Here is a 43,934-nt window from a genome sequence, read left to right on the forward strand (position 1 = left end):
CTCCCTTGTGTTACCGCTCGACTTGCATGTGTTAGGCCTGCCGCCAGCGTTCAATCTGAGCCATGATCAAACTCTTCAATTAAAGTTTTGATGGTCCGAAGACCTGCTCAATGAATTATACTGTTTTCCATCAACCTTAAGGCTAATGAAGTTTACATATTGCTATGGTCACTCAGTGGTTCATCGAGAAAAATTTTGATTACATCTAAGATGTAATTTCGATTAACTCAACACCTGTGAGTGCCCACACAGATTTGCTTGTCATATTGTTAAAGAGCGTTGCCTGCTTGACGTTCTTACGAACCGCTTCAAGTGGCTAGGGCTGCGTATTCTACACCTCCCGTTGTTGGCGTCAAGCGTTTATTTTAAGAAGTTTTTCAAGCGATGATTCTTTATACACTCTCGTATTAACAACCATCAAATGAAGCTCTTAAACCGCTTGCCACCTGAATCAAATCTCCGTGGAGTTTTAACTCTCTAACACTGCTGCAAGTCCCGTTCTATCTAGCGTTTACGCTGGGTAGTTGGCCTGCTGTGCCGTGTCAGTGGATGCGCATTATAGGGAGATTTAAGACGAGCGCAAGCGCTTTTTGAAAGAAAAATGAAGTTTTTTCAAAAGGCTACCTTAATCACATCATACCCACCAAATACCCCCAGAGTTATCCACAAAACCGATATTTCCGTTCACATTTTGTGCGCTGGGACATTCAGTCTAGTACAGTATTTACGAGTTGCACGTGTAATTTGAAATAAAATTGAATTATTACAAGCCTAGCTTTATTTGCCTGTCTAATGTTAGGCCTGTTATCTGCAACGCGACGAGTGCTGCAGCCTGTATATCATGCGATAAGTCGTACAGAGCATCTATACCTTACGCTAAACCTTGCGCTGAAAATCAGCCTTCTATCTTTTATAAATGACTATATAACTAATCTAATCAAACTAAATTCAGTAAGGTGTTTGCTCTTACAATTCACTCTTTCTAGTTTAAACACACTTCAGATTTCTACATACTCGATTCAGCTACACTTCAGGCTTCGCCTGTTAACCTACTTCTTATTAAAGCAATTCGTCACTTTAGAGTGATCCCTATAACAATGCGGTAATTGTTCTCTTCACGCACTAGTTCAGACATGCTTGAATAAAACGAAACCATTTCTTCTTGCTCGAGGTATTATCATGCACAATAACGTTAAAGCATTGCTTGCAACCACCGTTTTATTTTTTAGTAGTCAAACGTTGGCTAGCAGCGGCTGCGGATTTGAAGATAAGCAAGAGGGCTTTTTAGCAACTTGCAGCGAGGAGAAGCAAGAAGTGATTTTAACTGGCGCAGTAACACATCAAGAACTTAATGAATTTGACTGGTTTAACGACGAGTACAAGAACTACAAAACTGATGCAGCAATTATAGCTAAACTACAAAAAGTCGATAAGCCAACCCAAGTGACCGTAATCATCGGTACTTGGTGTCCAGATTGTCACCGAGAAACGCCTCGTTTCATTCGCATTATTGAAGAGATCAATAATCCAAATATAAAAGTGGCATATATAGGTGTAGACAGAGCGAAACAAGATCCAGATGGTTTGGCTGCTAAATATGAGTTCACCCGTATCCCTACCTTTATTATTGAACAGGATAATAAAGAGGTTGGACGCATTGTTGAAAGGCCAGAAGTATCACTCGAGGCTGATTTGGCTAAAATCTTAAACTAGCCTTTCCGCTCATAAAAAGAAAAGGCCGCAGTTGCGGCCTTTTATGATCTTAGCTAGCTAATAACTTCACTATTAGAAATCGTAACGAACAGATGCTCGTACGTAACGTGGAGTCTGGAAGCTGTCTGGATAGCCATAACGAAGGTTCTTCGCACCACTATCTGACTCATACTGCTCATCAACACCTGTTACACCATCGAAGTTAAATAGGTTGTATACATTTAACTTAAAGTTCAGACGGCCAGCTTCATTGAAGTCCATGGTGTAAGACATGTTTAGGTCAATGTTATAAACCCAATCTGTGCGTCCCATGCTACCACGTGGCGCAGGTTCACCATCAGCATAGAAAGATGAAGCGCCATACCAATCACGGCCATAACATGTTCCATCAATCGCAACCGCTTGGACACAGTAACCTTGATCGACTGGGTGAACACCAAAGGCATTAATTGGACGACCCGATTGTAGGTAAGAGTTAAAGCCTACGCTGAAGTCATCTGTAATGTTATATACACCATATAGTTTAAAGTTATGGCGGCGATCATTTGGTAGGTAACCATCACCATTATCCATAAGTTCTGGATAGTCGAAAGAAGTTGTCCAACCCGGATCGGCCTGCTCGTTATCTGAGCGAACTAAACCTTCTGTATTACCTTCACTCTTAGACCAGGTATAAGAACCATTAAGTGTAAAGTCATCTGTAACATTACCGCTAAAGCTTAACTCGATAGCCTTATAAGTACGTTCAGCTTCAGGGAAGCCCATCTGATCGGCGTTTACATTTACCGTCTCTTTAACACCATCGCCATCAACATCATAATAGATTTCAGTGCCAATTCCTGGGTTGGTTAATGTTGGGAACCAGCCGCCAACAAAATAATCTTCGGCGCTTGTTTCACCATTACCTGCATACCATGTATCAGCATCGTAGTTATCTAAAATCCACTGATTCATTCCATAGTTAAATGATACATCCTCAATAGACTGCTTAAGATCACGATACACACCTCGGATACCTACAGCCCAATCGTCGTTAACCTGCTGCTGATAACCAATAGCAAATTCATCTGAATACATTGAACCGGCTTTATTGTTAAATAGCTGGTCTGCATCAGGTACAGTTCCATCGGCAACCACGCGACGGCTGATTTCATCACCTAAAATTGGTGAACCATCGGCATTCACACCTTCTAGGTGACTAACAATGTGGGAGTCGTATGCTGCCGATGCCATACGTAGGTTCGTATTTGGAGACACAGGCTGGAAATAACGGCCATATGAAGCGTATAGTTTACTGCTGCCGTCACCCAGAACATCCCATGTTGCGCCTAAACGTGGAGCAAACTGGCCATCTAGATCGACATACTTGTCACCAGAGCCTGTCGTATTGCTAAATTCGCTATAACGCACGCCAGCATTAATCGTCACTGTATCTGTTACAGCCCAAGTATCAGAGATATATAGCGCAGTATGAACGTTTTCAGTTTCACTATTTTTGCCCCAAATACGCAAATCAGCATATTCAGTCCCTTCAGCAAGACCGTAGGCGTTGTCTGGACCCGCTGCGTAATACTCGTACCAACCTTCTCCATGTGGAGTATAGAAATCAGCAATTTCTAGACGCTCATAGTCATAACCTGCACGTAAGGTATGATCACCAATGATCCAATCCAAATCGATACGGTAAGTGATTCGCTTGTCTTCGGTTTCAGACGAACCATAACCGACCCAATCACCTAGACGTTCCCAGTAACCCGAGCGGTTATCCCAATAAGTGGATTGATCAAGGGTACCCGAGTTATCTTTAGTAGATTGGGTGATCTCACCATACATAGCAGACAGAGTAATATCATCTGTTAGGTAACCTGTGTATTGTGCGTTCCAACCAGTGCCGCCGTAAGTGGTCTCTGTCACACCAATTTCATCACCACGACCACCATCTTCATCTCGATGGTACAGAGTACCTTGATAATCACCTTCATTACTAAAGGCCATTACGCCAATTGAGTGATCTTCGTGAATAAACCAATCGACTTTAGTGAACCAGCGGTTAGTTTTCCACTCGTTATCACCAATCTGGCTCTCACCATAAGAAGTTACATCTTCTTCAAACGGGTTCCATAGGCCGTAGAAGAATAACTTATCTTCAATCAATGCCCCTGAAGCCCAGATGTTATATTCGGTTTCTTGCCAGTAGCCTTCTTTAGCTTCTTCGATAGTGCCATCGTCTTTCATTCGTAACGTAGGCTCAGCTAATGAATCTGGTGCTATTTCAGCCTTACCACCGAATTTCCATTCATTGTCACCAGACTTAGAAACTAGGCTCACCACACCACCAATGAAACGTCCGTATTCAGCAGACACACCACCAGTTTGAACTTCTGTTTGCGCAATAGCTTCCCAAGGTAAGTCTATATCCCCCATACCTTTACGCAAATCGGTGATGTTAAGTCCATTTAAATAATATCCATTTTCTGCAACCGATGAGCCACCAATTGCTACGCCACCAAATCCATTGTCACCAGCAACCGAACCAGGTGTTAACAATGCAATGGCCGTTGAGTCTAGCTCTACAGGCAGCTGGTTAAGCTCACTCATAGAGATCACTTGTGATGTAGTTGTGCTAGAAGTATCTACTCGACTGATCCTCGCACCATTTACCGTAATACGTTCAACATCAGAGCCTTCTAGGTCTAGTGCCACATCGAAAGTCAGTGCATTACCCATGGTAACTTCAATGTGTTGTTCACTAACTTGGTAGTAGCCATCTTTAGAGATGGTTACTGTATATTTACCAATTGGCAGACCTTTAAGAGAGAAACTTCCGTTTGCTCCAGTGGTCGTCTCTCTGACAATACCTTTTGATTCATGCTTAATAATGACTTTCGCATTACTAAGATTTGAGCCAGCCTCAGTTGTAATGTGACCTTGCATCACACCTAGACCATCTGCTGCCATTGCAGCAGGTGTAGCCATAAAAAGCACCGAACCAACGGCCAAAGCCGCTAAGCTCTTTTTAGGCGAAAATCGCTTCGAAGCGTTACTTCCAGACATAATCTATCTCCCTAAAATCAATTCTGTGTACGCTTAGCCAAACTTCTTATTAGTATTAATTGGACTCAACACGACCAAGCGCAACAAAACGTTAACATACTACACATATTTTATACAATCTACATTATGCGAAATAAAGCGCGATTGGAGAGTTTACTAAGTTGAAGATCTAAAGAAACACAACAAAATCAGCCTTAAAAGCCACGCAAGGTCATGAAAACAGAAGGTTTAACTAGGATGCCTAAGAAAAATAGAATAACACGCTTAAATTAGTGGGTAGTTTTAACTTGGAGCCTTAGGAAGCGGCTGAAATTGAACAATTTGCAGCGATCATGATGGGTTTATTGCCACTTAGATGCAGCACGAGAGGAGTGTAAATCGTCAGAAAGGTATGGCAGTGACGATAAAGAAAAGGATATTAATAAACTAACTAAAGGTTACTCGCTAACGTCTGCAACACGCCTTCACGCAGTGCACCACCTGAAAGGTGGAGTTTTTCAATCTCGAGTAATTCGAATAGACCGAGAAGAATGGCTACCCCAGCGGCAAAAGTTGGTGCTCTTTCAGGGTTCAAACCGGGAATGTCCAGCATGGAAGGATGCTCTTGGGTGAGTACTTCCTGTTTTAACTGCTGCAACACATCTAATGTGATGACACTAGAAAGGTTGCGATGGTTAAGCAACTCAACAACAGATTGAACGCTGCCCGATGCTCCCACTACGCAATGCCAGCCCAATGCCTTAAGCTCGCCCAACTGCTCTCCCAGTACCGTTCTGACTCTAGCTTTAGCGTCATCAAAATCCAGTTGCTGGAATGGAAAGCTAGCAAAAAAAGTATCATTAAAGGTGACGCAGCCCATGGGCAAACTTGATTTTAGTAGAACTTTATTGCCATCACCGATAATAAACTCGGTACTTGCACCACCAATATCGATAACAAGTCGTCGCCCCTCACCTTCTGTCGTGGCAACCATACCTTGATAAATAAGCTCCGCTTCGCGCATGCCTGAGATTATTTCAATGGGATGGCCCAAGATAGGTAAGGCACGGCGGCAAAAGTCATCTGAGTTTGAAATTTTACGGAGTGTGGCTGTGGCTATAACTGCTACATGCTCAGCTGAAACACCCTCTTTTTCGAGCATTTGGCCAAACATTTTCAAACAATCCAGCCCACGTAATAACACCTCTTCACTCAGCGAGCCATCAGCTAAAATCCCTTCGGCCAAACGAACTTTTCGTTTGTACTTAGCAATAATTTTAGGTTGATGGCCGTCAGTCTTGGCCACCAACATATTAAAACTATTTGAGCCTAATGTGATGGCCGCATAAAGAGGTGTTGTCATTGAGCTTTATCGCCTAAGAATGCCTACGCGTTCTGTCGTGACGACGCGGACCGTTACTACGGTGCCCACCCTGAGTGCGGCCTGGGCCACTACGATCACGCTGATTACGTGTATGACTGCTTGGCTTACGATGAATTTTCACTGGTGGAGGAATATCATCAAGCAGTGCGTCACTGTCGTATGAAGTCACAGGGATCGAGTGTTGAATGTAAGACTCAATAGCAGGCAAGTTAAGAGCATACTCTTCACACGCAAAACTCACCGATACCCCTTTTTGACCCGCACGACCTGTACGACCGATACGGTGTACGTAATCTTCGCAGTCATCCGGTAGATCGTAGTTATAAACGTGAGATACATCAGAGATATGCAAACCACGCGCTGCAACGTCTGTCGCCACTAAGATGTCAATTTCACCTTTGGTGAACTGTTCAAGAATACGTAAACGTTTCTTCTGCGGCACATCACCAGTTAGCAAGCCTGCGCGATGTCCGTCCCCTTCAAGCCATGACCACACTTTTTCACAGCTGTGTTTGGTATTAGAAAAAACGATGGCTTTTTCTGGCCAGTCTTCTTCAAGCAGTGACAATAACAAAGGCATCTTCTCCTCCATCGATGGATAGAAGATCTCCTCTTTAATGTTCTTTGATGTTTTCTCGTTTGGCGCAATCTCAACTTTCTCAGGCTCATTCATGTGGTCATAAGCCAGTTCCTGCACTTTCATTGAAAGTGTTGCAGAGAACAGCATATTCAAACGTGACTTAGCATCTGGCATACGTCTAAACAGGAAACGAATGTCTTTAATAAAGCCTAAATCGAACATACGATCGGCTTCATCAAGCACGACTGCCTGAATACCACTCACATTGATGACACCTTGGCGTACGTAATCGATAATTCGACCAGTAGTACCGATAAGGATATCAACGCCTTTATCGAGCACTTTACGCTGGGTTTCATACCCTTCACCGCCATAAACGATACCCACCTTCAGGCCAGTGTATTTAGCCAGTAAGTTAGCATCTTTAGCGATCTGAATCGCCAACTCTCGAGTCGGCGCCATAATGATCGCGCGCGGTTGATTAAGTTGGCGCTCTTCAGGTACAGGAACAGATAGAAGGTGATTAAAGGTCGCAACCAAAAAGGCCAAGGTTTTACCCGTACCTGTTTGTGCCTGACCCGCTATATCTTTTTTTTCTAATAAAATTGGTAATGATAACGCTTGAATTGGAGTACAGAACTCAAACCCAGCTTCATTAAGTGCTTGATGAACTTCTTTATGTAAAGGGAAGTCAGCAAACTTCTTTGTAGATAAATGTGTTTCGCTCATAGCGCAGGCTTACCTGTAAAGGTTGCAATAAAAAACTCGATCGTTTGAAATAGCGATAGAATTTTATCACAGAAAATTGGTGCACACTCTGAGAAGCGTATTTCACGATACATTTTGCATCGGTGACGGAATCATTATTCCCTCTGTTTTATATGATGCGATGAAATTTTAGCGTGTATTTACGGTTCTCTTAGGACAATTTTAAACGCTTATTAGCGTTAGACGTCATTGACGTAGGCTAACTATGCCTGTAAATCAGCGTCTTGTCTAAAGCGTTTTTTGCTCCTAAAGAGTACTGGCAGTAATATTTGCATAACTTTTGGCTTGAAAAGCTATTTTACCAACCCAATATACAGGTTAAGCCATTAACAAACCAGCGATGGCAACCAAACTGGAGAACAACATGAGCGACAAGATTGTATACCTAAGCGACGACAGCTTTGAAAATGACGTAATTAACTCTGAACTACCAGTTCTAGTTGATTTTTGGGCTGAATGGTGTGGTCCATGTAAAATGATTGCTCCAATCCTAGATGACGTAGCTGAAGAGTATGAAGGTAAAATCACAATCGCTAAGCTGAACGTTGACCAAAACAATGTATCACCAGCTAAGTATGGCGTTCGTGGTATCCCAACTCTACTACTATTTAAAGCAGGCGAGCTAGCAGCAACTAAAGTTGGCGCACTATCGAAGACTCAACTTAAAGAGTTCATCGACGCTCAACTTTAAGCTAAAAAATACCGCATTATCCCCAATAAAGCGGTATATAAGTGATTCCCGACACAGCTTCAATAAGAAAATGTGTCGGGTGACACTAAACTTCTAGACGCCCAGTCTTGTTAGTGCTACTTTAATAACCAGACACATTCAAATTAACCCACTTCTCGCTATCCGATCGATATTCAATAAGCTACAAAACCATTGATCGAAGATGGCATTGTCACGTAAAAACAAGACCCACCAAGATGAATTTATCAGAATTAAAAAACACCTCAATTTCAGATTTAGTCCAGCTTGCGCAAGACATGAAGCTAGACAATATGGCCCGTGCTCGTAAGCAAGATATTATTTTCTCTATTCTTAAGGCCCACGCTAAAAGCGGTGAAGATATTTTCGGTGGTGGCGTCCTAGAGATTTTGCAAGATGGCTTCGGCTTCCTTCGTAGCTCTGATGGTTCATACTTAGCGGGCCCAGACGATATCTACGTATCACCTAGCCAAATTCGACGCTTTAACATGCGTACTGGTGATACGATTTTTGGTAAAATTCGTCCACCAAAAGAAGGCGAGCGTTATTTTGCCCTTCTAAAAGTCACCGAAGTTAACTTCGACAAGCCTGAAAACTCTCGCAACAAAATCCTTTTTGAAAACCTTACACCTTTGCATGCACAAGATCGTCTTCGCATGGAGCGTGGTAATGGTTCTACTGAAGATATCACTTCACGTATTCTGGATTTATGTTCTCCAATTGGTAAAGGTCAGCGTGGTCTTATCGTTGCACCACCAAAAGCGGGTAAAACCCTATTGCTACAGAACATGGCGCAAAGCATCACTAACAACAACCCAGAAGTGGTGTTGATGGTTCTACTGATCGACGAACGTCCTGAAGAAGTAACCGAGATGCAACGCATGGTTAAAGGTGAAGTGATTGCTTCAACCTTCGATGAGCCTGCAAGCCGCCACGTACAAGTTGCCGAAATGGTAATTGAAAAGGCAAAACGCCTAGTAGAGCATAAGAAAGACGTAGTTATCTTACTTGACTCTATTACTCGTCTTGCTCGTGCATACAACACTGTTATCCCTTCATCTGGTAAGGTACTTACTGGTGGTGTTGACGCTAACGCCCTACACCGTCCTAAGCGTTTCTTTGGTGCAGCTCGTAACATCGAACATGGCGGCAGCTTAACTATTATCGCGACAGCGCTTGTTGATACAGGCTCTAAGATGGATGAAGTGATTTACGAAGAATTTAAAGGTACAGGTAACCAAGAGTTACACCTTTCTCGTAAAGCTGCAGAAAAGCGCGTCTTCCCTGCTATCGACTTCAACCGCTCTGGTACTCGTCGCGAAGAGAAGCTAACAACACCGGATGAACTACAGAAGATGTGGATCCTACGTAAGATCCTAAATCCTATGGATGAAGTCAGTGGCATGGAGTTCTTAATCGACAAATTGGCAATGACCAAGACTAACGATGAGTTCTTCACTGCGATGAAACGCGCTAAGACCTAAACGCGCTAAGACCCAAACTCGCTAAGAGTTAGTCTAATGCTAGTAATAAAAAACCGCATCCGTGCGGTTTTTTTATATCTGTATTTAAGTGAGAGCTAGCGACTCATATGATAGCTTACGCGCTCTAAACGCTTTTTACAGCGCTCTCTGAGCATATCTCTCAATAACAGCACCACAGGCGTCACATGCTCTCGTCCGGGGCATACTAGGTACAGATCAGCCTCTTCGCCTTGATACTCACTGAGCATTGGTACCAAGCGGCCAGCTTCGATATCGTCTGTTAAATCGAGCCAAGACTTAAATACGAGCCCCTGACCTGCAACTGCCCAGCGTCTAGCTACATCGGCGTCATTACAAGTTCGGTTAGCCGTAACTCTAACCTTATGCTGCTGACCATTTTTGCTAAATAGCCACTGATCATGAGTCCGTTCATCTAACATAAAGAATAGGCAATTATGTTTTGCTAATTGCTCCAAAGAGTTCACCTTACCGAAGCGCTCTATATAGTCTGGAGAAGCACACAGTACTCGGTGTGACTGGCAAATTTTAAAGGCCACCAGCGAAGAGTCTTTAGGTCTTCCTGAGCGCAACGCAACATCGATCTTGTCATGATAAAAATCCGATAGGTTGTCGCCAATGTGCAGACGTAGATTCATTTGAGGATATTCTTGCAAGAAATCATCTAACCAAGGCAATAACACATTACGACCAACATCTGAGGGCACAGCTAGACTAACCAAGCCCGATATACTGGCTTGACTGCTCTCTATTGCTCTTTGTCCCAATTCAAGATCCGCTAACGCCCGACGACAATGAATAAGGTAACGCTCACCGGCATCGGTAAGCCTTAAGCTGCGGGTGCTTCGAATAAAAAGACTCGTTCCTAGCGCTTTTTCTAACCGCTTTAGCCCTGCACTCGCTACCGCAGAGGAGATATCGAGTTCGACGGCCGCAGCAGTCAAACTGCCACAATCGGCTATCCGCACAAAAAGCCTTAGATCATCGAGCTGCATCTTTATCAAGATTCCGTTTATAAATACCTATTTATTTAAATCTAATTGTAGATAAAGCCTCAGTAAACATCACCCATAAAAAAACCTGCAAATGCAGGCTTTCTTCTTTAGCTCAACCTAGACGAGTGTCACCGCCATCTTACGGCGCAGATAGGCTATCTGCTGCATATGCGGCAAGTCTTTAGGGCAGTTGTCTTGACAACCAAGTAGCGTCATACAACCGAATACACCATCTTGGTTACCAATCACATGATAGAAGTCTTCTAGCTCGCGACCATCACGACTATCTAGCTCGAAACGGGCTAGTTTCATCATACCGACGGCGCCGACAAAGGTGTCACGCATCTGCTTTGTTGCACAGGCCGACACACACACACCACACTCTACACAGCGCTCCAGCTCATATAACTTAGCGGCCTCAGCCGGATCCATTGGCGCTTCTAAGCGGTGTACATCGATATCATCACTGATTGGGTGTAACCATAACTTTAAGCGCTCTGCGAGTTCACGCATAAACTTGCCCGTATTAACCGATAGATCGCCAATTAGCTCAAAGCCTGGCAAAGGCATTAGGTTAATCTCACCCTGAGGATACTTGGTCGTCAAGGTGCGACAAGCTAAGGTTGGAAAACCGTTGATCACCATGGCGCAGCTGCCACAGATCCCGGCGCGGCAAACAAAATCAAACTGCAAAGAGGTATCTTGCTCCTCACGCAAACGATTGAGTGCAATAAACACCGTCATGCCAGGTGTTTCTTCCAGCTGGTATTTCACCATCTTAGGCTTATCGCCCGGCACCTGCGGATCATATCTAAAAATATTAAAAGTTAAGGTACGGCCCTTAGCCATTTCTTGGCTCATTTAGCGTTTTCTCCTACGCTCGAATTTTCAAGCGTGTCACTTAAGCGTTCGTTCTTTGGTGTTAATGATTCTGGTACGTCAAACGGCATTAATGCATGTTGCTTCTGATATCTATCTGCATCAGGACCTAGCTGAGCTAAGATCTCGCTGATCTCCTGCTCACGCTTAGCGGTATCTGGATGAGCGATCGCATTATCGATGCCGTAACCACGATAACCCGGCGGTAGTTCCATCTGCATCACATCTAGCTGCTCATAGCTTAGCTCTGGCGTCAGAGCATTTTCATCTGGCCAGCTAGACAAGGTTCTGTTTAACCAGTCTTTATCATTACGCTGTGGAAAATCTTCACGGGCATGAGCACCACGGCTTTCTGTACGTGCAGCGGCGCCACAAGCAACGGTTAGTGCAACCTTAAGCATGCGCTTAACACGTAGAGCCTCTACCAACTCAGGATTAGCATGGCGCTTGTTACACTTAAGGCCGATAGCGCGAGAGCGCTTTAGTAGCTCTTGTAACTCGGTAACGGCTTTATCTAACTCAGGGCCATTTCGGAAAATACCCACATAATCCATCATGATCCGCTCCATCTCTTTACGGATCGCATATGGACTCTCTGTACCGCCACCTTCAACTAAACCATCAATTTCACTGCGTACCTTGTCGACAAATGTCTCGACTAGGCCAGTATCGATCTCTAAGGTGTTTTCCTGACAGAAATCGGCGACATACTTACCGATGATCATGCCGCCAACAACGGTTTCAGCTAGGGAGTTGCCCCCTAAGCGGTTAAAGCCATGCATATCCCAGCATGCAGCCTCACCAACGCTGAATAAGCCTTTCAACTGCGGGCTTTGTCCTGTCTTGTCGGTACGGATCCCCCCCATAGAGTAGTGCTGGGTCGGTCTTACCGGGATCCAGTCTTTAGCAGGATCGATCCCTAGGAAGTTTTCACAGATCTCTTTCACTTCACGCAAGTTAGTCTCTACGTGTTTGCGACCAAGCAAAGTAATATCCAGCCACAAGTGTGGGCCATAAGGACTATCGACGCCTTTGCCTTTACGCATATGCTCAGTCATGCGGCGCGATACCACGTCGCGTGAGGCCAGCTCTTTCTTCTCTGGCTCATAATCAGGCATAAAGCGGTGACCATCTTTATCGCGCAGCAGGCCACCATCTCCACGACAACCTTCGGTAGTCAAAATACCTACAGGCACGATAGCGGTAGGGTGGAACTGCACCGCCTCCATGTTGCCAAGCTTAGCAACACCGGTTTCTAATGCCAGCGCCTGCCCCACACCTTCGCAGATAATGGCATTGGTCGACACTTCATAGATCCGGCCATAACCGCCAGTTGCAATAGTCGTCGACTTAGCCACATAAGCATGTAGCTCGCCAGTAATTAAACAGCGTGCTACAACACCGTGACAACGCTTGCCATCATGGATCAATGATAGGGCTTCCATGCGTTCATGCACTGGAATGTCCATCGAAATCGCTTTGTTATCTACTGCGTAAAGTAACGAGTGACCCGTACCATCTGCCGTATAGCAAGTACGCCACTTCTTAGTGCCACCAAAGTCTCGAGCATTAATCAAGCCATGAGCGCTCTCTGCTTCCTCAATGGTTACCTTCTCTGCATTCACTACCACTTGACGTGGACCAGCGGTTACACGCGTCCAAGGTACACCCCAGTTGGCCAATTCACGCACGGCTTTCGGCGCACAATGAGCAAACATGCGCGCCACGTCTTGGTCGCAGCCCCAATCAGAACCTTTTACCGTATCTTGAAAATGGACATCCTCATCATCTCCCATTCCCTTTACGGTATTGCCCAAACTCGCTTGCATACCACCTTGCGCTGCAGCGGAGTGCGAGCGCTTTGCGGGAATTAATGACAATACAACAGTATCTAGGCCACGCTCTTTAGATGCGATAGCTACTCGTAATCCAGCAAGTCCGGCGCCGATCACTAATGAATCGGTATATATCAGTTTCACACGTGCTCCTTAAAGTAGGGTGCAGAGTCAGTTTATGTTCTATTTATCACCACTATTTATCCATTGGTATAAGGCAAGAACGCCAGTAGTGACGCTAGCCCCACAACAATGAAAATCACACTGATGATAGTCTTTATTTTTTTCAGTCTTTCGCGGGTATTTAAATCTCTCGCTACGCCCCATTTCACCGCTAGGCGATATACCCCTATCGCAGCGTGAAGCTCTACACAGAGTAATAACGGCAGATACAACAGCCATGCTCCCTGTTGCCAAATTCTATCGGCACTACCATGGGGGCCAATCGTCTCGGGTGCAGACCCTATGAGCCACAAGTGCACAGGTAGCAATAGTAAAATCACCACTCCCGTCGCGGCTTGCCATACCCATAGACGTGTATCGCCGTGATTAACCAAGTTAAGCTGCTGCCTTAACGCCTTTTGCTGACGCAGGCTAAGCGGTAGCTTATGAATAGCTACCAACACATGCACCAGTACAATGGCCGCAATCAATAGGGCTATGATAGACACTACCCAAGGGTATCCATGGCCATCTGCAGTTAAGAAACTCAACTCCATGGTCTTGGCAACCCAGGTCATCGCCTCCGCTCCAAGCAGAATAGAGGAGACCAGTATTAGGTGTGTCCATAAAAATATTGCCAGTACGCCACCAGAGAGACTCTGGCTCAAATCCAACCAACCACTCCAATTACCGCGATCTGTTTTTTTATTCATTCGCTGTCCTATCCTAGATAAACACCTAGCTTATTAACCATTTGGTTACAATGTCGCGCAATAAAAGGTATTTAACTGTGAGATAGATCAACAAAAATACGATTAGTTAAGTGAAGATTAATAAACTACTTTAGCTTGATAACCTCACTAATAAGCATCACTTAACTTGGTCGATAAGCCTCTACAGGAAGAGTCAATTCACTCCCGATCAAAATGTAAGAACCTAGGCTAAGCAACCCGATGACGATAAGATAAACGATCAACACCTTAATCAATTTACGCAGACCTGTGCGCTTATGGGTGAAGCCCCACTTAACCGCAACACGGTAAAGTCCGATCATGGCGTGGATAACGACTGCTGGCAGCAATAGAGCGTATAGCAACCAAGCATTATGGTGATAAACACGCTCAGCCGATAAGTTAGGGCCAATTTCAGGATTGGCGATCATAGTAAACAGGTGCACAGGTACTAAGAAGAACAATACAAAACCAGTAGCTAATTGCCAAAACCAAGCATGGCTATCTTTGTGATTAATCACTGTCATATGGCGTCTTAATGCGCGCCATTGGCCAAGCTGGGCAGGAAAACGACGTAAAGCAACGGCGGCGTGCAGCATCACTACGGCTAGCATAAACACTGAGAAAACTTTAGTCACAATAGGAAAACCGTGACCTGTAGGGCTAAACATTCCGCCCTCTAAAAATTGCACGACTGTATAGAAAGCATCTTTTCCAAGTAGGATACTCGATTCGAAGTGTAAGTGGGCCAATAGGAAGCAGCCCATCATTACCCCTGTAATGCTTTGTATTTTATCTGCTTTTGCCGATGCAGGATGTCCGGTACCGCTTACGTAGGATGCTAACATTATTCTTGTCTTGTTTATCTTATGCCTAATAGTGGGATTTACACTCTAACAAGATCTTTGTCAGCAAAATGATACAGAGATTTTTTTCGTGAACGATCTCACCCTTTTTAACCCAGCTATTAGATCAAGATCACAGATAATGGGTATACAAAAGAACACTGGTAATACCATTTAACCAATAAAATTCAACACCTTGAACCTGTAATTCAAACAAAACAATCACCAGCAAACCAATTCAATTTCGAAGATTGAAACGACAAAAAGTGGCTATTATTAAAGATAAATTCGTTGAATCCACATCTAACATTCACACTCAAACCTGCCATGGTTTACAATAGCCCCATATATCTAGATAACGAGAACTCTCATGCCTTGGATCCAACTAAAAGTCGATACCGACAATCAACACGCTGATGCCCTAAGCGATATGCTTATGGAACTTGGTTCACTGTCAATTACCTATGAAGATGGCAAAGATACCCCAATCTATGAGCCAACTTTAGGTGAAACACCATTGTGGAATCATACTGTCATCACTGCGTTGTTTGAAGCTGACTACGATCTAGCGCCAGTAGTCACCATGCTAAAAGGTCTGCCTTATTTAGGTGATAACTTCAGCCACAAAATTGAGCAAGTTGAAGATAAAGACTGGGAACGTGAATGGATGGATAACTTCCACCCTATCAAGTTCGGCGATCGTCTTTGGATCTGTCCAAGCTGGCGTGAAATCCCAGACCCAACCGCCGTTAACGTCATCCTAGATCCTGGCTTAGCCTTCGGTACAGGTACCCACCCAACTACCGCGCTATGCCTTGAGTGGTTAGATGGCCTAGATTACAGCAATAAAGATGTGATCGACTTCGGCTGTGGTTCGGGCATCCTAGCGGTTGCAGCGCTAAAGCTTGGCGCAGAACGTGTAACGGGTATCGATATTGATTACCAAGCCATCGAAGCGTCAAAAGCCAATGCTGAGCGCAACGGTGTAGAAGACAAACTAGACCTATATCTTCCAGAAGATCAGCCAACCGATCTACAAGCCGATATCCTTGTGGCCAACATTCTTGCTGGCCCACTCCGTGAACTTGCGCCGCTTATTGCAGAAAAAGTTAAGCCGGGTGGACTATTGGCACTTTCAGGCCTGTTACAAGAACAAGCTGAAGAACTTTCGGCCTTTTACAGTCAATGGTTCAATATGGACGAGCCTGCTCACAAAGACGATTGGAGCCGCTTGACAGGTATACGTAAATAGCAGTAACCCGCGGCGCTTTCAGCGCCGCGACTGACTTCTCACTAGACAAAAGTCAAGAAAAAAAGTTGCCCTCAGGTCATTTATTGACCTTTTCACAGGCTTGAAAAAGGCGTACTATAGCGCCCCTTTGACGAGCAAGGTGTTTTGATAAATGCAGATTGGACCCTATCGCCTGAAAAATCAGTTGATCGTGGCGCCAATGGCAGGTGTCACAGACCAACCCTTTAGAAATCTCTGCTTACGTTATGGCGCGGCCTTAGCCGTATCGGAGATGCTTTCATCGAATCCTGAAGTTTGGGATACAGATAAAAGCCGCTTGCGTATGACACACGCAGGTGAAGACGGAATACGTTCGGTTCAGATTGCCGGTTCAGATCCAGAATTAATGGCGAATGCCGCTGTTGTCAACGTACAACAAGGCGCACAGATCATTGATATCAATATGGGCTGTCCAGCAAAGAAAGTGAATAAGAAGCTAGCAGGCTCGGCCCTGCTGCAAGATCCTGCGCAGGTAGAAGCGATTCTACGGGCCGTGGTTGCAGCAGTTGATGTACCTGTGACGCTAAAAATTCGAACGGGATGGGCTCCAGAGCACAGGAATGGTGTTCATATCGCCCAGATAGCAGAAGATTGCGGTATTGCCTCGTTGGCCGTTCACGGCCGCACTAGGCAGTGCATGTACAAAGGCGAAGCCGAGTACGACACAATTAAAGCGATTAAAAAACAGATCTCGATACCAGTTGTCGCAAATGGAGACATTTTAACCCCAGAGAAGGCACGTTTTGTGTTGGATTATACTGGTGTGGATGCCCTGATGATTGGAAGAGGAGCTCAAGGACGACCTTGGATATTTAGGGAAATCCAACATTACCTGGATACAGGTAATAAGCTAGCGCCCGTAGAGATGGATGAAAAGCGTCAAGTGATACTTGAACACCTAAAGCTGCTGTACAACTTGTATGGCGACTATAAGGGCATCCGCTTCGCAAGAAAGCATGTTGGCTGGTACTTAGACCAAGAAAATCAACGGGCTTTTCGAGGCGAGTTTAATCGACTCGAGACCGTTGAAGAACAATGTTCCATGGTGGAACGCTATTTTGATGAATTTGTTGCATATTAATAAAGAGCAGAATACGAATGTTTGATCAGACTACTCACACTGAAGTTCACCCACTTACTGTTGGCAAAATCGAAACCGCAAGTGGCGCTATCAAGCCACAATTACTACGTGATGCGGTAAAGCGTGCTGTCACTAACTTTTTCGCTCAAATGGACGGGCAAGAAGCTGAAGAAGTATATGAAATGGTGTTAAGCGAAGTTGAAGCACCTCTGCTAGATATCATCATGCAACACACTCGTGGCAACCAAACTCGCGCTGCCAACATGCTAGGTATCAACCGTGGTACACTACGCAAGAAATTAAAGAAATACGGCATGAACTAAGACTAACGTCTTAACGTGTTGTATTAAAACGGGCTTTCCAGCAATGGGGAGCCCGTTTTGCTTTTATATGTACCCTCATATGTCCCCTCGTTGTTTTGTTGCCCTAGCCCTTATCCCCTCTAAGTTTTCTCAATTTCACCTATAAAAAATATCATGTGAAAAACTCCGCACTTGTAAGCGCTAAAAAAGTCACATCAACACACTTTTATGCGCATAAAGGTGTAAATACTTGCATTTTAATGCGCATTAAAGTGTAATTAAAATACGCGTTAATATTGGAATAATGGTCATGCAAAGGTTACTACTCGATAAGCTACTACGGTGGAAAGACAAAAATGAGCGTAAACCCTTATTGATTGATGGCGCTCGCCAAACAGGTAAAACTTATCTGCTGCAAACTCTGCTAGGCGAAACATTTGAACAGGTTTTACGCATTGATTTTCTTGAGTCGCCCGAGATGGCTGAGGCTTTTGCTGAATCACTTAACCCTAGCGACGTTATTTCAAATATTGAGTTACTGACAGGAGAGGTTTTCAACCCAGAAACCCACTTGCTAATTTTAGATGAAATCGGCGAATGCCCTCGCGCCGTTACAGCGCTAAAATACTTTGCAGAAAAAGCACCGCATATGTTCGTTGCTGCTAGTGGCTCAAATATCGGCTTACTTAATACTTTCCCCGTGGGTAAAGTCGAGCAACATAACCTTCGACCACTGACCTTTCATGAGTTCTTAATCGCCTCTAATGAAGCACCACTGATTAAAGCGTTTGAAGCACAAGCGAGTGCATCGGCCGCCCACACTAAACTCTTCGACAAACTCACCGACTACTATTTTACAGGCGGTATGCCTGAGGCCGTTAGCACTTGGTTTGCAATGGCTGACAACAGCATTTTGAAGCGTGTTGAGGCGGTGACAGATATCCAAGCAGATTTGATTTCGGGCTATCAACGAGACTTTGGCAAGTACTCAGGCAAAGTTGATACTGGACTCATTGAGGCGGTATTTAATAATGTGCCTTCTCAGTTATCTGCCGTAATAGACGAATCAGTAAAACGCTTTAAGTTTAAAGGCGTCCATGAGCGAAAATCTCGCTATAGTGAACTAGAAAGTGCCATTACTTGGCTAGATAAATGTCGATTAGTATTGAAAAACTACCCTATAGAGGGCGCACCTAAAAGTCCATTAGCGGCTTATAAGAAAGACAATATGGTTAAACTCTTTATGTTTGATGTCGGGCTGCTCAATCACATGCTTGGCGTTAGTTATAAAGAGGTGAAGCAACAAGGCTATGAATATAAGGGCTATGTTGCCGAAAACTTTGTTCAACAGGAGTTCGCTGCTCAAGGTATCGATCCGACATATTCATGGGGTGATGCGCGAGCTGAAATAGAGTTTATTATCGCTGATGATGAAGGCCGCATAGTGCCTATTGAGGTAAAAAGCGGTAAACGCACTAGAGCTAGGTCACTGGAGTCCTATATCAACAAGTGTCAGCCACATAAAACGATTAAGTTAACCGGAACTCAGAGCTCCCCAGCGACTGAGCAAGTTAATCTAGTCATCCCTCTTTATTTTGCAGAGTTTGCTGTGAACAAACAGCTAAAGAGTTAAAGAGATTAGCTAGGAACAACGTCTTAACCTGTTGTACTTTTTATCATTAAGAAGCGGGCTTTCCAGAAATGTAAGGCCCGTTTTGCTTTTATATATCCCCCCATATGTCCCCTGGTTGGTCTAATGCCCTTGCTCAATTCATATTCCCTTCTTTTGTAAATCAATCAAATAAACCTGCAACAAACTAATGCTTTCAGCTTCGGCTAATTTTCACCTTGTAGACTCGCAAACCATGTGACAATTTCTAACAAGTTTTAACTTAGTTGTTAACGCTAAAAGTGATAAATTTCACGACCCACTGGCGATAACCCAATCCAGTGCGACTAAATCAATAACGATAAATACCAATACAACAAAAAGAAGCTGCGGCCCGCTTGGCAAAGCCTGCACGCAGAACTAAATCCCGATAGAGGACATTATGCTAACCAAGAAAACCCTACTAAGTAGTGCATTAAGCCTAGGTCTATTAACCAGTTACTCAGCAAATGCTGAAACTTTTAATTTTGTTGAAAAGCAAGCGGATAACATCGACACCTTAGTGGTCTTTCAAGCTGGCGAAAATGCGTCAAGTGCACTAACTCAATTAGACAAACAGTCAAAACAGCAAATTAGCAATGCCTTAGCCTTGCAGGAATTTACAGGCGAAAAGAAGCAAATCGTTGAGATTTTAATGCCTAATGGCATTGATGCTAAGCGCCTTGTGGTTATCGGTGTCGGCGAGCAAGCAGAGTTAACTCCGGGTGAAGTAAATAAGCTTGGCGCAGAAATCACCGCCCACTTCAACGGTATTAAAGTCAAAGACATTCAAGTATTAACCGATGGCATTAGCGATGCCACCAGCAACGCCAGCTTTGCCGCAGAGCTTGCTCACGGCATTAACCTACGCGCTTACAAGTTCGATAAGTATTTTTCAGAGAAAAAGCCTGCCGAAAAGAACTACATCATCGCAGTCGACGAAGCGAAAGACACTGACAAGCTCTACACTCAGCTAGCAGCGATTGAACAAGGAGTGTTCCTTGCCCGTGACTTAACCTCTGAAACACCAACCGAAATGACGCCAGTAGACTTTGCTAAAGCAGCAAAAGAACTAAAAAAGTTGGGCGTAAAGGTAACTGTGCTTGAGCCGAAGAAAATAGCTAAGCTAGGCATGGGCGCACTGCATGCTGTGGGCCGCGGCTCAGAAGAAGGTGCTCGACTTGTTGTTGCCCACTGGGAAGGTAATGACGACGCCCCTATCGCGCTTGTGGGTAAAGGTATCACGTTCGACTCTGGTGGTTACAACATTAAAGCATCTGGCGACTCTATCTCGCGTATGAAGTCTGATATGGCTGGTGCCGCTGCAGTACTGGGTGCAGTTAAGGCTATGGCACTACAAAAAGCTGATGTAAACGTAGTCGCTGTGATGCCAATGGCGGCTAACATGGTATCTGAAACCGCACTAGCTCCAGGCGATGTATTGATGACAGCCGAAGGCTTAAGCGTTGAGGTACTCAACACCGACGCAGAAGGTCGCCTTATCTTAGCCGATGGCATGTGGTACGCCCGTGAATTCTACAAGCCACAAGTGATGGTTGACGTTGCCACACTGACGGGATCTAAAGTGCGCGCTTTAGGTAAACGCTATACGGCTGTTATCAGTGACCATGACACTTTAGTCGATGAGCTTAGTTTCTCGGGCCAAGCTGTGGATGAGAAGCTATGGCGCTTACCTCTTGCCTATGAAGACTTACTCAAGAGCCCTATCGCCGATCTTAAAAACGCTGGCTTTGGTGGCCCAGGAGCAACAACAGCTGCTGCATTCTTAAAGCAATTTAGCGGTGATACCAAGTGGGCGCATCTGGACATTGCAGGCAGTGCATTAGCCGCAAAAGACAAAGGTGTAACTCCTGCTGGCGGTACTGGCCACGGCGTACGTTTGCTAAGCCACTGGATCATGACTCAAAGCAAGTAAGCTGTAGTTCTTATCGATTACGACTGCTCATACAAAAAGCCCTGCAATTGCAGGGCTTTTTTATGTCAGGCTTAACGTATTAGGCTCAACCAATTAAGTTAGACTAGCTTCCACTTGCTCGTTACTCACCTGCTTGGTCTCACGACTTTGATGCGCCATACGATAAAGAATGGGGAGAACAAATAGCGTCAGTATCGTCGATGAGATAATACCGCCAATCACCACTGTGGCAATTGGACGCTGCACTTCTGCGCCGGTACCAATATTCAGTGCCATCGGCACAAAACCTAGACCTGCTACTAAGGCTGTCATCAATACAGGGCGCAGTCTGATGAGCGCACCATCGATAATTGCGGTCATCAGCTCACCTTTCTCTTGATAAAGCTGACGAATAAAGCTCAGCAGCACTAAGCCATTCAGCACTGCCACACCAGAGAGCGCAATAAAGCCCACCCCGGCTGAAATCGACAGTGGCATATCTCGGATCCACAGTGAAATCACCCCGCCAGTCAGCGCTAATGGAATACCTGTAAAGATAATTAAAGCATCTTTGACAGAACTAAAAGCCATGACTAGCAAACCTAGAATAAGCGCCAGCGTTAATGGCACCACAATCGATAAGCGCTGACTTGCCGATTCAAGTTGCTCAAAGGTACCACCATATTCAAGCCAGTAACCCGCAGGCATATCCACCTGTGCAGCAATTTGCTGTTTAGCCTCACTGACAAAGGTACCTAAATCACGACCACGGACGTTAGCGGTCACCACTATGCGGCGCTTACCGTTTTCGCGACCGATCTGATTAGGTGACGGTGCAATATCCAGTGTTGCCACTTCTGATAGCGGCACATACTCGCCGGATGGCAACACGATTGGCAGCTCATGCAAGTGCTCAACATCTTGACGGATAGCTTCTGGTAAACGCACGACCATTTTAAAGCGGCGATCGCCCTCAAAGATAATGCCGGCTTGTTCACCGCCAATTGCCGTTGCGACAAAGTCTTGTAACTGATCGACGCTTAAGCCAAAGCGAGCCAACGCCATGCGATCAGGTTGGATCGTGAGCATTGGTAATCCCGTAACTTGCTCAACTTGCAGATCGGCAACCCCATCGATCTTCTCTAGTACTTCATGGATAGCATTGGCAGAAGCTAACAACTGATCGAGATCATCACCCACAACCTTAATACCCAGATCGGCACGCACACCTGAGATCAGTTCATTAAAGCGCATCTCAATTGGCTGTGTCAGCTCAAAGTTATTACCCGGCTGACCTGATACAGCGTCAACAATATCTGCCGCTAGCGCATCGTGACTCATCTTAGGGTTAGGCCACTCATTACGCGGCTTTAGCATAATAAAAGTGTCTGCAATGTTTGGCGGCATAGGATCGTTAGCCACTTCTGGCGTACCGATCTTAGAGAACACATTTAGCACCTGTGGGAAATGTTTAATGCGATCTTCTAACTGCATCTGCATATCTACCGATTGCTCAAGACCTGTACCCGGAATACGGATCGCTTGCAGCAAGATATCTTCTTCATTGAGCTGCGGGATAAACTCAGATCCTAGCGTCGTTGCCAACCAGATAGAGAAGCCCACTAACGCCATAGCCGCGCCGAGTACCAACCAACGCAGTTTCATCGCTGCAATGAGTAACGGCTTATAAACTGATTTAGTGGCGGTAATAACGCGGCTCTCTTTTTCAGTCACTTTACCTGTCATAAACAAGGCTACAGCAGCTGGTACTAGCGTTAACGAAATAACTAAGGCTGCAAGCAGAGCCATCACTACGGTTGCTGCCATAGGGTGGAACATCTTGCCTTCAACGCCCGTTAAGCTAAATAGCGGAATGTAAACTACGGTAATGATCAGCACACCAAATAGGCTTGGGCGGATCACCTCGTTAGTCGCTTCAAACACCAGTTGCAGACGCTGCTTACGAGGAAGCACCTGCCCACCATTTTGCACCTGTGCCTGACCTAATCTACGAATAGCGTTTTCAACAATAATTACCGCACCATCTACGATCAGACCAAAATCGAGTGCACCAAGGCTCATCAGGTTAGCCGAAACACCGGCTTGCACCATACCTGTCATAGTGGCGAGCATCGCTAACGGAATAACTGCTGCGGTGATAAGTGCGGCTCGTGCGTTACCCAATAGAATAAACAACACCACAATAACTAGTAGTGCACCTTCAACTAAGTTTTTCTGTACCGTATATACTGCTTTATCAACCAAAGTGATGCGATCGTACACAGCTTCTACTTTTATGCCATCAGGCAATGACGCTTTAATATCTTCAAGTTTAGCGGCAACCGCCAGCGACACCTGACGTGAGTTTTCGCCTACCAGCATCATGGCACTACCCAGTACAGTTTCTTTACCGTCACGGGTTGCCGCGCCTGTTCGCAGCGCCTTACCTATACCTACGTTGGCTACATCACTAATAAAAACAGGCGCGCTATCAATATGCTTAATAACCACTTGCTCAATGTCGCTAATGGTCTTGAGCTGAGCAGCCGAGCGAACTGTTAGCTGTTGCCCTTCTCGCTCAATAAAGCCTGCACCACGATTATTGTTGCTGGTTTGCAAAGCCAACTTGATATCGACCAAAGATACACCGTATTGCAACATGCTCGTTGGTAATGGCGTGATATGGTATTCCTTATCATAGCCACCAATCGTATTGATCTCGGTAACACCCAGCACTTGAGCTAACTGCGGTTTAATGATCCAATCTTGGATCTCTCTAAGCGCCGTTGCATCAAACGCACTACCATCAGCTTGTTTCGCATCCGGCAGCGCTTCAATGGTGTACATGTAGATCTCACCTAGACCAGTAGAGATCGGTCCCATCTCCGGCTCGATATCACTGGGTAACTTGCCCTTGATCGCGTTTAAACGCTCATTGATCAAGTTACGGGCAAAATACAGATCTGTACCCTCATCAAACACCACTGTTACTTGCGATAACCCATAACGCGATAGTGATCGAGTATAAGAAAGCTTAGGGATCCCCATTAACGCGTTTTCGATCGGGTAAGTAATTCGCTGTTCGGTTTCTAGCGGTGAATATCCCTCAGCGCGAGTACTAATTTGTACCTGCACGTTAGTAATATCTGGAACTGCATCAATTGGCAGTTTTTGATAGCTCCATAGCCCTACTGCGACTAGCAGCATGGCAAGGAACATCATCATCCAGCGTCTATTTATCGAGAGACGCAATATAGATTCAATCATTGTCGTCTCCTTTTAGTGCACGTGGCCGGCGCTTGATTTCTCAAGATCTGCCTTCAACAAAAAGCTCTTTTGCACCGCATACTCTTCGCCAGCTATGAGTCCTGACAACACCTCTGTCATTTGGCTATCGCGCAGGCCAAGCTCAACCACACGTTTTTCAAAACCTTCTGCATTGCGCACAAACACCACTTGTTGGCCTTCCATTTCTTGCAGCGCAAGGTTGTCAATCATCAAGCCAACAGCTTGCTTACTCAAGGTGACGTAACCTGACACTAGACTACCCAGCGACCATTGGCCGTTAGTATTATCAAGCGGTGCACGCGCAAGCTGATATAACTGCCCTTGTGGCGCATTCAATAGATATTCAAGCTTCGAATCAGCTTGCTGCTGTGTGCCAGTAACCAATAACTGCTGGCCTACCGCAACACTGCGCATTTGTGCAGGAAAGATCTGATACTCAGCCCAAAGGCGACTGTCATCGATAATGCTTAGCAATACATTATCGTTTGCCATTTCACCTGCATTGGCGTTGCGTTCAACTACCATGCCTGAAATAGGCGCTTTGATTGAGTAACGTTTTAGGCTTGAGTTAGACTCAACTTCAGCGATGACTTGTCCAGCTTTAACCCTATCGCCTACGTTAACTTTCATTTGAGTAATTAAGCCTGCAAAGCGAGCTTTGACTTGGCTGCTGGCGGCTTCTGGCAATACGGTGCGGCCATACACGGTAACGGTTTGCTTAATATCACCCGCTTGAGCAATTTGAGTCGCAATACCTGAGCGCTGCATCTGCTCTGGACTAATATGCACTTTGCCCTCTTCATGCTCATCGTGGCCGTGTTCATCATGCCCATGCTCATCCTTATGACCATGATCATCATCGTGCTCATCCTTATGACCATGTTCATCCTCATGCTTATCATGTCCGTGCTCGTCCTCATGCTTATCATGGCTGTGCTCGTCATGACGCTCAGCTTGATGCTGATGTTCAAGCTCATGGGCGTGCTCATCTGCGGCGTTCACCGGCGTAACAAGCATACAAGCTGTAATGGCCGCAGTGACAGCAAGATGAACGAGAGAAAATTTTGTTAGTGTGTTAGCGCTCATTTTGTGTGTCCTTTAGCTACATTAGAAATAGCTGCGTTAGAAAAGTCTGCTGGCTCTGAAAAGTCATTGAAAAAAGTATGTTGTGAAGCAGGTAGTGGTTCGGCAATCAGTTGCTCAATATCAACGCCGTAGCGCAATGCAGACGCAGCTGAATCAATCAGTGCTCTACGGGCAAATAACAGCTCTTCACGGGCAGTTAAATAATCAAGGTAGCTATACAAACCTTGCTCATAACCTCGTTTAGTGTCTTCAAGGGCTGAGGTTAAGGTAGGGATCACGCTTGATTGCAAACGGTTTACTGTGATTATCGCTTGCTTGCGGCTGGCATAAGCGCGGTATAGCTGACCATATAGTTCAAGCAATGCCACTTCACGATTCGCCAAAACTTGTTCTTTTGCCGCTTGAGCTGAGATGATTTCACCGGCATTTCGCTCGCTATTAAATAGCGGCATACTAAAACCAGCGGTGAGTGCCATGTCGTTAGTCTGTTGTAACTGCTTGACTCCAACTGACCAACTAATATTGCTACTCGATTGAGTTTTAGCAAAACGCAGCTCGGCTTCTTTAAGCTGTACCTGAGTTAAAAACGCAGTGATTGCTGGGCTATATTTTACTTTTTCAAATAGCGGCTCAAGCGCTACGTCATCAGTAAATGCAAATAAATTGCCCTGCAGAGAGTCAAAGCTAACTTGAGATTCGCCCCACATCATACTCAACGCTAATTTCGCGTAGTCAAGCTGCTGTAGCTGAGTTTCAGCAACTAATTTGGCATTAAACACTGCAGCTTGAGCGCGCTTAAGTTCTGCATCTGAAGTCACCCCAACCTGCGCTCGCTCTGCCACTACTGCTTGGGTTTCTTCCGCAAGCGTTAAGCCATCTATCGCCAGCTGTAGCTGAGATTGTGCGGCTAATACATCAATGTAGCGACGAGTGGCTTCAGCTAATAAATTAAGCGCAGTGATTTTTCTTTCCGCTTCCAATACAGCACGCTGCTCACTTACAACGCCTTTACGTGCGGCTAATTTGTCACCAAGTTCAATCACCGATGATAGTGACACACTGAACTCCGCGCTCTCAATGCCTTGGAACTCGCCAGTTCCAATAACATTATCGACATCAAATCCAATCTCATAGCCAGGAGTAAGTGCCTGAGTTTGTGCAGCACCATCAAGTGCATTGGCTCGAAACTGAAACACCTTCAAGGTAGGATGTTGCTGTTGTACTCGCTCAATGACCTTAGCTAACGACAGCGTATCAGCTTGCGTTTCAGCCTTTGCCAAAAACGGGACAGCAAATAGAAGAGTAATGATTGCGAGGGTGCTAAAAAGCCCTCGCCCAAGACAACGTATCACCACTTTTGTGGCATCGTTGCTGATATAAGTATTATAAAACATCAGAGAATAAGCCTCGATTTAATACAAAAATACAGATCTGCTAGCTAAATCTGAAAAAGATGCAACAGATCTTTAGCAAGCTTTAAAAGCTGGCTAAATCAATAATATTTTGATTAAACGAGTAAGGCTTTGGGCGGACGCAAAAGCGAATAGTAAGGTGCTTCAACAGAAGTGAAGTTAACTGATAACACGAAGCTATTTGGGTAAGCCTGTGCTGTTTGCATCGCAGACATTGGATGCATTAACGTCATACAGCATGAGCAGCAGTTATTGCTACAGTCTGCACAATCGTCTTCTACATGGCTGCTATTGCCAGCCTCATCACATTGGGATGTATTGTCAGCAAAAGTATTAATTTGCTCAACAACATGGCTTGCAGCGCTACCGCAATCTTGGTGGGCAGAAGTACAGTCATCAGCCATAGTCACCATAGATTGCATCGTTAAAATCACGATCAACAATATCCGCCCCAACTTAGCTGGAGAGCAAATAAATGCGTGAATAAAACGAGCTAGGCGAAACATTATGACTAACTACAATCCTTAATTATGTTACTAGTCCTCACTGTGTTTATGATGACTAATACCAATCAGTATAAACATTTAGTCACTCAGCGAGAGTTTAGCGGTTTTGAGGCAAGGCAACGAGTGAAGAGCATAGTTGTTCTACGTTCAAGCTCGTTAACACAGCATCAGAATCGCTAAAACTCGCCATTTTGGAGCGTTTTTGGCTGCCTACTTCTGCGTTGATTAGCTTTATAAGGGAATAACCATTATTGCAGCTATTCGCCTTGAATTAGTTTGCCAAAATCGCTCTGAGTAGATCAAATTCTTATACTGATTGGTATAATATCTTAGTTTGCTGCAGGTTAGTGTAAATTAATCGAAATTAAAACACTATATTAAAACCTTGTTTCAAGACTCAAATCACATCAGTTTCATACAATAGAATCGATCAATTCAACAGTTCCATATGAGTTCCCCATACTCCTATCGCAGTATAAGACCTACCTACATTGAGCTAATTTGGCGCAAAAAATGTGATTACCCGAGCATTTTACTCAGGTAATTGTTGAACCACAAATAAGATGCAAATAATATACATGTAAATAAATTGCGTTTATTGGAGCAGCGTATGCCTCAGTCTCAAGCTGATCAATCTCAAGAAAAGACCAACTTACTCAACACTCGTGTCGGTGAACTCGTTGCCAATGACTTCCGTACTGCACATCTTTTTAGCCAATATGGAATTGACTTTTGTTGTGGCGGTGGCATTTCTTTAGCGCGAGCAATTAAACGTTTCGATGCCGATGAAGATGCACTGCTTAATGCGCTAGTAGCATTGGCAGCACAAGGCGATAAACAGCAAGGGTTGGAGCAACTACCGCTGCCCGATCTACTCAATTACATTGAATCGACACACCATACTTTTGTAAGAGAAAAAGCCCCATTACTACTGGAATATAGTCAAAAAATGGTACGTGCCCATGGTGAAAACCATAGTGAGATTAAACCGCTAGCAGGTTGGATCCGCGCACTCGTTGATGACTTAATGCCGCACTTGATGAAAGAGGAACAGATCCTATTTCCCGCCATCTTAGGCCTATACAATCAAGTGGAAATGCAAACTTGCTTTGGTCATATCGGCAATCCAATTAATGCCATGCAATATGAGCACGATGACGCATTGCAGATCTTTGAAAAAATTAGTGAACTAACTAATGGCTTTACTCCACCTGCACATGCTTGCACCACTTGGCGAGTTTGTTACGCCAGCTTGGCCGAATTTGAAGCTGACTTAAAACAACACATCTATCTTGAGAACAATATCTTGTTCCCGAAAGCATTGGCGCTGACCGCCTGATAAGTTTTTACAGCAAAGAAGCAAAAAGGCTCACCGTTGTGAGCCTTTTTATTAAATCGCGGTTTGCTGAAGTGGTGACCAAGCTATTGAAGCTTGCTTTTGCTGAATAAGCTGTTCTATTAGCTCACGAATTTTAGGCTCCGCATCAATAAATTTATTCATATTCGCTCCACCGCTTCGAGCGTCATAAATTGCTTCACCATCTAAACGCCCTTGATGGAATACCTTAATCTCTGCGTAAACCATGTATAACGCAAGATCCCAACGCCAGTTCGCCGTATACGTAGCAGTCCACTCACATTGCTGGCTGGCATCTAACTCTTCGATGATGCGATATTTAATCTGTTTCTCTGCAAGGATCTTCTCCATCTCCTGCAAAAAACCATCCCTCACGTCGGGGTTCTTTTGAATACATACTTCAGCATTATTGTTCACATGAACCGGATCAACACGCTGTTTAATTGAGCAGGCACTGGTGAGTAATAAAACTGATAGCGCAACACATAGTTTTTTCATGATAACCCCTATCCTATAAAACTTTGTTATTATTAAATTTTCAAAGAATAGAGCATATCAAGACAGTGAAAAATAACAAGTTATTAACAACTAATAATTCAATAGATTACAACAACTGTCTCAGCTGCTGCACAGAGGATATTTCGATATGAGGTAGCATCCCGTAGGCGCTCGACTTATCAATCACACCAAAGCCAGGGTTAAGCCAGACAGCTTGGCAACCAGCTCGTCTTGCCCCATAGACGTCACTCTTTGCGCTATCACCAATATGAAGAATACTTGCCAAGGGTAGCCCCAATTTTTCAGCAGCCAATACAAACATCTCTGCCGATGGTTTTTGCTTATAGCCGTGCCCTGGGTGCAATACGAACTCGAATAATCCCTCTAAGCCAATCCTTTGATGATCGACATTGCCATTGGTAATGCCGATCAAGCGATATTTCTGTTTAAGCTGAGCTAGCAGCTCAATAACCTCTGTCGAGACTTTGAAGTGACTACGATACTTCACAAAGTGCTCAAGACCCGCCTTAGCACCTGCTTTTGCGGTTTGGGCGTCATAACCCAATTGCAGCAGACCACGCTCCAACATTGTCAGTCGCGCAACGGTCGTATCATGACGAAGCTCTGGTGATTCCCTAAACAGGGCTAGCTTGAGTCTGCGCCAGTCAGCAAGCTGCCACTTTGCAGATTTAGGATAGGCTTGGTGTAAAAAGGTCTGCAGCTCGGATTCAGCCTGAATGATGATCGGCCGATTATCGTAGAGAGTGTCATCTAAGTCGAAGCTGATAGCTTGAAAGGCTTGTGGACGAATATAGATCTTCATGATCTGTTGCCTCGTTTTTTAGCTCTTGGATGCGCACCGTCATACACCTTGGCTAGATGCTGAAAATCCAAGCTGGTATAAACCTGCGTGGTCGACAAATTTGCGTGGCCTAATAGCTCCTGTACCGCTCGTAGATCCGCACTGGACTCCAGCATGTGGGTAGCAAAGGAGTGACGCAGTTTATGGGGATGCACCTTAATCCCTAGCGCTTGATCTTGGCCCCATTTAGCGAGGCGCGCCTGAATACTTCTGTGAGCCAAACGTTTGCCCTTGGCAGTGACAAACAAGGCATCGTCTTCACAGTAAATATCGCGCTTGATATCCAACCACTGGTTTATAGCCGTTAACGCTAATTTTCCAATAGGCACAATCCGCTCTTTACTGCCCTTACCTAAGACTTTGACCTGAGCTTGAGAGAATTGGATATCAGCGACATTCAGCGCTGCAAGCTCCGCCAAACGCAAACCAGAGGAGTAAAACAGCTCCATGATGGCTTTGTCACGTAGACTAAGGGGATCATCGCCATCAATGTCGAGCAGATGGCTCACCGAATCGACATCCATATTCTTAGGCAGAGGCTTGCCCTGTTTAGGCGCCGTAAGGCTAATGGCTGGATTAACTTTAATCTGCTGCTCTCTAAGTAGAAACTCATAGAACTGTTTTAGGGCAGAAAGTGTCAGTGACAATGACCGTGGACTTAAGCCTTTGCGATGCAGCTTAGCTAACATGGCTTGTAAAGACTCATGCTGCAAAGACAACCAAGTGTCCGTTTCGCCAAATAGTTTCTCGATGCGTTGCAGCTCAAACAGATAGTTACGCACCGTATAGGCCGAGACTTGACGCTCTGTGCGCAGGTAACGCTCAAAGTCATTCAACCAACGCACATTATTCGATAACGCTTCGTCAGTCATAGAGCCTCACTATTAAATTTTAGTCAGTTGGTGATCGAGTAACTGCTTAAGCTGAGACAAGAGAAGGTAGTCCATCTCAGGATGAAAATGCATAGGATCTTGACTCGCGATGGCAAAGATCACCTGACCACACTCTTTCGATAAGCGAGATAGTGCTACCGAGCCAACCTCCGTGCCAAACAGGCGCTTCGACTCCTCTTTAGTCAAGCGACCAAAATAGTAACCCGAGTCGAGACGCTTACTCCAGATCTGCGATAACTCGCTGTCGATGTCATGTACCGTGATAAGCCTTACATGACTAAACTGAAACTGCTCTTTTAGACCGCTAGACAACACCTGACGTAATTCGCCCATATCCTCACATTTTAGCAGTTGCATGGATAATGCACTGTTAAACATAAAGATCTGCTCATTACGTGACGCCATGGCTAAAAGGGCCGTGATCTCCTCTTCCAGCTGACTGACTCGTTGACGCAACATCTCCTGCTGACGCTCAACAAGCGAAACTGCGCCTCGCTCAGCATGAGGGATGCGCATGGCCAGTAACAGTTCAGGATAACGACTGAAGAAGTCAGGGTTTTCCAGCAGATATTCGCGAATTAGAATTTCATCAAATGGAGGAGTAGATTTAGAGTTATCTATCATTGTGAGATCTGCCCATCGTAAACATGTTCTGCAGGTCCTGTCATCCACAGCGGCTTACCTTCACCGTCCCAGTTGATCATTAAGCTGCCACCAGGTAAGTCTACCTGCACATTTCTATCGAGCTTACCTTGCAAGATCCCCACGACTACAGCTGCACATGCACCTGAGCCACAGGCTAAGGTCTCTGCTGCACCACGCTCGTAGACTCTAAGTTTGATATGGCTAGGACTTAACACCTGCATAAAGCCGACATTGACGCCCTTTGGAAAACGTTCATGGTTAGTAAGCTCTGCGCCTATGGTATCGACATCGGTCTCGGCGGCATCATCCACTTCTATCACACAGTGAGGGTTACCCATAGAGACTGCGCCACAAAGATAGGTACCGCTTGGTGCCATCAGCAGGTAAGTTTTCTCCGCTTTCTTTGCAGTAAATGGGATCTTACCCGGCTCTAGGATCGGGATGCCCATATTAACGGTAACCTTACCATCACGCTCTAAGCGCAGAGTTATCTTACCCGATGAGGTGCTTACTCGAATTTTATGCTTATGGGTCAGGCCCTTGTTACGCACAAAACGTGCGAAGCAGCGCGCGCCATTGCCGCACTGTTCAACCTCACTGCCATCAGCATTAAAGATGCGATAATGAAAATCTAAATCGGGATCGTAGGGAGGCTCCACCAGTAATAACTGATCGAAGCCCACACCAAAGTTCCGATCCGCTAGACGCTTAATTTGATCGGGAGAGAAGAACACATTCTGTGTCACTCCATCGACAACCATAAAGTCATTGCCTAGCCCATGCATCTTAGTGAATTGGATCAAGATGGACATCCTTAAAAAGTATCTGCCGCAAACGTCTTACGTTTGCGACTTAGTATTGTTCTAGTTTACGGCAGGATCTGCTCACCTTGCCATAACTGAGCGATTTTTTCTCGCTCACGGATGACATAGGCTTTATCACCATCCACCATCAGCTCTGCGGCACGTGGACGTGAATTATAATTAGATGCCATGGTAAAGCCATAGGCTCCCGACGAACGCACGGCAAGGTAATCTCCAGCCTGCACATTAAGCTGACGGTCTTTACCTAAGAAATCCCCTGTCTCACACACAGGGCCGACTACGTCATAACTAAGGGTCTCACCAGCGCGTTCAATAACAGGAATGATCTTCTGCCAAGCGCTATAGAGAGACGGTCGGATTAAGTCATTCATGGCGCCGTCTACTAAGGCAAAACGCTTATCGCTGTTTTCCTTCAGATAGAGCACCTGAGTGACAAAAATGCCGGCGTTAGCGGCAATCGCGCGTCCTGGTTCAAAAATCAATTTTAGATCGCGACCACCTAAACGCTCAAGCAGGGCAGCGGCGTACACATCTGGCTGCGGCGGAAGCTCGTCATCATAGGTAACACCGAGTCCACCACCCACATCGAAGTGTTTAATCTCGATCCCTTGCTCGGCTAAACGATCGATTAGCGCTAGCATGCGATCCATCGCATCTAGGAAAGGTTTAATCTCTGTTAATTGGGATCCGATATGGCAATCGACACCCTTGACCTCAAGCCCTGGCAGTTCAGCGGCTCGCTTAAAGATAGCCTCGGCCTCTTCCATGGCGATGCCGAATTTATTCTCTTTAAGGCCCGTTGAAATATAAGGATGAGTCCCGGCATCGACATCTGGGTTCACTCGTAGTGATACAGGGGCAACTTTACCTAGGCGCAGTGCCACTTGGTTTAACTGCTCAAGCTCAGCGGCTGACTCTACGTTAAAGCAGTAAATACCTAAATTCAGCGCCATTTCCATCTCGGCAACTGTTTTACCCACACCCGAGAAAACGACTTTAGCAGGATCACCACCGGCCTCGATAACCCGCGATAGTTCACCACCCGAGACGATATCGAAGCCACTGCCTAAACGTGCCAGCACATTAAGTACTGCAATGTTCGAGTTTGCCTTAACCGCATAACAGATAAGGTGTGGATGTTCACCTATGGCATTATCAAATGCATGCCAATGACGCTCAAGCGTCGCACGGGAATAGATATAGAGCGGCGTTCCATGCTGTTTAGCAAGTTCAGCTACTTGACACTGCTCCGCGTAGAGTTCATCTGCTTGATATAAAAAATGATCCAAGATCTTTAGTCCTTTTTGCTCTGTTCGCTTTGCGTTGGCTTAGCGTCAGACACCTGCTTGTCAGCTGCCTGCTGATTAACCTCTTGCGGCGGCGCTCTAAATAACGCACTTTTCTGCCCGCAACCTAAAAGTACTAGGCTACCAAGCCCTATTAGCAAAAACAGTCTCATTTTTTTCAACATCAGTGACCCTTGGAGCAATAACACTACGGCTTGCTATCGGCTAAAATTCTTAGTCCTGATGTTTGCAGACAAGTCCGCTGTGCGTCAACCCTATAACGCATTTATATCAAGCCTTTCTTACATTAACTGCAGCTAACTAGCCGCTATATAGTCCAAGTTAACTACTGTAAATCACAACTTAACGCTGTATCGCTACGCTAAGGCAAAATAATTCAACTAATCATAATGTTCTCCCTACAACTCCCACTCTCCCTTACAAGCACTAATACATTGAAATAAAGAGACTTTAGATAGAATAAAATGAGGCTGGCTTATTTAGCAGATGATTAACCACAAAATTAATGTGATTGGTAATCAGGCTATCGATTGGTAATATGCTGGTATTACAAAAATCTGAGGAATAATTAGCATGGCAATGACAGATTTCGAATTTCACCAATTGGTTGATGAAATATTTCAAACAATTGATAACGCGATAGAAGTGCTTATCGAAGAGCAAGATGCGGATGTCGATGTTGATGGCTCAGGCAATGTGCTGCAGTTGGAGTTTGACGGTACCTCTAAGATCGTAATCAATAAGCAGGAGCCACTACATGAAATTTGGTTGGCGACACAATTTGGTGGATACCATTTTGGCTATGTTGATGGTAAGTGGATGGATGAGCGTAACGGTAATGAGTTTATGCCATTTCTCATCGAGTCAATCTACAAGCAAAGCGGCTTAAAATTAGATATTTAATCTTGTGCTGCCAATGAAATGAGGAGGAAACTCCTCATTTAGCAATTCTCAATACTACCGTCTTTAACATTCTCAGCGCTTCGGCTTAAAAATCGACTTCGTAGGCCTCGATACTCACGCCAAAAGGCACTGCCGTTAGCACCCCCTTAACGCGATCCAGCATAAAGAACTGCGGTAAGTTAAAATTCTCCCGAGTCAGCTGTGGATCCTCAAATGTATGAAAGTGACTCAGTTGATTGACTAATGCATTCACATCTATGCCCTCTTGCACATAGTGGTTCAGCTCATTCATCTCATCCAAGATAAACACATCGAGACCTTGTTTTCTTTGGCGCAAGAAATATTGAATAGCCCCCTTAGCCGCATAGTCTTGGATCACCGCTGGCAGTTTAGAAAAAGGCTCATCACCTAAGGTTGGCCTAGGCAATTCCAATAGTTTGCGCTGAGAGAGTTGTTGATAAAAAGACTTAGCATCACTTAAATTTTCGTAATGCATGCCACGGTTATTAAAAAACAGCCCATAGCGTAGCCTTCCGACCTGCAATGCATAGCCTAAAGTCATTGAGCTTTGGGCCTGTCGACTCAGACGTACCGCCCGATATAATAAATCCTTCACAGTCCGCTCCGTCTGTGAACGTAATTTACTTGAGCAGCTAATCACCTCGACCGAGACCCTAGCACTCGCACGCTTCATCCCTGGAGTGACAAACGACAGCGCATCCAAGATACTCTTCTCTCCCTCAAAATGATGGCAATGCCACTCCCCCCAACTATTGAGACTGATCACATCGATAGAGTCCACCATATTCTGGTGACGTCGACCAATGGAGAACACATTACTGTTCATATAGTCGACCATGATATCTTGCCCTGCCCAGCTCTCTGTCGGATCATTATTAAAGTTAAGCAGAAACACTAACTTACGGAAATGCCAAGGCTGATACAGCGCCATCTTAGACACCTTGACCGACTCATTTACAATCAGTCCATCGAGTCGATTTGCCGCGTGGGTCAAATAGATGGATTTACGCTTACTCTGACGTACTTCAAACCAACGGGTTTTATCATCAGCCACTCCATTAAGGCTGGCCCAAACCAAGAGTTTAGCCTTACTCTTAGAGTGAAATACCGAGCTGTGCTCGAGAAAATTTCTGGGATTAGGCGAGCAGCGATACAGATAGTAATGCTCATCCTGAGTGCTGTAGATCACCGACAGATATGGTTCTAAAATAGAGCGACTCCAAAGGGAGTTAAGCCGCATGATCTGGTGAGCATCCTCACTAAAATAAGTGTGTAATTTGCGGGTGAGTAACCCAAGCTCAGAAATCCGCAGACTTTCGCTTAAACGATGGGTCGAGGCAAATTGCAATAAGGTACGATAGCTGCCTAGCATCAACTCATTGAGCTGCTCGTTAAACCACTGCAATTGACCACAGTGCCAATCTTCACAGTTATCTAAGGTTTTGAGTAAGCTTTCAGACCAGTTCCAGTTACTCACCAGCTTTTTCATCTTGTAGTAACGCCAGTCGACAGCTTTGTCACTCTGACTTAGCTTTACGCCACACTTTAGATAGAAGCAACGACGAGCAATTTCAAGCCTGCGTCTGTCACCGCGACCTAACAGATAGGACTCTATCGATTCATAAAGTAGGTAATAGGCATCATTGTTGGAAGAAAAATCGCCTTGCAAGGTGCGTTGCCAAATTCGCTCACTCACCAAACGGGTATGAGGATACTCACTGGCGTAAGCTTCAAGAAGTAGCACTTTTAATAGTGCCTTATGGGGTTTTTCAACTCCCTTATATAACTGCCAAAGTGAGGCACCGAAATACTCACTGGCTGGCAACGCGCTTGCATCACCTAAGGATAGTAACTTTGAAGACTTGTCAGCATTGGGCCACCATGCAATAGGCTTGCCCGCTAAGCGAAACTGGCTACGATAAAACTCCTCGAGTAATAACCAGTGCTGAGCACTACCGCTGTGCTCGTGTCCCATGCAGTTATAGGGATCGACTTGTTCGGTTTGCCCTTTAATAAACTGATCCGGATGCACAAGATAGATATTGACTTCAAAATCGAACTTGGCAAACCACTGGCTCAGTAAGACAGCCTTACTTGCCAGTAATTCGCATTGATTCTTGCTTAATAAATCACTATGAACCAGCCAAACATCGACATCACTTTGGGGGTTTTGTCCAAAGCTGGCGGTACTGCCCATGCTATAAACTCCCTCGATTAAGGGAATATCGGCAGTGTCTGCAATAGATAGATCTATCTCAAGGGTTTCACAGGCATAAGTTGTATCAGCCTCGATATGGTAATCCACAACCCCACTTGGAGTGAAAGGGCCATTATAGCCAGGTAGCTTAGGGGCATGGTAATGCAAGAAAACAGGGATAAGCCGAAGAAGATGACGCTTTAATGGCGACAGCAATGCTATCGCTCTGGCGTACCTGATTATGTCTAATCGCTCGGCGGCATGCTGAAGCTTATCAAGCTCTTCTGACAAATTATTCCACCTTAGAAAGATAAATCACTCACCCCTAATGTATACGTCAAACCGATTGGCAGCAAGCTATTGTGATCACGATCACACTTATTATCAATTTAGAATAGGGTAGACTTCAAAGAATCGGCAGCAGAGCGTTACATCTGTAATCGGGCAGTGTTAGCATTGACGCAAATAAGTTCTAAGATGGAATATCGTGCATGTCTCAAAATCTGATCCGTATCGCAACACGTAAGAGCCCTCTTGCCATGTGGCAAGCCGAATTTGTGAAAGCTGAACTGGAAAAAATCCACGAAGGCCTCACAGTTGAATTGCTACCAATGAGCACTAAAGGTGACATCATCTTAGATACGCCCCTAGCCAAAGTAGGCGGTAAAGGCTTGTTTGTTAAAGAACTAGAAGTCGCAATGCTAGAAGGCCAAGCGGATATCGCGGTTCACTCGATGAAAGATGTACCAGTTGAGTTCCCTGAAGGTCTGGGTCTTGAAGTGATCTGTGAGCGTGAAGATCCACGTGATGCATTCGTGTCGAATACCTATAAGACGCTCGAAGACTTGCCACAAGGCGCAGTCGTCGGTACTTCGAGTCTGCGTCGTCAGTGCCAAATTCGCGCCGCACGTCCAGATCTTGTTATCAAAGATCTGCGTGGTAATGTTGGCACCCGTCTAGCAAAACTTGATGCTGGTAACTATGATGCCATCATTCTTGCGGCAGCGGGTCTTAAGCGCCTAAAACTTGAAGAAAGAATCGCTAGCTTTATCTCTGCAGAACAATCACTACCAGCAAACGGCCAAGGCGCTGTAGGTATCGAGTGCCGTACTGATGATGCTCGTGTTAAAGCACTACTTGCACCACTTGAGCATGCAGAAACCCGTATGCGTGTTATTGCAGAACGTGCGATGAACACCCGCCTTGAAGGTGGTTGTCAGGTACCAATCGGTGCTTATGCTGAAATCGACGGCGACACATTAAAACTTCGCGGTCTAGTGGGTAACCCTGATGGTAGCCAAATCATCACTGGCACAACCTCTGGTAGCACTGCCGATGCAGAGAAGCTAGGCGTTGCACTAGCGGAAGAGCTACTAAGCAAGGGTGCTAAAACCATTCTTGACGCTGTTTACGCGAACGCGTAACACCTAGATGAAAGTCTTACTGACGCGCCCAGAAGGGCGCAATCAGTTGATGGCAGAGGCGTTGACTCAACGCAACGTCTCTTACTTCATCACGCCCCTACTTAACGTTCAGCCCACCTCTAATCTTAATGCTAACCAAATAGATACTCTGCTCAATCGAGCCGACATTATCATTTTTATTAGCACCAATGCCGTTGCCTTTGCGACTCAAGCAATCGATAACCAATGGCCTAGTTCGGCACAATATTTTGCCGTCGGCGATGCCACGCATGCCGCACTAAAACAACTGGGCATTGATGCCCTAAAAGCACCAGAAGATTGCCAACAAACGGAAGGATTATTGACCCTCCCCACATTAGCCGATGTGACAGGCAATCAAGTCATTATTGTCAGAGGTCAAGGCGGCAGGGAAGATTTGGCCACTGAGCTTATCAATAGAGGTGCCCAGCTTAGCTATTGGGAAGTCTACAAACGGGGTTGCCCAACGCTTGATAGCGCAACGCTTTGTCAACAATGGCAAAGCTTTGGTATTGACACTATTATCATTACCAGCGGTGAAATACTCGATAACCTAGTTAAAACAGTGCCAAAAGAGCTATTTGCTTGGCTGCAAACTTGTCATATTATAGTCCCTAGCCCCCGAGTATTTGAAAAGGCAAAGGCCTATGGTCTTATGCATGTCAGCAATGCGACGGCCGCTAACACTAATGCCATGTTAGCTGCACTATCTTTAAATTAGTTCGCGCTGACCTAGGTTCATACTCGCTATCACCGCAGCATCTAGCTTTCAAGGACTGTTTAATGGAAACCAAGAACACTGACGCCAGCGCTTCAGAGCCAACAACTGAGCAAACTGTGGCGGCGCAGCCAGTTATCGACACTCAGTCAGAGTCACCTACTGCCTCTAACGAAAGCCCTGACTCTCATCAAAGCGCCGAGCAAGCACCGTCAGCTCAGAATAAGCCCACGCCTTGGGGGCTTATCTTTACCCTATTCCTATTGCTGCTACTGACTTTTGCGACCACAGCCGGCGGCTATTACCTCTTTCAACAGCTGCAAACTCAACGAGCTGAAACAGTTGAGCTACAGCAAGAGCTAAATCGTACGTTACAAACAGTATTAGTTGAACCGAATCAGCGCATCACTTCTCTTGAGCAGCAACAGAACCAATTTAAATCGAGCGTTGATTTAGCTATGGCGCGAACACTCGAACAACAAACTCAGCTTGAAGAACGCGTATCGATTATCGCCCAGCGTAATCCAAACCACTGGCGCGCTGAAGAGGCAAAGTATCTCGTTAGGCTTGCAGGGCAGAAGCTCTGGTTAGAGAAAGATCCAAGTACTGCTACTAGCCTGTTAAAGGCGGCTGACGAGCGCATTAAATCGATGCGAGATCCCTCTTTAATGCCTTTAAGAAAGGCTCTTTCGAAAGATATTGCTGCCGTCTCGGCGGTTAAGAACACAGATATTTCGGGTACCGTGCTCACCTTAGATACCATCATAGATAGTTTAGATAAACTGCCTTTGAATCGAGCCGAAACGCACTTTTCGGCCGATGAACTCGCCGATACAGAAGTGAGCGATTCAATCGGTGACTGGCAGTCTAATCTAGCGAAATCATGGCAGGCATTGATCGATGACTTCGTCATCGTCAGAAAGCGCACTACAGATGCTGCACCTCTGCTTGAGCCCGACCAACAATGGTACTTAGTCGAGAATACCCGTAATAAACTACTACAGGCTCAACTAGCACTTTATCGTCAAGATCAGGTTAATTATCGTAACTCTATCAAGCTGGCGAGAAAGTGGATCTATCAATACTTTGATCTTAAAGATCAGCTAACCATAGATACGCTTGCAACGCTAGATGCGTTAGAGACATTAAAAATTCAAACAACCAGCATTGACCGCTTCGAAGCGTCTAACCTACTGAATCAATTAGTCACCTACGGCAACTTGATGACAGAGGAGACGCAGTAATGGTTAGAGCTCTCGTCTATCTGATTATCATCTTGCTCGGGCTATGTATTAGTCCATTTCTTGTCGGCAGCAAAGGTTATCTGTACCTCGCAATTGGCGACTACCAAGTCGAAACCAGCATCGTATTTGCCGTAATTGCACTCATCATCTTTTATAGTTTATTGCAGCTAGTTGAGTTTGTTGTCGTCTGGCTTTTTAACATGGTACTCAGCAGTCGCTACCTCCCTGAAAGATGGCGTAAAAAAGCAGCGAGAAAACACACCTTGCTTGGCGCGCTCGCGTTAGCAGAAGAAGATTGGCCAGCAGCAGAGAAAGCCATGGCCAAAGGAGCTGAGAAAGGTGAAATTCCAGCTCTGAATCTATTCGCTGCCGCTCGAGCAGCGCATCATCAGAACGACATCCAGGCTCGTGATGAATACTTAGCGAAGGCGCAACTCGAACCATTAGCTGAGAAAGCGGTGCGCACCACCCGTACACGCTATCTATTGCAGCAAGGTGACTTAGCCGCTGCGAGAGAAGAATTAAATAAGCTCAACCCAACCAGCAAGAGTAAGTTGCCGGTGCTCAAGCTAGCCATTGAGCTGTACCAAGATCAACAGGATTGGCAGGCACTTAAGCTACTGCTACCTATCGTGAATAAAAAACATGTTTTAACCGATGAAGCATTTCAAGCCTTATCCCTTAAAACCAATATGGCGCTGTTAACTGAAGCGAGCAAAACTAACGATCAGGAGCTAGAGAAATGCTGGCATTGGCTAAGCCGAGCCGAGAGAAAACAAGCTGAGTATATTGCACAATATGCCATTGGCCTAAGCCGCTTCGAACGAAAAGATGACGCGATAAAAATGCTTCTCAAACAGGTAAAAACATCACCAAGCGCATCTATTTTTGAAGCCTTAGCTGAAGTCTTAACGCCGACAGATGTGGAAGCGAAAAAGCAGTTATTAGCATTAGAATCCCAGTATGAGAATAATCTCGACTACCAAGTCTGTTTAGCCAAGCTGTATCAACAAAACCATGATTACCACCAAGCTAAAATCTGGTGGCAGAAGGCTTGTTACCTAAAAGATGACGTATCCAGTTTGCATGCACTAGCCGATGCCCAAGAGCATTTAGGCGAACTTAACAGAGCACTGCAAACCAGACGTAATGCGGCTAAACTTATTTAACACTTATACCTTTTTTAACTAAAGGTCGCCATTTTGGCGACCTTTTTTTATTTAGCTAAAACGGCCATACATTCAGCCCAAGCCTAAACTATTGATTACATTTCTGATCATAGAGCGATGCTCAAAGTTAACTTAATTATCCTCCTAGAACTTGACTTACCTGAATTTGACAACAGTTCACATCAGTTCAAAATTCATACTGCATGTACCTAAAATAATGACTAACGAAGTACAGCTAATCCTTTAATTAACTCATGGATGAGCAAGTTAGAGCACTTTATGATGGATACCTACACGCTTAAGCAGGACGCCACAATTGTTGAGCTGTCCGGCAATATCAATACCAAAAACAATCAAGGTGAAGAGCTAACACTTCGCCTTGGAGACACCTTAAAACAGAATATAACTTTTACTATTTCTGCTGGCACCACGTTCACATTACAGTACAGCGATGGTACGACTACCACACAGGATGACTTAGTTATCAGCCCAATCGCTACTGACAATGACGTCCAACCAAGCGAAATGATAGAAACGGAACTCGATCCTGAAATCGTAGCCTTACAGGAACAGCTCCTCAGTGGCGAAGATCCAACGGAGAGCCTACCCGATACTGCGGCAGGTGATACACCCCAAACTGCAAATGAAGGCGGCGGCTATATTGCCGTTAACCGAACGGGTGACGAAACCCTTGCCAACGCAGGACATGACACAGCAGGCTTTGCGCAAGTAGAACTCCCTCCGATAGATGAATTACCTGTTTTTTTAACAGAGTTTGCTCTTCCTAGGCTCTCAGCACGTGCCGTCACTCTGTACGAGAGACACTTAGAGCAGGGATCAGAACCTCAAGCTACACTGCTGTCTCAGACAGAAAGCGTGTCCGTGAACGTTCAAGCAGGTATCCAATCCCTTAGCATTAATGGAATAGCCGTTTTTACTGATGGTGAGTTTGTAGGGCCCGTATCTATCACGACCCAATATGGTGTCTTAACGATTAGTAGTTATGACTCTATCAATTCGGTATTAACCTACAGTTATACCTTAGTCGCTGCGCTCGACCATTCAGACTCAGACGCCCTGTCAGAACTCTTCCTACTGCAGCTCACTGACAACCAAGGGGTACAAACCACAACGTTAGTCACTGCAAACGTCGTTGATGACGCACCAAGCGGATTAGATGATAGTAACCAAATCAGTCAGAATGACTTAGATGGTGTAATAGGTAATGTTCTTATAAACGACACTCTTGGTGCCGATTTAGCCGCTGTAACCCAAGTAAGTAATAGCGAAAATAGCAGCAGTGATATTGCCGCTAACACGGTTATATCTGGAGTTTATGGTTCACTTATCATTTCTGCCGACGGTAGCTATAGCTACCAATTAAACAACCTGCTACCAGAGGTACAAGCGCTTGCTTTAGGTGAGCAACTGCTAGAGACCTTTAACTATCAGCTAACCGATAGTGATGGCGACTTTGTATCTCAAGCCCTTAATATCACTATTACTGGAGAAAATGATGCTCCAGAGATCACCTCTTCTCTCGAAGATGCCCAAGGTAACGTGATTGAAGCAGGCGTGCTCGTTGGAGGTAATATAGAAACGGCAGGGATAGCGCAAGCTAGCGGTATGCTAACGGCCAATGATGTAGATAATGGTGCCGTACTCACATGGCAACTTGATGACGATCCTGTGACTCCATATGGAATCTTCACTCTTAATGAATCTACTGGTGAGTGGTTATTCACTTTAAATAACGAGCTCGCTAATAGCTTGGCTTATGGCGATGAGTTCACCGAAAGCTTTACCATCACGGTCACCGATGAGTATGGTTTATCGGATACCCAAGTGGTCACCATTACCATCACAGGTACCAACGACATACCTGAGATCACCTCCTCTGCTGCAGCCGCGATGGGCGATGTGGTCGAGGCTGGTGTGCAGCCTGGGGGCAACGAGCCTGAGCCCGGCAGCTTAGTGGCTTCTGACACTCTCACCGCCGATGATGTCGATAACGGTGCCACTTGGACTTGGAGCGGCAATGCCGTCGGCAGCTACGGTAACTTTGTTATCGATCCCAACACGGGTACTTGGACTTACACCCTCAATGACAACTTGTTAGTGGATCAACTAGCCCTGGGCGATAGTGAACAGGAGCAGTTCCTAGTTACCGTCACCGATGAACATGGCGC

35 protein-coding genes and 1 rRNA gene are annotated in these 43,934 nt (G+C 45.2%); 15 read left to right on the forward strand and 21 right to left on the reverse strand.

The window, feature by feature from the left end; all coding sequences use genetic code 11:
• Positions 1-82 (reverse strand): 16S ribosomal RNA (locus tag K5Q92_RS18115); the annotation flags it as partial.
• Positions 83-1,179: 1,097 nt separating this feature from the next.
• On the opposite strand from K5Q92_RS18115, the gene K5Q92_RS18120 reads away from it, so the two are divergent.
• Positions 1,180-1,713, forward strand: coding sequence for a thioredoxin family protein (locus K5Q92_RS18120; protein ID WP_220770293.1), 534 nt, complete (start codon positions 1,180-1,182; stop codon positions 1,711-1,713).
• Between the two features lie 72 nt (positions 1,714-1,785).
• Here K5Q92_RS18120 and K5Q92_RS18125 read toward each other — a convergent pair whose 3' ends face one another.
• The 3 genes from K5Q92_RS18125 to rhlB form a co-directional block, all read right to left on the reverse strand.
• Positions 1,786-4,767 carry a TonB-dependent receptor gene (locus tag K5Q92_RS18125; protein WP_220770294.1) on the reverse strand — a complete coding sequence of 994 codons (2,982 nt, stop codon included), beginning with the start codon at positions 4,765-4,767 and terminating at the stop codon, positions 1,786-1,788.
• Positions 4,768-5,197: 430 nt separating this feature from the next.
• Positions 5,198-6,109 carry an exopolyphosphatase gene (locus K5Q92_RS18130; RefSeq protein ID WP_220770295.1) on the reverse strand — a complete coding sequence of 304 codons (912 nt, stop codon included), beginning with the start codon at positions 6,107-6,109 and terminating at the stop codon, positions 5,198-5,200.
• A 13-nt stretch (positions 6,110-6,122) separates the two neighbouring features.
• Positions 6,123-7,439 carry an ATP-dependent RNA helicase RhlB gene (gene rhlB / locus K5Q92_RS18135; protein WP_220770296.1) on the reverse strand — a complete coding sequence of 439 codons (1,317 nt, stop codon included), beginning with the start codon at positions 7,437-7,439 and terminating at the stop codon, positions 6,123-6,125.
• Positions 7,440-7,842: 403 nt separating this feature from the next.
• Here rhlB and trxA point away from each other — a divergent pair, with 403 nt between their 5' ends.
• Both trxA and rho read left to right on the forward strand, forming a co-directional pair.
• On the forward strand, positions 7,843-8,169 hold the full coding sequence (trxA, locus tag K5Q92_RS18140) for a thioredoxin TrxA (RefSeq protein ID WP_012278950.1): 327 nt from the start codon (positions 7,843-7,845) through the stop codon (positions 8,167-8,169).
• Between the two features lie 236 nt (positions 8,170-8,405).
• Positions 8,406-9,671, forward strand: a complete 1,266-nt coding sequence (gene rho / locus K5Q92_RS18145) for a transcription termination factor Rho (protein WP_220770297.1) — start codon at positions 8,406-8,408, stop codon at positions 9,669-9,671.
• A 95-nt stretch (positions 9,672-9,766) separates the two neighbouring features.
• Here the strand turns inward: rho and K5Q92_RS18150 are convergent, their stop codons facing one another.
• The 5 genes from K5Q92_RS18150 to K5Q92_RS18170 form a co-directional block, all read right to left on the reverse strand.
• Positions 9,767-10,684, reverse strand: coding sequence for a LysR family transcriptional regulator (locus K5Q92_RS18150; RefSeq protein ID WP_220770298.1), 918 nt, complete (start codon positions 10,682-10,684; stop codon positions 9,767-9,769).
• Positions 10,685-10,801: 117 nt separating this feature from the next.
• Positions 10,802-11,533, reverse strand: coding sequence for a fumarate reductase iron-sulfur subunit (locus K5Q92_RS18155; RefSeq protein ID WP_220770325.1), 732 nt, complete (start codon positions 11,531-11,533; stop codon positions 10,802-10,804).
• A gap of 8 nt (positions 11,534-11,541) precedes the next feature.
• On the reverse strand, positions 11,542-13,542 hold the full coding sequence (locus tag K5Q92_RS18160) for a fumarate reductase flavoprotein subunit (protein WP_220770299.1): 2,001 nt from the start codon (positions 13,540-13,542) through the stop codon (positions 11,542-11,544).
• 56 nt (positions 13,543-13,598) lie between these two features.
• Positions 13,599-14,273, reverse strand: coding sequence for a fumarate reductase cytochrome b subunit (locus tag K5Q92_RS18165; protein ID WP_220770300.1), 675 nt, complete (start codon positions 14,271-14,273; stop codon positions 13,599-13,601).
• Between the two features lie 161 nt (positions 14,274-14,434).
• Entirely contained in the window at positions 14,435-15,157 is a 723-nt protein-coding gene (locus K5Q92_RS18170; protein ID WP_259649623.1) for a fumarate reductase cytochrome b subunit, read from the reverse strand.
• 349 nt (positions 15,158-15,506) lie between these two features.
• Between K5Q92_RS18170 and prmA the strand changes: the two genes are divergently transcribed.
• The 5 genes from prmA to K5Q92_RS18195 all read left to right on the forward strand — a co-directional run bounded on the left by prmA (position 15,507) and on the right by K5Q92_RS18195 (position 21,394).
• Positions 15,507-16,388, forward strand: coding sequence for a 50S ribosomal protein L11 methyltransferase (gene prmA, locus K5Q92_RS18175; RefSeq protein ID WP_220770302.1), 882 nt, complete (start codon positions 15,507-15,509; stop codon positions 16,386-16,388).
• Positions 16,389-16,539: 151 nt separating this feature from the next.
• Positions 16,540-17,508, forward strand: coding sequence for a tRNA dihydrouridine synthase DusB (dusB, locus tag K5Q92_RS18180; RefSeq protein ID WP_220770303.1), 969 nt, complete (start codon positions 16,540-16,542; stop codon positions 17,506-17,508).
• A gap of 17 nt (positions 17,509-17,525) precedes the next feature.
• The gene (fis, locus tag K5Q92_RS18185; RefSeq protein WP_012153658.1) at positions 17,526-17,831 is read left to right on the forward strand and encodes a DNA-binding transcriptional regulator Fis; all 306 of its coding nucleotides are present in this window, start codon (positions 17,526-17,528) and stop codon (positions 17,829-17,831) included.
• Positions 17,832-18,120: 289 nt separating this feature from the next.
• Positions 18,121-19,443, forward strand: a complete 1,323-nt coding sequence (locus K5Q92_RS18190) for an ATP-binding protein (protein WP_220770304.1) — start codon at positions 18,121-18,123, stop codon at positions 19,441-19,443.
• Positions 19,444-19,861: 418 nt separating this feature from the next.
• Positions 19,862-21,394 carry a leucyl aminopeptidase gene (locus tag K5Q92_RS18195; RefSeq protein WP_220770305.1) on the forward strand — a complete coding sequence of 511 codons (1,533 nt, stop codon included), beginning with the start codon at positions 19,862-19,864 and terminating at the stop codon, positions 21,392-21,394.
• A 93-nt stretch (positions 21,395-21,487) separates the two neighbouring features.
• On the opposite strand, the gene K5Q92_RS18200 is transcribed toward K5Q92_RS18195, so the two are convergent.
• From K5Q92_RS18200 to K5Q92_RS18215, 4 genes are all read right to left on the reverse strand, one after another.
• Positions 21,488-24,640, reverse strand: coding sequence for an efflux RND transporter permease subunit (locus tag K5Q92_RS18200; RefSeq protein ID WP_220770306.1), 3,153 nt, complete (start codon positions 24,638-24,640; stop codon positions 21,488-21,490).
• Between the two features lie 12 nt (positions 24,641-24,652).
• Complete coding sequence (locus K5Q92_RS18205) at positions 24,653-25,747, reverse strand: efflux RND transporter periplasmic adaptor subunit (RefSeq protein ID WP_220770307.1); 1,095 nt, start codon at positions 25,745-25,747, stop codon at positions 24,653-24,655.
• On the reverse strand, positions 25,744-27,141 hold the full coding sequence (locus K5Q92_RS18210; RefSeq protein ID WP_220770308.1) for a TolC family protein: 1,398 nt from the start codon (positions 27,139-27,141) through the stop codon (positions 25,744-25,746). Before K5Q92_RS18210 ends, K5Q92_RS18205 begins: the two co-directional genes overlap by 4 nt.
• A 113-nt stretch (positions 27,142-27,254) precedes the next feature.
• Positions 27,255-27,593, reverse strand: a complete 339-nt coding sequence (locus K5Q92_RS18215; protein ID WP_259649625.1) for a hypothetical protein — start codon at positions 27,591-27,593, stop codon at positions 27,255-27,257.
• 682 nt (positions 27,594-28,275) lie between these two features.
• Here K5Q92_RS18215 and ric point away from each other — a divergent pair.
• The gene (ric, locus tag K5Q92_RS18220) at positions 28,276-29,004 is read left to right on the forward strand and encodes an iron-sulfur cluster repair di-iron protein (RefSeq protein WP_220770310.1); all 729 of its coding nucleotides are present in this window, start codon (positions 28,276-28,278) and stop codon (positions 29,002-29,004) included.
• Between the two features lie 51 nt (positions 29,005-29,055).
• Here the strand turns inward: ric and K5Q92_RS18225 are convergent, their stop codons facing one another.
• The 7 genes from K5Q92_RS18225 to K5Q92_RS18255 all read right to left on the reverse strand — a co-directional run bounded on the left by K5Q92_RS18225 (position 29,056) and on the right by K5Q92_RS18255 (position 34,215).
• A complete protein-coding gene (locus K5Q92_RS18225) occupies positions 29,056-29,520 on the reverse strand; it encodes an Sbal_3080 family lipoprotein (RefSeq protein ID WP_220770311.1) in 465 nt (154 codons plus the stop codon).
• Between the two features lie 106 nt (positions 29,521-29,626).
• Positions 29,627-30,343, reverse strand: coding sequence for an HAD-IA family hydrolase (locus K5Q92_RS18230; protein ID WP_220770312.1), 717 nt, complete (start codon positions 30,341-30,343; stop codon positions 29,627-29,629).
• Positions 30,340-31,254 carry a tyrosine recombinase XerC gene (xerC, locus tag K5Q92_RS18235; protein WP_220770313.1) on the reverse strand — a complete coding sequence of 305 codons (915 nt, stop codon included), beginning with the start codon at positions 31,252-31,254 and terminating at the stop codon, positions 30,340-30,342. The genes K5Q92_RS18230 and xerC overlap by 4 nt, the downstream gene beginning before the upstream one ends.
• A gap of 12 nt (positions 31,255-31,266) precedes the next feature.
• Positions 31,267-31,899 (reverse strand): DUF484 family protein, encoded by a 633-nt coding sequence (locus tag K5Q92_RS18240; protein WP_220770314.1) that lies wholly within the window; start codon positions 31,897-31,899, stop codon positions 31,267-31,269.
• Entirely contained in the window at positions 31,896-32,723 is an 828-nt protein-coding gene (dapF, locus tag K5Q92_RS18245) for a diaminopimelate epimerase (protein WP_220770315.1), read from the reverse strand. Before dapF ends, K5Q92_RS18240 begins: the two co-directional genes overlap by 4 nt.
• 65 nt (positions 32,724-32,788) lie before the next feature.
• Positions 32,789-34,033, reverse strand: a complete 1,245-nt coding sequence (lysA, locus tag K5Q92_RS18250; RefSeq protein WP_220770316.1) for a diaminopimelate decarboxylase — start codon at positions 34,031-34,033, stop codon at positions 32,789-32,791.
• Positions 34,034-34,038: 5 nt separating this feature from the next.
• Entirely contained in the window at positions 34,039-34,215 is a 177-nt protein-coding gene (locus tag K5Q92_RS18255; RefSeq protein WP_220770317.1) for a lipoprotein, read from the reverse strand.
• A gap of 409 nt (positions 34,216-34,624) precedes the next feature.
• Here K5Q92_RS18255 and cyaY point away from each other — a divergent pair, with 409 nt between their 5' ends.
• Complete coding sequence (cyaY, locus tag K5Q92_RS18260) at positions 34,625-34,954, forward strand: iron donor protein CyaY (RefSeq protein WP_220770318.1); 330 nt, start codon at positions 34,625-34,627, stop codon at positions 34,952-34,954.
• Between the two features lie 85 nt (positions 34,955-35,039).
• On the opposite strand, the gene K5Q92_RS18265 is transcribed toward cyaY, so the two are convergent.
• Positions 35,040-37,463: a class I adenylate cyclase gene (locus tag K5Q92_RS18265; protein WP_220770319.1), complete on the reverse strand. Its 2,424-nt coding sequence runs from the start codon at positions 37,461-37,463 to the stop codon at positions 35,040-35,042.
• A gap of 200 nt (positions 37,464-37,663) precedes the next feature.
• Here K5Q92_RS18265 and hemC point away from each other — a divergent pair, with 200 nt between their 5' ends.
• The 5 genes from hemC to K5Q92_RS18290 all read left to right on the forward strand — a co-directional run.
• On the forward strand, positions 37,664-38,596 hold the full coding sequence (gene hemC / locus K5Q92_RS18270) for a hydroxymethylbilane synthase (protein WP_220770320.1): 933 nt from the start codon (positions 37,664-37,666) through the stop codon (positions 38,594-38,596).
• Between the two features lie 7 nt (positions 38,597-38,603).
• Complete coding sequence (locus K5Q92_RS18275; protein ID WP_220770321.1) at positions 38,604-39,335, forward strand: uroporphyrinogen-III synthase; 732 nt, start codon at positions 38,604-38,606, stop codon at positions 39,333-39,335.
• A 62-nt stretch (positions 39,336-39,397) separates the two neighbouring features.
• Positions 39,398-40,576, forward strand: a complete 1,179-nt coding sequence (locus K5Q92_RS18280) for a uroporphyrinogen-III C-methyltransferase (protein ID WP_220770322.1) — start codon at positions 39,398-39,400, stop codon at positions 40,574-40,576.
• Positions 40,576-41,745 (forward strand): heme biosynthesis HemY N-terminal domain-containing protein, encoded by a 1,170-nt coding sequence (locus K5Q92_RS18285; protein WP_220770323.1) that lies wholly within the window; start codon positions 40,576-40,578, stop codon positions 41,743-41,745. Before K5Q92_RS18280 ends, K5Q92_RS18285 begins: the two co-directional genes overlap by 1 nt.
• A gap of 279 nt (positions 41,746-42,024) precedes the next feature.
• A partial coding sequence (locus K5Q92_RS18290; protein ID WP_220770324.1) for a retention module-containing protein occupies positions 42,025-43,934 on the forward strand: 1,910 nt, incomplete at its 3' end.

It is taken from the genome of Shewanella sp. MBTL60-007, from assembly GCF_019654915.1.
Classification (GTDB): Bacteria; Pseudomonadota; Gammaproteobacteria; order Enterobacterales; family Shewanellaceae; genus Shewanella.

Excerpts from the sequence above, each read along its gene's own strand:
- K5Q92_RS18275 (WP_220770321.1), top strand. The coding sequence starts at position 38,604 with ATGAAAGTCTTACTGACGCGCCCAGAAGGGCGCAATCAGTTGATGGCA.
- K5Q92_RS18165 (WP_220770300.1), bottom strand. The coding sequence starts at position 14,273 with ATGAATAAAAAAACAGATCGCGGTAATTGGAGTGGTTGGTTGGATTTG.
- K5Q92_RS18205 (WP_220770307.1), bottom strand. The coding sequence starts at position 25,747 with ATGAGCGCTAACACACTAACAAAATTTTCTCTCGTTCATCTTGCTGTC.
- K5Q92_RS18255 (WP_220770317.1), bottom strand. The coding sequence starts at position 34,215 with ATGTTGAAAAAAATGAGACTGTTTTTGCTAATAGGGCTTGGTAGCCTA.
- K5Q92_RS18280 (WP_220770322.1), top strand. The coding sequence starts at position 39,398 with ATGGAAACCAAGAACACTGACGCCAGCGCTTCAGAGCCAACAACTGAG.
- K5Q92_RS18285 (WP_220770323.1), top strand. The coding sequence starts at position 40,576 with ATGGTTAGAGCTCTCGTCTATCTGATTATCATCTTGCTCGGGCTATGT.
- fis (WP_012153658.1), top strand. The coding sequence starts at position 17,526 with ATGTTTGATCAGACTACTCACACTGAAGTTCACCCACTTACTGTTGGC.
- cyaY (WP_220770318.1), top strand. The coding sequence starts at position 34,625 with ATGGCAATGACAGATTTCGAATTTCACCAATTGGTTGATGAAATATTT.
- ric (WP_220770310.1), top strand. The coding sequence starts at position 28,276 with ATGCCTCAGTCTCAAGCTGATCAATCTCAAGAAAAGACCAACTTACTC.
- K5Q92_RS18150 (WP_220770298.1), bottom strand. The coding sequence starts at position 10,684 with ATGCAGCTCGATGATCTAAGGCTTTTTGTGCGGATAGCCGATTGTGGC.
- K5Q92_RS18195 (WP_220770305.1), top strand. The coding sequence starts at position 19,862 with ATGCTAACCAAGAAAACCCTACTAAGTAGTGCATTAAGCCTAGGTCTA.
- prmA (WP_220770302.1), top strand. The coding sequence starts at position 15,507 with ATGCCTTGGATCCAACTAAAAGTCGATACCGACAATCAACACGCTGAT.
- rho (WP_220770297.1), top strand. The coding sequence starts at position 8,406 with ATGAATTTATCAGAATTAAAAAACACCTCAATTTCAGATTTAGTCCAG.
- K5Q92_RS18190 (WP_220770304.1), top strand. The coding sequence starts at position 18,121 with ATGCAAAGGTTACTACTCGATAAGCTACTACGGTGGAAAGACAAAAAT.
- rhlB (WP_220770296.1), bottom strand. The coding sequence starts at position 7,439 with ATGAGCGAAACACATTTATCTACAAAGAAGTTTGCTGACTTCCCTTTA.
- trxA (WP_012278950.1), top strand. The coding sequence starts at position 7,843 with ATGAGCGACAAGATTGTATACCTAAGCGACGACAGCTTTGAAAATGAC.
- K5Q92_RS18155 (WP_220770325.1), bottom strand. The coding sequence starts at position 11,533 with ATGGCTAAGGGCCGTACCTTAACTTTTAATATTTTTAGATATGATCCG.
- hemC (WP_220770320.1), top strand. The coding sequence starts at position 37,664 with ATGTCTCAAAATCTGATCCGTATCGCAACACGTAAGAGCCCTCTTGCC.
- xerC (WP_220770313.1), bottom strand. The coding sequence starts at position 31,254 with ATGACTGACGAAGCGTTATCGAATAATGTGCGTTGGTTGAATGACTTT.
- dusB (WP_220770303.1), top strand. The coding sequence starts at position 16,540 with ATGCAGATTGGACCCTATCGCCTGAAAAATCAGTTGATCGTGGCGCCA.
- K5Q92_RS18240 (WP_220770314.1), bottom strand. The coding sequence starts at position 31,899 with ATGATAGATAACTCTAAATCTACTCCTCCATTTGATGAAATTCTAATT.
- K5Q92_RS18210 (WP_220770308.1), bottom strand. The coding sequence starts at position 27,141 with ATGTTTTATAATACTTATATCAGCAACGATGCCACAAAAGTGGTGATA.
- K5Q92_RS18225 (WP_220770311.1), bottom strand. The coding sequence starts at position 29,520 with ATGAAAAAACTATGTGTTGCGCTATCAGTTTTATTACTCACCAGTGCC.
- K5Q92_RS18120 (WP_220770293.1), top strand. The coding sequence starts at position 1,180 with ATGCACAATAACGTTAAAGCATTGCTTGCAACCACCGTTTTATTTTTT.
- K5Q92_RS18130 (WP_220770295.1), bottom strand. The coding sequence starts at position 6,109 with ATGACAACACCTCTTTATGCGGCCATCACATTAGGCTCAAATAGTTTT.
- K5Q92_RS18230 (WP_220770312.1), bottom strand. The coding sequence starts at position 30,343 with ATGAAGATCTATATTCGTCCACAAGCCTTTCAAGCTATCAGCTTCGAC.
- K5Q92_RS18125 (WP_220770294.1), bottom strand. The coding sequence starts at position 4,767 with ATGTCTGGAAGTAACGCTTCGAAGCGATTTTCGCCTAAAAAGAGCTTA.
- K5Q92_RS18200 (WP_220770306.1), bottom strand. The coding sequence starts at position 24,640 with ATGATTGAATCTATATTGCGTCTCTCGATAAATAGACGCTGGATGATG.